This window comes from Thermostichus sp. MS-CIW-38, from assembly GCF_054058415.1.
Genome location: NZ_JBSSAH010000013.1, coordinates 1 through 56393, shown reverse-complemented (window position 1 = coordinate 56393; position 56393 = coordinate 1). Strand labels below are relative to the sequence as shown.

Annotated in this window: 50 protein-coding genes and 2 pseudogenes (1 of these 52 running past the window's edge); 29 read left to right on the top strand and 23 right to left on the bottom strand. The window is 57.4% G+C overall.

Annotated elements, in window-relative coordinates; translation table 11 throughout:
- A protein-coding gene (locus ACVWXZ_RS06640) for a ribonuclease R family protein (protein ID WP_457482310.1) crosses the window boundary here: on the bottom strand, positions 1-386 show its 5' portion. 1900 nt of this gene lie to the left of the window's left edge; 386 of the gene's 2286 nt are visible here — the first part of the coding sequence; it begins with the start codon at positions 384-386; its stop codon lies beyond the left edge, outside the window.
- A gap of 67 nt (positions 387-453) precedes the next feature.
- Positions 454-1095: a phosphate signaling complex protein PhoU gene (gene phoU / locus ACVWXZ_RS06635; protein ID WP_414357802.1), complete on the bottom strand. Its 642-nt coding sequence runs from the start codon at positions 1093-1095 to the stop codon at positions 454-456.
- Between the two features lie 208 nt (positions 1096-1303).
- On the opposite strand from phoU, the gene ACVWXZ_RS06630 reads away from it, so the two are divergent.
- Together ACVWXZ_RS06630 and ACVWXZ_RS06625 are read left to right on the top strand one after the other, a co-directional pair.
- Entirely contained in the window at positions 1304-2626 is a 1323-nt protein-coding gene (locus ACVWXZ_RS06630) for a four-carbon acid sugar kinase family protein (RefSeq protein ID WP_457482309.1), read from the top strand.
- A gap of 338 nt (positions 2627-2964) precedes the next feature.
- Entirely contained in the window at positions 2965-4491 is a 1527-nt protein-coding gene (locus ACVWXZ_RS06625; RefSeq protein WP_457403794.1) for an FAD-binding oxidoreductase, read from the top strand.
- Here the strand turns inward: ACVWXZ_RS06625 and treZ are convergent.
- Entirely contained in the window at positions 4488-6311 is a 1824-nt protein-coding gene (treZ, locus tag ACVWXZ_RS06620; protein WP_457403798.1) for a malto-oligosyltrehalose trehalohydrolase, read from the bottom strand. The genes ACVWXZ_RS06625 and treZ overlap by 4 nt on opposite strands.
- A 455-nt stretch (positions 6312-6766) precedes the next feature.
- Between treZ and ACVWXZ_RS06615 the strand changes: the two genes are divergently transcribed.
- A complete protein-coding gene (locus tag ACVWXZ_RS06615) occupies positions 6767-8854 on the top strand; it encodes a prolyl oligopeptidase family serine peptidase (protein ID WP_457441921.1) in 2088 nt (695 codons plus the stop codon).
- On the opposite strand, the gene eno is transcribed toward ACVWXZ_RS06615, so the two are convergent.
- Together eno and ntcA are read right to left on the bottom strand one after the other, a co-directional pair.
- Positions 8851-10134, bottom strand: a complete 1284-nt coding sequence (eno, locus tag ACVWXZ_RS06610) for a phosphopyruvate hydratase (protein WP_011434092.1) — start codon at positions 10132-10134, stop codon at positions 8851-8853. The genes ACVWXZ_RS06615 and eno overlap by 4 nt on opposite strands.
- A 238-nt stretch (positions 10135-10372) precedes the next feature.
- Positions 10373-11047: a global nitrogen regulator NtcA gene (gene ntcA / locus ACVWXZ_RS06605; RefSeq protein WP_011434093.1), complete on the bottom strand. Its 675-nt coding sequence runs from the start codon at positions 11045-11047 to the stop codon at positions 10373-10375.
- Between the two features lie 273 nt (positions 11048-11320).
- Between ntcA and ACVWXZ_RS06600 the strand changes: the two genes are divergently transcribed.
- Both ACVWXZ_RS06600 and ACVWXZ_RS06595 read left to right on the top strand, forming a co-directional pair.
- Positions 11321-13171 (top strand): M61 family metallopeptidase, encoded by a 1851-nt coding sequence (locus tag ACVWXZ_RS06600; protein ID WP_457403792.1) that lies wholly within the window; start codon positions 11321-11323, stop codon positions 13169-13171.
- Positions 13172-13242: 71 nt separating this feature from the next.
- Positions 13243-14550: a hypothetical protein gene (locus ACVWXZ_RS06595; RefSeq protein WP_457403790.1), complete on the top strand. Its 1308-nt coding sequence runs from the start codon at positions 13243-13245 to the stop codon at positions 14548-14550.
- Between the two features lie 30 nt (positions 14551-14580).
- Here the strand turns inward: ACVWXZ_RS06595 and ACVWXZ_RS06590 are convergent, their stop codons facing one another.
- The gene (locus tag ACVWXZ_RS06590) at positions 14581-15468 is read right to left on the bottom strand and encodes a hypothetical protein (RefSeq protein ID WP_457403788.1); all 888 of its coding nucleotides are present in this window, start codon (positions 15466-15468) and stop codon (positions 14581-14583) included.
- 321 nt (positions 15469-15789) lie between these two features.
- On the opposite strand from ACVWXZ_RS06590, the gene psbV reads away from it, so the two are divergent.
- Positions 15790-16332, top strand: coding sequence for a photosystem II cytochrome c-550 (gene psbV / locus ACVWXZ_RS06585; RefSeq protein ID WP_011434097.1), 543 nt, complete (start codon positions 15790-15792; stop codon positions 16330-16332).
- Between the two features lie 26 nt (positions 16333-16358).
- A complete protein-coding gene (gene psbV2 / locus ACVWXZ_RS06580) occupies positions 16359-16862 on the top strand; it encodes a photosystem II cytochrome PsbV2 (RefSeq protein ID WP_457403787.1) in 504 nt (167 codons plus the stop codon).
- Between the two features lie 449 nt (positions 16863-17311).
- On the opposite strand, the gene ACVWXZ_RS06575 is transcribed toward psbV2, so the two are convergent.
- Together ACVWXZ_RS06575 and hpf are read right to left on the bottom strand one after the other, a co-directional pair.
- Complete coding sequence (locus tag ACVWXZ_RS06575; RefSeq protein ID WP_457403786.1) at positions 17312-18052, bottom strand: urease accessory protein UreF; 741 nt, start codon at positions 18050-18052, stop codon at positions 17312-17314.
- Positions 18053-18064: 12 nt separating this feature from the next.
- Entirely contained in the window at positions 18065-18637 is a 573-nt protein-coding gene (gene hpf / locus ACVWXZ_RS06570) for a ribosome hibernation-promoting factor, HPF/YfiA family (protein WP_011434101.1), read from the bottom strand.
- Between the two features lie 879 nt (positions 18638-19516).
- Between hpf and ACVWXZ_RS06565 the strand changes: the two genes are divergently transcribed.
- From ACVWXZ_RS06565 to ACVWXZ_RS06550, 4 genes are all read left to right on the top strand, one after another.
- On the top strand, positions 19517-20809 hold the full coding sequence (locus ACVWXZ_RS06565; protein WP_414341573.1) for a methionine gamma-lyase family protein: 1293 nt from the start codon (positions 19517-19519) through the stop codon (positions 20807-20809).
- A gap of 167 nt (positions 20810-20976) precedes the next feature.
- Complete coding sequence (locus tag ACVWXZ_RS06560) at positions 20977-21783, top strand: PPC domain-containing protein (RefSeq protein WP_414329052.1); 807 nt, start codon at positions 20977-20979, stop codon at positions 21781-21783.
- 329 nt (positions 21784-22112) lie between these two features.
- The gene (locus ACVWXZ_RS06555) at positions 22113-22319 is read left to right on the top strand and encodes a hypothetical protein (RefSeq protein ID WP_238376795.1); all 207 of its coding nucleotides are present in this window, start codon (positions 22113-22115) and stop codon (positions 22317-22319) included.
- 27 nt (positions 22320-22346) lie between these two features.
- Positions 22347-22664, top strand: a complete 318-nt coding sequence (locus ACVWXZ_RS06550) for a TMEM14 family protein (RefSeq protein WP_011434105.1) — start codon at positions 22347-22349, stop codon at positions 22662-22664.
- Here the strand turns inward: ACVWXZ_RS06550 and hypA are convergent.
- From hypA to argJ, 3 genes and pseudogenes are all read right to left on the bottom strand, one after another.
- Entirely contained in the window at positions 22661-23059 is a 399-nt protein-coding gene (gene hypA / locus ACVWXZ_RS06545) for a hydrogenase maturation nickel metallochaperone HypA (RefSeq protein WP_011434106.1), read from the bottom strand. The genes ACVWXZ_RS06550 and hypA overlap by 4 nt on opposite strands.
- Positions 23060-23062: 3 nt before the next feature.
- Positions 23063-23587, bottom strand: a pseudogene (locus tag ACVWXZ_RS06540) (arginase family protein); the annotation flags it as partial.
- 126 nt (positions 23588-23713) lie between these two features.
- On the bottom strand, positions 23714-24931 hold the full coding sequence (gene argJ / locus ACVWXZ_RS06535) for a bifunctional glutamate N-acetyltransferase/amino-acid acetyltransferase ArgJ (protein ID WP_457403796.1): 1218 nt from the start codon (positions 24929-24931) through the stop codon (positions 23714-23716).
- A gap of 196 nt (positions 24932-25127) precedes the next feature.
- Between argJ and ACVWXZ_RS06530 the strand changes: the two genes are divergently transcribed.
- Both ACVWXZ_RS06530 and ACVWXZ_RS06525 read left to right on the top strand, forming a co-directional pair.
- The gene (locus tag ACVWXZ_RS06530) at positions 25128-25949 is read left to right on the top strand and encodes an ABC transporter ATP-binding protein (protein WP_414389998.1); all 822 of its coding nucleotides are present in this window, start codon (positions 25128-25130) and stop codon (positions 25947-25949) included.
- Positions 25950-26215: 266 nt separating this feature from the next.
- Entirely contained in the window at positions 26216-27013 is a 798-nt protein-coding gene (locus ACVWXZ_RS06525) for an ABC transporter permease (protein ID WP_457403795.1), read from the top strand.
- Positions 27014-27271: 258 nt separating this feature from the next.
- Here the strand turns inward: ACVWXZ_RS06525 and ACVWXZ_RS06520 are convergent, their stop codons facing one another.
- Together ACVWXZ_RS06520 and ACVWXZ_RS06515 are read right to left on the bottom strand one after the other, a co-directional pair.
- Positions 27272-28285, bottom strand: a complete 1014-nt coding sequence (locus ACVWXZ_RS06520) for a phosphate ABC transporter substrate-binding protein (RefSeq protein ID WP_457403785.1) — start codon at positions 28283-28285, stop codon at positions 27272-27274.
- A gap of 103 nt (positions 28286-28388) precedes the next feature.
- On the bottom strand, positions 28389-30449 hold the full coding sequence (locus tag ACVWXZ_RS06515; protein ID WP_457403784.1) for a ribonuclease catalytic domain-containing protein: 2061 nt from the start codon (positions 30447-30449) through the stop codon (positions 28389-28391).
- Between the two features lie 545 nt (positions 30450-30994).
- On the opposite strand from ACVWXZ_RS06515, the gene ACVWXZ_RS06510 reads away from it, so the two are divergent.
- Positions 30995-31633, top strand: a complete 639-nt coding sequence (locus ACVWXZ_RS06510) for a response regulator transcription factor (protein WP_457387558.1) — start codon at positions 30995-30997, stop codon at positions 31631-31633.
- Positions 31634-32205: 572 nt separating this feature from the next.
- Here ACVWXZ_RS06510 and ACVWXZ_RS06505 read toward each other — a convergent pair.
- On the bottom strand, positions 32206-33087 hold the full coding sequence (locus ACVWXZ_RS06505) for a LysR family transcriptional regulator (RefSeq protein WP_011434114.1): 882 nt from the start codon (positions 33085-33087) through the stop codon (positions 32206-32208).
- A 174-nt stretch (positions 33088-33261) separates the two neighbouring features.
- Between ACVWXZ_RS06505 and ACVWXZ_RS06500 the strand changes: the two genes are divergently transcribed.
- The 4 genes from ACVWXZ_RS06500 to rpaB all read left to right on the top strand — a co-directional run bounded on the left by ACVWXZ_RS06500 (position 33262) and on the right by rpaB (position 36685).
- Positions 33262-33726 carry a redox protein gene (locus ACVWXZ_RS06500; protein WP_414343843.1) on the top strand — a complete coding sequence of 155 codons (465 nt, stop codon included), beginning with the start codon at positions 33262-33264 and terminating at the stop codon, positions 33724-33726.
- Between the two features lie 205 nt (positions 33727-33931).
- Positions 33932-34627 (top strand): deoxyribose-phosphate aldolase, encoded by a 696-nt coding sequence (gene deoC, locus ACVWXZ_RS06495; protein WP_414407456.1) that lies wholly within the window; start codon positions 33932-33934, stop codon positions 34625-34627.
- Positions 34624-35481 (top strand): DNA repair protein RecO, encoded by an 858-nt coding sequence (gene recO, locus ACVWXZ_RS06490; protein ID WP_457482308.1) that lies wholly within the window; start codon positions 34624-34626, stop codon positions 35479-35481. The genes deoC and recO overlap by 4 nt, the downstream gene beginning before the upstream one ends.
- Positions 35482-35944: 463 nt before the next feature.
- The gene (gene rpaB / locus ACVWXZ_RS06485) at positions 35945-36685 is read left to right on the top strand and encodes a response regulator transcription factor RpaB (RefSeq protein WP_011434119.1); all 741 of its coding nucleotides are present in this window, start codon (positions 35945-35947) and stop codon (positions 36683-36685) included.
- Here the strand turns inward: rpaB and ACVWXZ_RS06480 are convergent.
- The 3 genes from ACVWXZ_RS06480 to ACVWXZ_RS06470 form a co-directional block, all read right to left on the bottom strand.
- Positions 36658-38472 (bottom strand): tetratricopeptide repeat protein, encoded by a 1815-nt coding sequence (locus ACVWXZ_RS06480; RefSeq protein WP_457482307.1) that lies wholly within the window; start codon positions 38470-38472, stop codon positions 36658-36660. The genes rpaB and ACVWXZ_RS06480 overlap by 28 nt on opposite strands.
- Before the next feature lie 149 nt (positions 38473-38621).
- The gene (locus ACVWXZ_RS06475; RefSeq protein ID WP_041436785.1) at positions 38622-38822 is read right to left on the bottom strand and encodes a DUF2811 domain-containing protein; all 201 of its coding nucleotides are present in this window, start codon (positions 38820-38822) and stop codon (positions 38622-38624) included.
- A 619-nt stretch (positions 38823-39441) separates the two neighbouring features.
- Positions 39442-40110, bottom strand: a complete 669-nt coding sequence (locus ACVWXZ_RS06470) for a RibD family protein (RefSeq protein ID WP_457403777.1) — start codon at positions 40108-40110, stop codon at positions 39442-39444.
- Between the two features lie 132 nt (positions 40111-40242).
- On the opposite strand from ACVWXZ_RS06470, the gene ACVWXZ_RS06465 reads away from it, so the two are divergent.
- The 4 genes from ACVWXZ_RS06465 (at position 40243) to clpS (ending at position 44356) form a co-directional block, all read left to right on the top strand.
- Positions 40243-41436, top strand: coding sequence for an RNA-guided endonuclease InsQ/TnpB family protein (locus tag ACVWXZ_RS06465; RefSeq protein WP_457403776.1), 1194 nt, complete (start codon positions 40243-40245; stop codon positions 41434-41436).
- Between the two features lie 59 nt (positions 41437-41495).
- A complete protein-coding gene (locus tag ACVWXZ_RS06460; protein WP_457403774.1) occupies positions 41496-41891 on the top strand; it encodes a hypothetical protein in 396 nt (131 codons plus the stop codon).
- Between the two features lie 140 nt (positions 41892-42031).
- Positions 42032-43873, top strand: a complete 1842-nt coding sequence (locus ACVWXZ_RS06455) for a hypothetical protein (protein ID WP_457403773.1) — start codon at positions 42032-42034, stop codon at positions 43871-43873.
- Positions 43874-44050: 177 nt separating this feature from the next.
- Positions 44051-44356, top strand: coding sequence for an ATP-dependent Clp protease adapter ClpS (clpS, locus tag ACVWXZ_RS06450; protein WP_011434126.1), 306 nt, complete (start codon positions 44051-44053; stop codon positions 44354-44356).
- On the opposite strand, the gene cobT is transcribed toward clpS, so the two are convergent.
- Positions 44305-45432, bottom strand: coding sequence for a nicotinate mononucleotide-dependent phosphoribosyltransferase CobT (gene cobT, locus ACVWXZ_RS06445; RefSeq protein WP_457403771.1), 1128 nt, complete (start codon positions 45430-45432; stop codon positions 44305-44307). The two genes, clpS and cobT, sit on opposite strands and share 52 nt — an antisense overlap.
- 150 nt (positions 45433-45582) lie before the next feature.
- Here cobT and ACVWXZ_RS06440 point away from each other — a divergent pair, with 150 nt between their 5' ends.
- The 4 genes from ACVWXZ_RS06440 to ACVWXZ_RS06425 all read left to right on the top strand — a co-directional run bounded on the left by ACVWXZ_RS06440 (position 45583) and on the right by ACVWXZ_RS06425 (position 47713).
- Positions 45583-45906, top strand: a complete 324-nt coding sequence (locus tag ACVWXZ_RS06440) for a DUF1825 family protein (protein WP_011434128.1) — start codon at positions 45583-45585, stop codon at positions 45904-45906.
- A 29-nt stretch (positions 45907-45935) separates the two neighbouring features.
- A complete protein-coding gene (locus ACVWXZ_RS06435) occupies positions 45936-46385 on the top strand; it encodes a Fur family transcriptional regulator (protein ID WP_457482306.1) in 450 nt (149 codons plus the stop codon).
- Positions 46382-46885, top strand: a complete 504-nt coding sequence (locus tag ACVWXZ_RS06430) for an AbrB family transcriptional regulator (protein ID WP_414330730.1) — start codon at positions 46382-46384, stop codon at positions 46883-46885. The genes ACVWXZ_RS06435 and ACVWXZ_RS06430 overlap by 4 nt, the downstream gene beginning before the upstream one ends.
- Before the next feature lie 132 nt (positions 46886-47017).
- Entirely contained in the window at positions 47018-47713 is a 696-nt protein-coding gene (locus ACVWXZ_RS06425) for a chorismate pyruvate-lyase family protein (RefSeq protein ID WP_414330733.1), read from the top strand.
- Positions 47714-47838: 125 nt separating this feature from the next.
- Here the strand turns inward: ACVWXZ_RS06425 and ACVWXZ_RS06420 are convergent, their stop codons facing one another.
- Entirely contained in the window at positions 47839-49410 is a 1572-nt protein-coding gene (locus tag ACVWXZ_RS06420; protein WP_414343837.1) for a photosystem II high light acclimation radical SAM protein, read from the bottom strand.
- A 134-nt stretch (positions 49411-49544) separates the two neighbouring features.
- Here ACVWXZ_RS06420 and ACVWXZ_RS06415 point away from each other — a divergent pair, with 134 nt between their 5' ends.
- The 3 genes and pseudogenes from ACVWXZ_RS06415 to ACVWXZ_RS06405 all read left to right on the top strand — a co-directional run bounded on the left by ACVWXZ_RS06415 (position 49545) and on the right by ACVWXZ_RS06405 (position 52414).
- The gene (locus ACVWXZ_RS06415) at positions 49545-50909 is read left to right on the top strand and encodes a serine/threonine protein kinase (protein ID WP_457482305.1); all 1365 of its coding nucleotides are present in this window, start codon (positions 49545-49547) and stop codon (positions 50907-50909) included.
- A gap of 98 nt (positions 50910-51007) precedes the next feature.
- Positions 51008-51561, top strand: a pseudogene (locus tag ACVWXZ_RS06410) (IS5 family transposase); the annotation flags it as partial.
- Positions 51562-51655: 94 nt separating this feature from the next.
- On the top strand, positions 51656-52414 hold the full coding sequence (locus ACVWXZ_RS06405) for a TIGR00297 family protein (protein WP_457482304.1): 759 nt from the start codon (positions 51656-51658) through the stop codon (positions 52412-52414).
- A 321-nt stretch (positions 52415-52735) separates the two neighbouring features.
- Here the strand turns inward: ACVWXZ_RS06405 and ACVWXZ_RS06400 are convergent, their stop codons facing one another.
- From ACVWXZ_RS06400 to clpP, 4 genes are all read right to left on the bottom strand, one after another.
- Positions 52736-53068, bottom strand: a complete 333-nt coding sequence (locus tag ACVWXZ_RS06400) for a ribulose bisphosphate carboxylase small subunit (protein ID WP_011434136.1) — start codon at positions 53066-53068, stop codon at positions 52736-52738.
- A gap of 8 nt (positions 53069-53076) precedes the next feature.
- Complete coding sequence (gene rcbX, locus ACVWXZ_RS06395) at positions 53077-53484, bottom strand: RuBisCO chaperone RbcX (RefSeq protein WP_011434137.1); 408 nt, start codon at positions 53482-53484, stop codon at positions 53077-53079.
- A gap of 66 nt (positions 53485-53550) precedes the next feature.
- Positions 53551-54975 carry a form I ribulose bisphosphate carboxylase large subunit gene (locus ACVWXZ_RS06390; protein WP_011434138.1) on the bottom strand — a complete coding sequence of 475 codons (1425 nt, stop codon included), beginning with the start codon at positions 54973-54975 and terminating at the stop codon, positions 53551-53553.
- A 509-nt stretch (positions 54976-55484) separates the two neighbouring features.
- Positions 55485-56087, bottom strand: a complete 603-nt coding sequence (gene clpP, locus ACVWXZ_RS06385; protein ID WP_011434140.1) for an ATP-dependent Clp endopeptidase proteolytic subunit ClpP — start codon at positions 56085-56087, stop codon at positions 55485-55487.
- Between the last annotated feature and the right edge of the window lie 306 nt (positions 56088-56393).

The following is a 56393-nucleotide window of genomic DNA, read 5'->3' as shown; positions in this document are numbered from 1 at the left end:
ACCACCTCTCCTTCTGGACTGCGGCGACGGTTGCCATCTTTGGTGACCCGCGCCAACACCTGATCCCCATTCCAAGCGCCGCTGAGGTTGCTGCCGTGGATGTACACATCCTCTACCCCCGGCTCGTCCCGAATGGCGAAGCAAAAGCCTTTGCTGGAACAGCGCAAACGCCCCACCACCAAAGATTCGTCCGGCTTGCGCCGATAGCGAGGGGGATCCCCGGATCGTTCCAGAAACCCGGCCCGCACCAGGCCATCGAGGGCAATCTCCAGCATTTCCGGCGCTTCTGGGTCGGGGGACTGCAAGAGGGCAAGAAGAGTATCTTTGTCGGTCAATTGCTCGGGAGGCTGAGAGAGAAAATGCTGAAAAATTCGAGAGAAGTCCATTTTGGGTATTGGCAAAAGAGAAGAGAAGAAGAGGGGTTAAGACATCGCAAGACCCAACCCGTTGGCGTTAGTCACGCTGGCCGGTGACGATAAAAGCTACCCGCTGACCGATGTTGGTGCTGTGGTCGGCCAGACGCTCCAGGTAACGGATCGCCAGCAACATCAATAGAATAGGCTCGACCGATCCGCGAATGTCAGACTGCTGCGCCAACGTATTGTAAAGGTTAGTGTAATCTTCATCAACGGCGTCGTCTTCCCGCTTCAGTTGTCGGCCCAGGTCAGCATCCAATTCCGTCAGGGCCACCAGGCTGTGGCTGAGCATTTTCTGGCAACGCTGCATCATCACCTGAATACGACCCAGCTCCGGCGGCGGCGGGTACATGACCAAGCGCAGGGCCACTTCGGCCAAATCTTTGGCGTAGTCGCCAATCCGCTCCAGATCCCGCACCAGTTGCATCAGGGTACTGATCCAGCGCAGATCCCGCGCCACCGGGGAGCGCAAGGCAATCAAATTAATACAGTCTTTCTCGATTTGACGATAAAAACGGTCAATTTGCTTGTCTTGGGCGATCACCTGTTCGGCGGCGGCCAAGTTCTGTTCAAACAGGGCCTGCTGGGCCAAGACCACCGACTTTTCCACCAGCGCCCCCATGCGCAGCACGTCCTGCTGTACCCGTTTGATGTGAAGTTGCAGCTCGGCTTGCCCCATGGCTTTCTCCCATGAATGTGGGCAGGGGGGAAATGTCTGCAGTCGTTTTGGATTCAACAGAGCCAGTTGATCTCAATCATGGCAAACTTCGCCTGGAATAGGGGCAGGGAAGATGGCCAACTTGGGGGAAGATGAAAATAGCGGTTGCCCTCTGAGGGGGATTCGTCTGTCTGGAGTTCTCGGGTTGCTTTGTCATTGAGACGGTCTCATGGCTCTCCCCCCTATCGTTGTGTTGGACGATGATCCCACCGGATCCCAAACCGTTCACAGTTGCTTGCTCCTCACCCGCTGGGATCCGCAGACTTTGAAGCTGGGGTTGCAGGATCGTTCGCCGATTCGCTTCATCCTCACCAATACTCGGGCTTTGCCCCCGGCGAAGGCAGCGGAGGTGACGCGGTCGGTATGTGGGGCGTTGAAGGAGGTGATGGCGGAGCTGGGATGTGAGCAGGCTATTTTCGTCAGCCGCTCCGACTCGACGCTGCGGGGGCATTACCCCCTGGAAACGGATGTGATGGCAGCAGAGCTGGGGCCTTTTGATGCCCATTTTCTGGTGCCGGCCTTTTTTGAAGGGGGGCGCATCACCCGCAACAGTGTCCACTACCTACGGGTGGGGGAGCGCTGGGTGCCGGTGCATGAGACGGAGTTTGCTCGGGATGCGGTGTTTGGCTACCACCACAGCTATTTGCCGGACTATGTGCAGGAGAAAACCCAGGGGCGGATCCGGGCTGAGCAGGTGGAGCGATTGACCCTAGAGCAGATTCGCGCCGGCTGTCTGGAGCGGCTTTTGAGTCTGGAGGGGAATGTCTGCTGTGTGGTGGATGGAGAAACCCAGGCGGATCTGGATCGGTTTGCCCAGGATGTTTGGGCGGCTATAGAGCAGGGGAAGCGCTTTTTGTTTCGCAGTGCCGCCAGCCTCCTGACGGCTCTGGCCCAGTTGCCGCCACAACCCGTTCCCCCGGAACAGATGGGGCAGTTTGTTCGCTCCTCTCAACCGGGGGTGGTGATCGTGGGATCCCACGTGCAAAAGTCCAGCCAGCAGTTGGCCCGCCTTCTGCAGGAGCCTGAAACCCAAGGCATCGAGGTGGAGGTGAGGCGACTATTGGATCCCGACGCGGAGCTGCTGCCTGGGATCCTGGCCCAAGTTCACAGCGCCTATGAGCAGGGTCTGGCGCCGGTGGTCTACACCAGCCGAGAGGAACTGACGTTCGAAAAGGACGCCGTAGAAATGCGCCTAGCTTTTGGGCAGAAGGTTTCCCGGTTGTTGATGGGTGTGGTGCAGGGGCTGCCAGAAGGGATCGGCTATCTCATCAGCAAGGGCGGCATCACCTCCAACGACACCCTCAGCGTTGGCCTCAACTTGCCGGCGGTGCGTCTGCTGGGGCAAGTCTACCCTGGGATCTCGATGGTGATCACCCCGTCCGATCATCCCCGCTTTCCCAACCTGCCGGTGGTGTTGTTTCCGGGCAATGTCGGCGAGGTGGATACGCTGCTTTTGCTCCACCGTCGCCTCAAAAGTCGGGGCTTGATTTAGGGTGAAGAGGATGGTCTTGTGGGTTCCTGATACATTTACGCTGAACACTGCTGAACATCACTGTTCAACTATGCAGCGATAGCATTCTGTTTGTTTCCATTCGCGTTAGCGGGACGGAGTCCAAACAGAATGGCGGTATCCCGCAAAGCTTTGAGTAGAATACCCAAAGCGCAGTTTCCGTGTCGTCCTACTACCAATTTTCTGCTTTGCTTTGGCTACCATGTTGGCAGACTCGAAAGTAAACAGAAAGATCAACTGGTAGTAATCCGTACTGAACATATTATACATTATTTTCAGTATAGTTGAGCTTATTATTGACTAGAGTCATGCTCCTGCCGATGGCTGAAGTTGTCCCCCCGCCGGAAGCCTTGCCCGCCTCGGATGCCTGGTGGGGATCCCTGCGGCAGCCGCAGGCGGAACTGCCCCCGGCAGTGGTTCACCCTTCTTCCGCTCGTTTGGGCAGCCAATCCTGGGATGCCGATGTGGTGATTGCCGGCGGCACCTTGGGGATCCTTCTGGGGGCGGCTTTGGCCAAGCGGGGCTGGCGGGTGATCCTGCTGGAGCGAGGGATCCTGCGGGGTCGGGAGCAGGAGTGGAACACCTCCCGGCAGGAATTGCAGGTGTTGCTGGAGCTGGAACTGCTCACCCCAAGGGAATGGGAGAAGGTGCAGGTGACCCATTATCCTGGCGGGCGTATTGGCTTTGGGGATGGCCCCAGTTGGTGGGTGGAAGGGGTGCTGAATGTGGGGGTGGATCCCGCTGGATTGCTGGAGCACTGCAAAGCCCACTTTTTGGAATGGGGTGGCCAATTGCGGGAAAATACTTGCTTTTTGGGTGCTGCTGTTCACCCGGATGGGATCGGCATCCAAACCAACACGGGATCCCTCACTGCCCAGTTGCTGGTGGATGCTATGGGGCATCGCTCCCCCCTCGTGGCCCAGGCTCGCCGAGGACAGCCGCCGGATAGCGTGTGTCTGGTGGTGGGATCCTGTGCCCAGGGGCTGCCCGACCAACCCACGGGAGATCTCTTCTACAGCTTTACCCCAGCCCAGAACGGCTACCAGCCCTTTTGGGAAGCCTTCCCCGCCCGCGATGGGCGCACCACCTATCTGTTCACCTACTGCGACCGAGATCCGGAGCGGCCTAGTCTAGAGCAGCTCTGGCGGGATTACTGCCGGCTGCTGCCAGCCTACCAGGGGGTGGAGCTGGCCCAGATCCGCTGGGTGCGCAAGCTATGTGGCGTTTTCCCCGCCTACCGCTGCAGCCCTCTGCAACTGCCCTGGGATCGCCTGTTGGCAGTGGGGGACAGCAGTGGCAGCCAGTCGCCTCTAAGCTTTGGCGGCTTTGGCGCCATGTTGCGCCACCTGGATCGCCTGCAACAAGGAATCCACGAGGCCCTGGCGCAACGGCAGTTGAACCAGGCAGCCCTAGCCCTGCTGCAACCCTACCAGCCCAACTTGGCCGTGACCTGGCTATTTCAGAAGGCCATGATTCCCCCTCTGCAGAACAAAAGTTGGGATCCCAATAGCATTAACCGCCTGTTGAGCAGGGTGTTTGCGGCCATGGTTGCCGCCGGCCCCCAGGTGGTGAAGCCCTTTTTGCAGGATGTAGTGCAGTTCGGCGGCTTGGCCCAGGCCCTGTGGGGGGTGACGCGTCGGGATCCCAGCTTGGTAGCCAGACTTTTGCCTCGGTTGGGGTTGCCGGAGCTGGTGGCATGGGCGGGCCACTTTGGCGCCCTTGGCCTCTACGAGCTGCTGCAAAGGCTAACAGATCGCCCGGAGCCGGAAACCAACCCCCAGGACTACTTCTGGAGACGGCGCCGCGAGGCTTGGCGCTACGGCTGCGGCCGGGATTACCTCTTTTAGGGGTTCTGACCGTACACCGCCACCCCATAGGGCGGTACCTCCACAAGATCTCCTTGGCTTCCGGCGGGCAGAGAGGATCCCTTGCCCAACCACTGGGTCTCATGGCTGTCCAAAAGTTTTTCCCAGGTGCCGCTGGGCCATTGGGTATAGGTGACTGGCTGATCGGGGCTGAAGTTGAAAAGGGCAAGCAAAGCCTGGGATCCGTGGCGGCGGTGCAGGGCAAGGCCAGCGCCCGAAAACAGCTCCACTTCCACTCCATCCCGCTCCAAGTGCTGGAGAGCCGGTTGGGTTTTGCGCAGCCGGATCAGGGCCTGGTACCACTTCCAGAGAACCTGGTGGTGACCGGCCTTTTTCAACTCCCAATTCAGCTTGGAGCGCAAGAAAGTCTCTTCAGCTTGGGGATCCGGCGGCTCTCCCTGCCAGGCAAAGGCGCTGAACTCGCGGCGGCGTCCTTGGCGCACCGCTTCCACCAGGTCGGGATCCCCGTGGCTGACAAAATACAGAAATGGCGCCACTTCCCCATACTCTTCCCCCATAAATAGCAGCGGCAGCATGGGAGCTAGCAGCAGGGCAGCGGCAGCCAATTTGAGGCCCTCGAAAGAGGTGAGCTGGCTAAGGCGCTCTCCCAGCCTGCGGTTGCCCACCTGGTCGTGGTTTTGAATGCAGACAACAAATTGGGATCCCGGTCGCCCAACAGCGGAGTTGCCGTGACGCCTGGCGCGGTAGCAGGAGTACTGGCCAGAATAAACGTAGCTCTCCCGGTAAGCCTTGGCCAGGTGCTCCAATTCGCCAAAGTCCTGGTAGTAGCCTGTCTTTTCCCCGGTAAGCAGGGTGTGAAGTGAGTGGTGGAAGTCATCGCACCACTGGGCATCTAGCCCGTAGCCCCCTTGCTCTCGGGGGGTGATGAGGCGGACATCGTTGAGGTCGCTTTCGGCAATGAGAACCCTGGGCCGGCCAGTGCGAGCTTCTAGGGCATCCACCTGCTCTGCCAATTCCTGCAAGAAGGGGTAGGCGCTGAAGTCGTAGATGGCATGCACCGCGTCCAGCCGCAGCCCATCGAGATGAAACTCCTCCAGCCAGTACTCGGCGTTTTGTAGGAAAAACTCTCGCACGCCGTCAGAATAGCGGTCGTCGAAGTTGAGGGCATCCCCCCAAGGGGTGTGGTACTTGTCGGTGAAGTAGGGGCCAAAATCCCGCAGGTAGTTCCCCTCCGGCCCCAGGTGGTTGTAGACCACATCCAAGATGACGGCCAAGCCCAGTTGGTGGCAGGCGTTCACCAGGGCTTTCAGATCTTCAGCTCCCCCATAGGCGGTCTGCACCGCGTAGGGATAAACACCGTCGTAGCCCCAGTTGCGTCCCCCCGGGCATTGGGCCACCGGCATCAGCTCCAGCACATTCACCCCCAACTCTACCAATTCCGGCAGGCGAGGGATCAGGGCGGCAAAGGTGCCCTCGAGGGTAAAGGTGCCTACATGCAGCTCGTAGAGGATCCACTGGGGCAGCGGGATCCCCTTCCACCCCTGATCCTGCCAGTCGAAGTGGGGATCCACCACCCGCGAAGGGCCGTGGACGCCGTAGGGCTGGCAGCGGGAAGCGGGATCCGGCCGCTCCACTACCCCTGCTGAGGTGTGCAGGCGGTAGAGGTAGTCCACTGGCCCAGGTGGGATCCCGTCCACCTCCCCCTGCCAATAGCCCTGCTCATCCCGCACTAGAGTAAAGCAACGTTGGACAGGGCTGAGCAGCTTCAGCTCCACCTGCTCAACCAAGGGCGCCCACACCGAGAAGTGATAGCAGCCTGAGCCCAGGGGATAGGCGCCCATCCGCCCGGCCTGGAAGAAAGGAGAAGCCTGCAACACAGAATCTATCCCGCAACTCGGCTTCCACTATAGCGAGCATGCCTGGCAAAAGCCGGAGAGTGGGTTTTTGGCTTCTCCTCTGCCATAGTGGAATGGGTCTGATACATTTACGCTGAACACTGCTGAACATCACTGTTCAACTATGCAGCGATAGCATTCTGTTTGTTTCCATTCGCGTTAGCGGGACGGAGTCCAAACAGAATGGCGGTATCCCGCAAAGCTTTGAGTAGAATACCCAAAGCGCAGTTTCCGTGTCGTCTTACTACCAATTTTCTGCTTTGCTTTGGCTACCATGTTGGCAGACTCGAAAGTAAACAGAAAGATCAACTGGTAGTAATCCGTACTGAACATATTATACATTATTTTCAGTATAGTTGAGCTTATTATTGACTAGAGTCATGCTCTAGCGCTTAGGTCTCATGCTCAACTACCCGCCCAGCTATCCCGATCCCACTGTTGTGGACATCTACCACGGGCAGCCGGTGCCGGATCCCTACCGCTGGCTGGAGGATCTGGATTCCGAGCAGACGCGGGCCTGGATTGAGGCGCAAAACCACCTTACCTTTAACTACTTGCAGCAGATCCCAGCCCGGCAGCGGATCCGAGAACGCCTGACCCAGCTCTGGAACTATGAAAAATACAGCCAGCCCTTCAAAGAAGGGGGCCGCTACTTCTACTTCAAAAACGACGGCCTGCAAAACCAGAGCGTTCTCTACACCCAAGAAAGTCTAGAGGGCCAGGCGCGGGTTTTGCTGGATCCCAACACCTTCTCGGAAGACGGCACGGTGGCTCTAGCGGGCATTGCCATCAGCCGCGCTCGCGACAGCGGTGCGGAGCACGCTGGACGGTATCTAGCCTATGGCCTCTCCTGCTCCGGCTCCGATTGGCAAGAGTGGAAGGTGCGGGACATCGAGACCGGCGAGGATTTGCCGGATCACCTGCGCTGGATTAAGTTCTCGGGAGTAAGCTGGACGCTGGATGGACAAGGATTTTTCTACAGCCGCTACGACGAACCGGCCCCCGGCAGCGAATACGAAAGCGCCAACTACTTCCAGAAGCTCTACTACCACCGCCTGGGCACCTCCCAGTCAGAAGATGTCTTGGTCTATCACCGCCCCGACCAAAAAGAGTGGGGCTTTGCCGGCGGGGTTACTGAAGATGGGAATTACCTCATCATCTCCGTCTGGCGGGGCACGGATCCCAAAAACCTCATCTTCTACAAAGACTTGCGGGATCCCCAGTCTCCTGTAGTAGAGCTCATCCGCGAGTTTGAGGCCGAATACAGCTTCGTGGGCAACGACGGATCCCGCTTTTGGCTGTTGACGGACTGCCAAGCTCCTCGGCGGCGACTGGTGGCGATTGACTTGGAGCAGCCCGACCAGGTGCAGGAGGTGATCCCTGAGGCGGAGGAGACCCTGCAGGGGGTTAGCTTGATCAACAATCAGTTTGTGGCCTTCTACCTCAAAGACGCCCACACCCAGATCAAGACCTTTGCTTTAGACGGCAGCTACCTAGGAGAAATCCCGCTGCCCGGGCTGGGATCTGCCAGCGGCTTTGGCGGCAAGCGCTACGACACCGAGACCTTCTACACCTTTACCAGCTTCACTACCCCGCCCACCATCTACCGCTACGATTTCACCAGCGGCACCAGCACCCTGTTCCGTCAGCCCCAGGTGGATTTCGATCCCCAGGCCTACGAGGTGCAGCAGGTGTCTTACACCAGCAAAGATGGCACCCGCATCCCCATGTTTCTTGTCCACCGCCGCGGCCTGGCTCGGACAGGGGATCACCCCACTCTGCTGTATGGCTACGGCGGCTTTGGCATCTCACTTACCCCCAGCTTTTCAGTGGGTCTGGTGGCCTGGCTGGAAATGGGCGGTGTCTATGCCCAGCCAAGTTTGCGCGGCGGCGGCGAGTACGGAGAAGAGTGGCACCAGGCGGGCACCAAGCTCAACAAGCAAAAGGTGTTCGACGACTTTATTGCCGCTGCCGAGTGGCTGATAGCCCATGGCTACACCAACCCCGCCAAGTTGGCCATCTCCGGCGGCAGCAACGGCGGCCTGCTGGTGGGGGCCTGCCTGGTTCAGAGGCCGGAGCTGTTTGCAGCGGCCCTGCCGGCAGTGGGGGTGTTCGACATGCTGCGCTTTCATAAGTTCACCATCGGCTGGGCCTGGATCTCCGAGTACGGATCCCCGGAGAACCCGGAGGAATTCAAGGCCCTCTACGCCTATTCCCCTCTGCACAACCTCAAGCCCGGCACTGCCTATCCCGCCACCCTGATCACCACCGCAGATCACGACGACCGGGTGGTGCCCGCCCACAGCTTCAAGTTTGCCGCTGCCCTCCAGGCTGCCCAGGGGGGATCCCAGCCCATCCTCATCCGCATCGACACCAAGGCAGGGCACGGGGCCGGCAAGCCCACCAGCAAGCTGATTGAGGAAGCTGCCGACCGCTGGGCCTTTTTGGTGCAGGTGCTAGGGATCCCCTGGGACGGAACGGGAAGTTAGCGAGCTCTAGGACCCAGGCCCACCCGACCGGCATAAACTGCCGCTTCCCCCAGCTCGTCTTCGATGCGCAGCAGTTGGTTGTACTTGGCAATGCGCTCGCTGCGGCAGAGGGATCCGGTTTTGATCTGCCCGGCACGGGTGGCCACCGCCAAGTCGGCAATGGTGGTGTCTTCCGTCTCGCCAGAGCGGTGGCTGATGATGGTGCGAAAGCCGGCTTGAACTGCCAATTGGATGGCCGAGACGGTCTCCGTCAGGGTGCCGATTTGGTTGGGCTTGATCAAAATGGCGTTGGCGGCGGCGCTGTCGATACCCTTTTGCAGGCGGGTCAGGTTGGTTACAAACAGGTCATCTCCCACCAGCTGTACCCGGGATCCCAGTTGAGCGGTCATGGCTTGCCAACCGGCCCAGTCTTCTTCCGCTAGCCCATCTTCAATGGAAAGGATGGGATAGTTGGCCAGCAGTTGCTGGTAGTAAGCCACCATATCAGCCGCGCTGTGGGCTTTGCCCTCAAAGTGATATTGCCCATCCTGCAGCAGCTCGTTGGCGGCCACATCCAAGGCCAAGGCGATATCTGCTCCCGGTTTGTAGCCTGCCTGTTCAATAGCCGTCATCAGCAGATCCAAAGCCGCCGCATTGGAGTCGAGATCAGGAGCAAACCCCCCTTCATCCCCCACACCGGTGGACAGCCCCTTCTGCTGCAGCACTTGTTTTAGTACCGCAAACACCTCAGCCCCGTAGCGCAGCGCCTCGCGAAAGCTGGCCGCTCCAATGGGCACAAGCATAAATTCTTGAATATCGACGTTGTTGTCGGCGTGGGCGCCGCCGTTGAGCACGTTCATCAGCGGCACCGGCAGCAGGTTGGCAAAGGGCCCCCCCAGGTATTTGTAAAGAGGCAAGCCCACTGCTTCCGCAGCCGCTTTGGCTGTCGCCAGAGAAACTGCCAAAATAGCGTTGGCCCCCAGGCGGGACTTGTTGGGGGTGCCGTCCAGGTCGATCAGCAACTGGTCAATACGGGCTTGGTTGAGGGCATCTTCTCCCTGCAGCTCCGACTGGATGGGGCCAAGGATGTTTTCCACCGCCCTCAGCACACCCTTACCGCCGTAGCGTTTGGGATCCCCGTCCCGCAGCTCATGGGCCTCGAAGGTACCGGTCGAGGCACCGCTGGGAACCTGCGCCAAGCCCGTTGCTCCATTGGCTAGACCCACCAGGGCTTCTAGGGTGGGACGCCCTCGCGAGTCGAGGATCTCATGGGCGGTAATCCACTCGATGGCCGTTTCCACAGTTACACCTCAGCAATTGGCTAGATAGCTCTGGCCAAAGCCAGATCCCCCCATAGACTAGTAGATTCTTGCCCGCGATCCGGTCAGCTTCCAGAAAACTTTAAGTCTGTCCTTCGGGCACAGAGATTCTTCAAGGCTGCAGCAGTAGATTGAACATAGGCCGGCCAGAGCTTCAACCAGCCGTCGAGCGGGGTTTGCCTGGGCAAGGTGCTGCTCAGGAAGTGTTCTCCTCTTCCTTCTAGGCAAAGCGATGGCTCAGCCGCATCGGGTCGTGTACGGTGATCTTCTTCTTGTGAATGGAGATGTACTTCTTCTTGCGCAGCTCTCCCAACAGGCGGGTGATGGTGACGCGGGTTGAGCCAATGGCCTCGGCAATGGCCTGGTGAGACAGCTTGAGATCGATGGTGACCCCATCCGGGCCAGGCACTCCGAAATCGCGACAGAGGATCAACAAAAAGCTGACCAGACGGGATCCCATGTCGCGATGAGCCAGCGTCTCGATCATCATCTCCGTTTGCAAGATACGAGACGACAGGCTTTTAACCAGCAACATGGCCAGTTCGGCGTTCTCCTGCAAGGATTTTTCCACCTGCTCGATCGGCAGAGAGAGTAACTCGGTAGGTGTAAAAGCCACCGAGTGATAAAAGCGGTCGGAGCGCTGTCCCGTGATAAAGGAGAGCACGCCGAAGATGCTGTTTTCGCGCAGGAGGGCAACTGTGATTTCCTCTCCCATTTCGTAGACCCGCGAGAGCTTAACGGCTCCCTTTACCAAAAAGTAAACCCGCTCCGCCGGATCCCCTGGAAAAAAAATGGTCTTCCCGCGCTCAAACGTTTCGATAACCGGAGGATGGTGAGGGCCTCCCAATTGCTTGAAGGCTGTGATCAGAGATTTTTCCGCTACGGCCACCGCCATACTCATCAACCTTTTAAGGTCAGTTTATACCTAAGATCAACCTACTAAGATCAATCTAGAAGCATTAGGCTAGGTTGCAACCCATTGACTTCAGAATCTACGAGGATACCAAGATTTACCCTAAAGTAGAAGGTTCTGCCTAGGTATCTTTGTAGCACGCGCTACATTTTTAAGTCTCGTTGCTGCTCTCCAGCCAAAGGCAGAGGTTAGGATAGGAGCCATTGCCGCTGGGGGCTGCGCCAGCCCTTGGCAGTAGAGGGTAGGGTGGGTTCTATGGGGATCCCAGAGGTTATCGTTGCTGCACCTTCTCAACTGAGCCGCCAGCATTTCACAGTGCGGATGCCGGATCCGGCCAATCACCTGCTGGAGGTGGAACTGCAGATCCAAGAGGTGGATCCAGAGGTGCCTTTGCGGCTGCGACTGCCGGTGTGGACGCCGGGATCCTACCTGGTGCGGGAATATGCCCGTCACGTGCAGGAGTTTCAGGCGGCAACTGAGCAAGGGATCCCTTTGGCCTGGCGGAAGGTGGATAAGAATACCTGGCAAATCGATCCGCCGGGTTCTTCTGCTGTGAAGGTGTGCTATCGGGTCTATGCCTATGAGCTGACGGTGCGCACGAACCATCTGGATTTGACCCACGCCTATTTCAACGGGGCAGCGCTCTTCCTCTACGTGCCCGGTCGCGAGCGGGAACCCTACACTTTGACGGTGATCCCCCCCAAGCCGGATTGGCACATCGCCACCAGTTTGCGGCCCTTGACCTCTCCTTCTGAGGATCCCACTTCCGGCCAGTCTTTTGTGGCAGAGGACTATGACGAGCTGGTGGATAGCCCGGTGGAGGTGGGTCCACATCGAGTGCAATCGTTTGAGGTGGAAGGGATCCCGCATTACCTTGTGGTTTGGGGGTCGGGCACTCTGGATGTCGATCGGGCCGTTGCCGATGCCAAGGCCATTGTCGAAACCACAGCCGCATTTTTTGGTGGGCTACCCTATGACCGTTACTGGTTTATCGTGCATTTGTCGCCGGGAGGATTTGGTGGCCTTGAGCACAAGTACAGCACCACCCTTCTTTACTCTGGGCTAGAGCTGCATCAGCCGGAGTCCTATCGGCGCTTTTTGTCTTTGCTGGCCCACGAGTTGTTTCATGCCTGGAATGTCAAGCGTCTGCGTCCGCTGGCATTGGAAAAGATCGACTACAACCAGGAAAATTATCTGGAATGTCTGTGGTTTTGTGAGGGGGCGACCAGCTATTACGAAAACGTCATCTTATTGAGGGCAGGGATCCTCAGTGCCGGCGATTTCTTGAAGATTCTTTCCGAACAGATTGGCCGCTTGCAGCGTACTCCGGGCCGGGCCGTGCAATCGCTGCGGGAGTCCAGCTTCGATACCTGGATCAAACTCTACCGCCCCCACGAAAACACCCTCAACAGCCAGGTTTCTTATTACTTAAAAGGGGCTTTGGTCTGTTGGCTGCTGGATCTGCACATCCGTCACCTTTCCGGCGGTCAGGGATCCCTGGATACAGCTTTGCAGGATCTGTGGCAGCGCTTTGGTCGGTCAGGGAAGGGCTACAGCGACCAAGACTTGCGGGAGGCGTTTGAGCGGGCAGCCGGTGCCGATCTTGGCCGGTTTTTCGCAGCCTATGTGGAAGGCACGGAAGAGCTAGACTACAACACTTACCTACACCCCTTTGGCCTCACCCTTAAAGCCCACTTCAGCCGCCCCAACCCCAGCCCTTACTTGGGCCTTAATTTCAACGGCGAGGGCAATCGCATCAGCACAGTGGAGATGAGATCCCCGGCGCAAAAAGCGGGCATCTGGGCCGGCGATGAGCTGGTGGCCCTGGATGGGTTCAGGGTGAGCGCTGCCAACTTGGCGGAACGCTTGACGGCCTATCAGCCCCACCAGATCATTTGTTTGAGCGTTTTTCAAGCCGATCAGTTGAAACATTTCTGGATCCCGTTGGATCCCCCTCGGCCCGATGTCTACACGTTGGAGGTGTTGCCTGAACTGACTCCTGCTCAAGAAGCTCTTCAGCAAGGCTGGCTGGGATCCCTTGTCGGCGCCCAGCTTCGGTCAGAGGCAGGTCCCCATCTGCTTGAAAATTCACCTATCTCCTCCTAGCATGTTGAGGCAAGCAGGTAATCCAGTTAACTGGAAAGAAAAGTAACAGCAGCAGAGGACAGGAGTATCTCATGGACTTAGTTTTGGTTTTATTGATTGGGGCAGCTGTTGGTTTCTCGGTAGGCATTTACGTTGCTCGCCAGTATGGGGCCAGTCCTAAACTGGAAATCTGGAAACGAGAGATTATCAGAGATATATCTTCGCAGCTAAGCCAACGCAGCCAAGAACTCAACAACCCGGACAAAGCACTCATCAAGTTGAGCGAAGGATTGGTAGACAAGATTTCTCAAAAGTTACAGGAAAAGTTACAGGCCGTCCAAGCTACCCTTGAAGAGTTTAAATTTCGCCTTGCTGACAGCCAGCAAAGCTTGCTACAGGACTGGGGCAGAGACTTTCTACAAGCTATATCTGTAAAGTTGGCCGAACATGGCCAGCAACTGAACAATCAGCTAGCCATTCTGGAAAATCTAGTGGAAGAGGCCAAAGATATTTATCGGCAACTACGGGTTACTATTCAAAGTTCTCATGGATCCGAGATATGCCCAACTGCAAATCAGGACTCCCAGAATGAGCAGGTTACTCAGGTCATTGGTAAAGCACCAGATCCTGAGACACCAGACGAAGTACTAAGAGACAAGGATGGGACAGCTACTGTTGATATATCAAAGATAGAGTCGTTCTTAAACTCAAAAAACATAAAGATAAAAAGCATAGCTGCGGAAGAAAAAGAGGAAAAGCTAGATCAAATAGCCGCCTTTATGGGCAGCCGATACTCTTTTATCAAGAGATTTTATGGAATGGTTAAATCAAACATGAAGAGCGGCAGTTCTTTCTCCCTAAACCTTAGAGACGAACCTCCACAAGTAGTCAGTTCAACTTGCCAAGTTGCTAAGGAGTTACACGACATCGCATTTTTGGAAGAGTACAGATACTCTAAGGCGCCCAGATGCCTTTTGGTAGCGAGACCCAGTAGGTCGCCTCAGGCGCTGAATTTTCTGGCAGGGAACTGGCTGGAAAGATATGTTAGGGGCACGCTGATCCGCCTTGTTGCGGCTCACACCAAAAAGATCAGTTTCTCTTACGTCGCGAATGCCCAAGTTACTTTATCGAATAGAGCCGATTTTGAGATGGATCTTTTCTTCCATATCAATGATAAATTCTACTGGGTGGAATCGAGGACAGGTGGGTACCAAGATAAAATACAAAAATACTCCAGAATCGCTGATGAACTCGGTCTTCAGGAAAGCCAAGCTTTCATAGTTTTAACTGATGTTAGTCAAGATACAAAAAGTAGTCTATCTTCCCTCTATCACCTGTCAGTGATTGGCGTCGATGAGGTTGAGTCTACCTTTGATGGGATCCTGAAAAGCCATCTCTGAAAGTCTGAAAAAGTCCCCAAGAGCATCGGCTCAGGCCACAATCTTGACGGCTTGCTCCATACACCACCAGGGATCCTCGGCAAAAGCCGGCATGGGAGTGCTGCCTGCTTTGCCCAGAATGGCCAGCCGGACTTCCCGATCCAGGCGGGATCCGGCCCCGTAGGGATCTTCTGAGGGAGGTTCCAGCCGTTGCCCTAGGGGAGGCATTACCATAATGCCCGGCTGCATGCTGCTACCGCTGACCCAGATTTTGAAGCGATCCACCGCTACATCCATCCCTTCCGGTAGTTGCATCTGCAGCAAGTAGCGGGGGCCAGAGCCGATCAGCAGGCTCTCGTTGGGGCGTAAACGGGCAGGCAGATCTGGTTGATAGGGGTAAACCAAATCCACGCTGTACCGCCGCTCGTCAAAGACGGTGACATAAACATGCACTGGAGTGGGGGCTCTGTTTCTCAAGGCAATGGCCAGGTTGCGGCCTGCTTGGATTTGCACTTTCCCTTGGGGATCCCGCGGCAGGGGGCTCACTTCGGCAGGGGCAGAGCTGCTGGCCGGGGTTTCCAGTTGGAGAAATTCCACTTCCAAGATGCTGCTCAGCGCATCGCTGGCAGGTTGCAGGTTCAAAAGATTACCAAAAGCAGCCACGTGCTCCAACAGCCGCACCAGCTTGCGAGGCAGGGCCAGTAGCTTCTTCACCGGGATCCGGAAGGCCGCCAGAGCCACCTCTTCCCCCCGCCGGTAAAAGTGATAAGTGGCATCGGGCAACAGCTCTACCCGCAAGTCCGCTGCTTCCGGGTCTGTGTAGGTCAGAAGCGGTGAGGCCGGCAAGGCCGCCAGCAAATCGGCAACGGGCATTTGCACTTGACTGGGATCCGCACAGGTGAAAGCCACCCGCAACGGCTGGAATCGGATAGAGGACATGGGGAAAACCTGGAACGGAGTCTGCCGTATTCTCCTGCTCTGAGGTTGCCAGGCAAGCAAGCCAAGCTCTATATTACCTGCTCATTACCTGCTCAGTTCTCTCGACTGGGCTGTGGCCAAGTCAGCTCTCGGCCAACAGACTCCCAACAGGCCATAGCTCCGTAATCAAACTTAACACCAAAGGCAAATGGAACCATTGGGAAACTATCCCGGATCCCATCTGCAAATGATCTCTTAATGGTCTATTCTTGATCCTGTTGTCGGGTTTGTGGCTGGAGTGGAGCCCACCTCTCCTCTTTCTAGGCTGATCTACGGAGAACCATGTTTAGCAAAGCTTTTTCTTTTCAGAAGGTGTTTGCGCCAGCGCGTCGTCGGTTGCTTGTCCTGCTGTTGGCTGCGTTGATGGCTGGGTTTGGCTGGGGTCTGGCTCCAGTGTTTGCAGCTAGGGATATTCCTGCAGTGGCTCTGTCGCCAACTGAGTCTATTACCTTTACCGAAGCCCAGTTGGCCAAAGGGAAGAAGCTATTCAACACCGCATGCGCCCAGTGCCATGTGGGCGGCCAGACCTATCCCAACCCGGATGTGAGCTTGAAGCTTTCGGATCTGGAGGGGGCAACTCCCCCACGGGATAATGTGCTGGCGATTGTGGATTACATCAAGAATCCAGTCACCTATGACGGGGTGGAGTCTCTGTTGGAGTATCACCCCAACACCCAGCTCACCAGTGAGTATCCACGTCTGCGCAACCTCACCGACGAGGATCTGAAGCTGATTGCGGGCTACATTCTGGTGCAGGCCAAGACCGTTCCCGGCTGGGGTGGTACCAAGAACGAAAGCCACAGCGACCTATCAGCCTATCTCTAATGCCGCATCTGGATCAGAAGTTGCCTATGAGATGGCGGACCCCGTCTCGCCTCTGGGCCTGGGTCGGGATCCTGGCTTTGTTGTGGCTGGGGCTGGCCAGTCCGGTGGCTGCCCGCATTGATCCTTACGTGAACCAGTATTTGCGGGTGAGTGGCCCTGTGGAATTGCCTCTAGATGCCGCAGGGCATACCCTCACCTTTACCCCAGAGCAGCTCACGGACGGCAAAAATCGTTTTCAGTCCGCCTGTTTGAATTGTCATGTGGGCGGTGCCACTTTGCCGGCTCCCAACATTTCCCTCTCTTTGAAGGACTTGCGCGGTGCCACTCCACCCCGAGATACCCTTCAAGCCTTGATGGAGTACCAGCGGGATCCCCGCAGCTACGATGGCTCGGATTCCAGCTATGGATGCCGACCTGTACCCCCTTCCTGGATGGACGACGAAGCCCTGAGAAATCTGGCTGCCTTTATTCTCAGAGCGGCTCAGGTTGCCCCTGGCTGGGGATCCAACGATTTGATCGATGCCGGTTAGGGTGTAGCACAAAAGCCACCGTGCTAGGCCCGCCAAGGCGAGCTGCATAGCGGTACGGCAGGGCTTTAGACCCAATTCTTTGGTAAGGGCACCTTCTTTTCGCTTTTCAATGCGCTTCTGGCCGCGCGAACCCATCTTTGCCCAAGAGAAGCAGAGGAGAACTGAGCAGATCAGGGGTGAGCGAATAGCCAACCAATCCTCAAAAAGGAAGGCAATTGTATACTCGTTTCAGCTTGGGGTGAGATGCCTGGGCTACTGAGAAAAACCTTTTGGATCCCTTGCATTATTGCTCCGCAACGCTATTGCTCCGCAACGCTGACGCGAAGACGCGACCAAGGTTTTAGGTGTGGGTGCAGTGTCCTGGTTTGAATCAAGATGACCCTAAAAACTCTTCCCTGAACTCCCCTCTCCCTCTGGGAGAAGGGTTTAGGGGTGAGGGTTGACGGCTTTCAAGATTGAAAAAGGCGGGAATAGAGCTGTTGGTGGACTTGACAATCGCGTTCTTGTAGGAGGGTGAAGCTGCCCAAAGCCGGCCAGCTGGGGGAGAGGTTTGGCCTTTCGGCCCGCTTCACAACCGGCAGGATCTCTTGGTGTACCACTGCCTCGATGGGCTCGTACAACTGAGCCAATAGGCTTTGCCCCTCGGTATGCCCCAAAGGTACCAGACGCACCGCTGCCGAGACCAGCCCAGTGAGGGAGGAGAACAAGAAGGCACGCAGGGTATCTTCCAACCCAATGCCCGCCTGAGCGCAGATCCAGCCAAACACCACGGAATGATGCAGTGGATTCCCCTCTGCTTTGGGGACGGAGATTCCCCAGGTGCGTTCTGCCAGTTGAGCTAGGCGTTTGCCCAAATCCAAGCTGGCTTGGCGCGGCTCTGCCGCCCAACGGGTTGCTTGCAGCTGTTGCTGCAGCTTCTCCACTCCCGACTCGGATCCCAATCGGGATAGACGATGGGCCAAGGCACAGGCTCTGCCCTCGGTGGGGGCTAAGCCCATGTGCAAAACCCCCAACAGGTACTGCTGCACCCCAGCCCGATCGCGAAGTTGACCCGCTTGAACGGCAGCTTCCAAGCCCCAGGAGTGGGAATAAGCCCCAATCGGCAGGGCAGAATCGGTGAGCTGTAGCAACAGATAGAAAGTGCCGCTGGATCCTGGAGAAGTAAGTTGGGAGGAGAGCTCACCACGCATCTTCACCAAGCCTTAGCGGGGGCGGATCAGGCCATAGCCGCCATGGTTGCGGACGTAGATAACGTTGATCTCGCCATTTTCGATATTGCGGAAAACGTAGAAGTCGTGATCCACCAGCTCCAACTGGTGCAACGCTTCCTGAACCGTCATGGGTGGCATGGCGAAGTATTTGGTGCGCACCACCTCTGCGGGTAACTCCGCTTGCCGTTCCGTATTTAGCGGATCGGTGACGGGCTGCTGGGCCACTGCCACGGAGGTTTTGGGGGTGTGGCGGACGCGGTGAATGCCGTTCCGTTCTTTGTATTTGCGCAACTTGCGGGCCAGCTTGTCGGCCACACGGTCGATGCTGGCATAGAGGTTTTCGCTGCTTTCTTCCGCCCGGATCACGGTGCCATTGGCGTAGACGGTCACTTCGGCAGATTGGCTGGCACTGATACGGGGGTTGCGGGCTACCGATAGATTGACATCAACCTCACTGGTGATCTGGGCAAAATGACTGACAGCACGCTCAATTTTTTCTTGAACGTAGCTGCGGATGGCGTCGGTAATCTCGACGTTTTTCCCTTGGATCACAAGCTTAGTCATGAGGACTCTCCCAGTCATGTCGGTTTATACCTGAGATAGCGCCTCATCCCCACCCGGGATCCCTCTAACTCTGGAAAGCGATCCCAGCTCACAGGCGACGTCAGCCCTTTAATTGGCAAAAATGGAGCCCTGTCATCAAGGGTGAGCAGATCGGCTTTGGGAGTGGCACTAACCTCTTGGGTTAAGTCTAGGTTAACATCTCGCTCAAGGATCTCTGCCAGAGGTTAAGAATAAATTTAGGCTCTCTTAATGTTTCAGAGATGTTGAATTCCAGATTTTCCCGAATCGCAGGAGCTCTGTAGAGAAGCGGGATCCCCGCCCTGCAAGACATGCACTTCTATTGGCTGTGTTGAGTGTCTTTGGGAAAGGTTTTTTAGAGTTTAAGTTGCAAGTTCCTCAGTCAAAAGCCAAATCTATCATCAAACCCATAGACAGATCTAGCCTGCTAAAAATCTTCCTGAGCTGGATTTTGAGTTGGTTAAACAATGTCTCTAACTCTGACCTGTTTTTGAGAGACTAAACGTGGGCCGTATTGCCCATAAGCTCGGCAATCCAGATGCTTCAGCTTTCCTCCAGGGTATGTTGGTATTATCCTACAGCCTAGCAGCATCTTGATTGGATAGCCATTGACAGCAAAAATGAAGGGATATTGATATAAATTAAGCTTTTTATCGATTTTTTATCAATATGAGGCTTTCGACTTGAGAGATGGTGTTGTTGTCGGTATTAGCTTTGACAAGCCTGTTGTTCACTGTTCCATGCTGTAAGGTTTCTATCGGAGAGCTACATAAGTACATAAGAACTTGGAACTCGGTTCTGCCGCTGCAGTCACCTTGAGGAGCGGTGGGGAGAAGGCCAACTCTTTCCGGGGTGGCTGAAATGCTACCCTCGAAACCAGCTTGGTGTGCAAAAGGTGGGGCAGACTGGGTGGGCGGAGGGATCCCGTTGAAGGCGGCAGAGCTTTTAGACAGAGCAGAAGAGGCTCTACAGGAGCAGTTTCAGGCGGTGGAGAAGACCCTCAGAGAGAACCTGGCGCGGGTGCTGCGGGCCTTTCGCGACCAGCGGGTGGGATCCCATCACTTTGCCGGGGTGTCGGGGTATGGCCACGACGACCAGGGGCGGCAGGTTTTGGATCGGGTGTTTGCCCAGATTATGGGCTGTGAGGCAGCAGTGGTGCGGCTGCAGATGGTGTCTGGTACCCATGCCATTGCCTGTGCTTTGTTTGGGGTGCTGCGTCCGGGGGATGAGCTGCTGGCGATTACCGGCCCCCCTTACGACACCCTTGAAGAGGTCATCGGTCTGCGGGGTTCCGGGCGGGGATCCCTACGGGAGTTTGGCATCGGTTACCGCCAGTTGGATTTGCGGGAGGGAACTGTCGATTGGCAGGCCCTGAAAACCGCCCTCAGACCGCAAACCCGCTTGGTTCACATTCAGCGGTCCTGTGGCTACGATTGGCGGCCCAGCTTTTCCATTGCCCAGATTGCCGAGATGATCCAAATGGTCAAAGCACAAAACCCCGAAGTTGTGGTTTTTGTGGACAATTGCTACGGCGAATTTGTGGAAACCCAGGAGCCAACCCATGTGGGCGCAGATCTGATTGCCGGATCCCTGATCAAAAATCCGGGGGGCACCCTCGTTCCCGCAGGGGGCTATGTGGCCGGGCGGGCAGAGCTGGTGGAGCAAGCCGCTTGTCGGTTAACGGCTCCGGGCATTGGTTCGGAGGGGGGGGCAACTCTAGATCTCAACCGCCTTCTGTTTCAAGGCTTGTTCTTGGCCCCGCAGATGGTGGCCGAAGCGGTGAAGATCGCCCATCTGGCGGCGCAGGTGTTTTCTGATTTGGGCTACCCGGTCTCGCCTCTGCCTCAAACTCCCCGCACCGATATCATCCAGGCCATTCAATTGGGATCCCCGCAAAAGCTGCAGGCTTTCTGCCAAGCGATTCAAAACAGTTCTCCTGTGGATTCCTACCTCACCCCAGTTCCGGAGGTGATGCCCGGTTATGCAGACCCGGTGGTGATGGCAGCAGGCACCTTTATTGCCGGGAGCAGCGCCGAGCTGTCTGCCGATGGGCCGATGCGGGATCCCTACACCGTCTACTTGCAGGGGGGAACCCATCTCTACCATGGGCGGCTGGCCCTAGAAGCCGTCTTGCAAGCTTGGGAAACCCTGTAGGCCAACAGTTTGCTCTCGGCTGAAACAGCAAGGAAGGGGCAAGCCAACAACCTCAAAACTCAGCACGAAGTTGGCAGAAGTTGTCGTCTCTGACCAACTTTTCGCTCAATCAATCAGGGGGTAGGATCAGTCTACAGTTGCCATTCTTTAGAAAGGGATCCCTTCCGATGTTGAGCTGGTATCGTTCTTGCGCATCTCCTCGCCGTTGGGGATCCCGTTTGACTCTGGCTCTGGTGGCATTGGGGTTGGCCGGCGGCTGTCGGCTGCTGGATCGGGTGGGAGAGAGAGGCTTGCCGGTGGGATCTGCGCTGACCCGTTCTGCTCTGTGGAGAGGCAGCCAAACCGTGACGGGAGCGCTGGAGGTGGGAGATCAAGTCAGCCGCCAGTACGGCAGCTTTTGGGATGGGATCCCCGTCACCGCTGAGCCGGGACAGATTTTGATTGCGGCCCTAGAGAGCGAAGATTTTGATGCTTATCTGGAGCTGGTGGACGGTCAAGGGCGGGTGATCGGCTTTGACGATGACTCTGGCCTGGATGTGAATGCCCTGTTGGCAGTGCGTCTGCCGGAGGGAGGCACCTATACCCTGCGGGCCACCAGCTTTGAGCCGGAATCCACCGGCAACTACCGGCTCACCTATATCCTCACCCAGGTAGATTGGCAGGAAAGCCTATCGGGCCGTCTGCAGGAGGGATCCCTTCAGCATCCCGAGGATGGCAGTTGGATGGACGAATATCCCATTGCCGCCCGCGCCGGCCAGATCCTGATCGCTTCCATGACCAGCTCCGATTTCGATGCCTTTTTGCAGCTGCTGGATCCCAGTGGAGAAGTCAGGGCTTGGGATGATGACCAAGGGGGTGGAACCGATGCTCTGATGATTGCCTTTCTGCCCCGCACCGGCACTTATACCCTGCGGGCCAACACCCATAAGCCACGAGAAGAAGGAGCCTATAGGTTACAGTACGCCTTGCGCTAGCCCCTGCTCGCCCAGATTCCCTGTCTTACAGCTTGGATAAGGGGGCTTGTGAACCTTCTGGTGCTGATGTCGAGATTTTGACAGGAATCATCGTTTTTTAACGCCTAATGTTGATATATGTCAGGAGTTGCCAGTTTACCTTCCTAAGATTCTCACAAAGCCAGAAGGGGCACTGCTTGCTGAGCTTTGTGGGAAAGCATAACATCTTATCCTAAGTTGTGACGGAGCTGAAATATTGTCCTCGGGGATGAGGTCTTTTTTCTAGAATCGAATCGATGGCCTAGACCATTCTTTTGCAGTTCAGCCCCTATCTCCACAAAATGGATGCCATGACTCCTGAAATGGTACGCCAGTTTTGGTCTTTGGTCAGCGAGATTGGCAGGCCAGATTGGCTCACAAAGCGTGACGATGACTTGGTGAACCTGCTTCTGAGCGCCTGTCAGAAAAAACACGCCCTCAGCAGTGTCGATGCCTCAATTCTCAATCGCTACATCAGCATTCGCTTGCCCTTGATTCGCGATATCCTCGTGGATTAAACCTAGAGAGGACAAGGTTTTCCCATCATGCTGGCCGCACAAATCACCTTGCTGGTCTACGGGGCACTGCTTTTGGTGGGCGGAGCAATCGGCTATAGCAAAGGCAAAAGCTCCAAGTCTCTCATCGGGGGGCTGGTTGGGGCCGCCCTCAGCGGAGTCAGCTATGGGCTGCTGGGGGTGGATCCCCGCTGGGGGCTGGGCTTGGGCCTGGGGACGACAGTGCTGGGATCTATCGTATTCGCCCTGCGCTACCGCAAAACCCGAACGTTAATGCCTGCCGGCTTGATGTTCATCCTCAGCTTGGGAGCAGCTGTCCTTCTGGGACTTAGCTTTGGAGCGGCCTAGGCGACTTCTGGTTGCGCCGGTGGGGTGAAGTTTGTTGAACATTCGATGTAGTCAATTTCGATGTAGTCAATTTTCAGCTCTCGGCCCGAGCGAATCTCTTCCATCGGGGATCCACAGTTGGGGCAAGCATAGCGCCGGCCTATCTCTGGCTTGTACTCTTGGCCGCAGGGATGGCAATAGGCAATGAGCGGCGTTTCCCGGATGACCAACTGGGATCCCTGTAGGAAAGTACCCTGGGTTTGTGCGGCATAGGCAAAGGTTAGGCTGGCCGGCTCTACACAGGTGAACTGTCCTACCACCAGGTGCACCCGAGCGATCTGAGGCTGTCCCGGCTGACTTTGCCACCAGTCGCGTAGTGTTTGGATCAAGGCGCGGGTCATGTCGGTCTCGTGCATCTCTCACCTCCAGTCGCCGACCATTTCTGGCGTCGCCTCCGGGTGGATGTAGGCGGGCTTTTCTCGGCGCGGCAGTTGCCCAGATACCACCAAATGGGCCAGCGTATCGCAAATAACTCGGGTGGCCATTAGAGCTGTGATATCGCTAATGTCGTAGGGGGGAGAGACTTCCACCACCTCCAGGCCACAGATCGGTGCTTCCCGCACAATGCGCTTGAGCAAGTAGAGCGCTTCCCGCGGCAGCAGCCCACCCGGCTCTGGCCAGCCTGTACCGGGTACAAAGCCGGCATCGATGCAGTCGATATCGAAGCTGATGTACACACAATCGGTGCCGTCTAGGGCTTTTTCGAGGGCGAAATCGGCGGCTGCATCCAAGCCCATTTCGGTGATGTCGGTAACGGTGAGGATGTGGGTGGCCCGCTCCCGGCACACCTTCACCCCTTGCCGTGGCACTTGCCAGCCACCAATGCCCAGTTGCACCAGGTTGTGGGCCGGTGCGTTGCGGATGTTGGTGGCATGAAACCAAGGCTAAGCCTCGACTCATTGTTGCCAGCCGGATAGGGAAAGCCTCGCTTCTTTGGCCAAAGCCGCTTGGGCTTCGGTGGAAAAGCCGTTATTTGCGTTCGATTCGGTGGTCATGGCTGGGATCCCCCATTAGGTGGTGTATTCGGCGTTGATGCGCACGTAATCGTAGCTGAGATCGCAGCCCCAGGCCACGCCCTGGCCGGATCCCTGATGGAGATCCACGGTAAAGGTCACCGGATCCCCTTTCAAGTACTCAGAGGCTGCCTTGCGATCGAAAGCCAGGGGCATTCCCGCCTGCATGAGCAGAAAATCCCCCAGACGGATATCCAACCGGCGGCTGTCAAAAGGGATCCCGGCCCGTCCAGCGGCGGCTGCCACCCGTCCCCAGTTGGGATCGTTGCCAAAAGCTGCCGCCTTCACCAAGGGAGAGCTGGCGATCACACGGGCCATATGCCGGGCTGCCCCATCATCCACAGCCCCACACACCCGAATTTCCAGCAGCTTGGTAGCTCCTTCCCCATCGCGGGCAATGGCCTTAGCCAGATGAATGCAAACTTGGTTGACCATCTCCGCCAAAGTCTGGGCAGCTTCTGTGCCGGCTTGCAGGGGTGGGATCCCACTTTGGCCGTTGGCCAGGGCCAAGAGCATGTCGTTGGTGCTGGTATCCCCATCCACCGTGATTTGGTTAAAGCTGAGGTCGGCAGCTTGCTTGAGGATCTGCTGCCACAGGCGGGGATCCACAGCCGCGTCACAGGTTAAAAAAGCCAGCATCGTGGCCAAGTTGGGGTGGATCATGCCGGATCCCTTGGCAATGCCCCCGACCCTGACGGTGTACCCGTCGATCTCAGCTTGCAGGGCAACGCTTTTGGTCACCAAGTCGGTGGTGATGATGGCGCGGGCGGCGCTCTCCCCCCCCTCTGGAGAGAGGCTGTCGATAAGGCCAGGCAGGGCTGCTTGGATTTTCGGCATTTCCAGTTGTCGCCCGATGACCCCTGTGGAGGCCGTGAGCACCTGATGGGCCGGGATCCCCAACCGTTCTCCCACCCAGAGGGCCAGTTGGGCGTTGTTGCGCTCCCCTTCTTCGCCGGTACAGGCGTTGGCTTGCCCAGCATTGCAGAGGATGGCCCGCACCGGCTGCTGTTGGGCGAGGATCCCTTGGTTGTAGGTAACACAGGCTGCTTTGACCTGATTGGTGGTAAAAACGCCTGCCCCAACCGCATCGCACTCGGAAACGATCAAAGCCAGATCCGCAGCTCCTGAGGGCTTGAGGCCAGCGGCCACTCCAGCAGCTCGAAACCCTTGCGGGGCTGTAACAGCACCTGCAACCGGTTTAAATGGGGATCCCATGTGTTCCTTGGCCAGAGGGTGGTCGGCAACATCATACCGACTTGCTGCTCCGATTTGGGTCATCGCAAGCTTTCCGTGAGAAACTCTCTGGAAACCGGTTCTGAGGGAAAGAGTTGTAGTTACGCCTACCAAGCAGAGGCGGCAGAGAGGGTTATTTTGAAAGTGTGTGCTTCCTCCGCTCCGGGAATTGCCAGCCATGCCCACCCCTGTCATTACCCTCAACCATGTCAGCAAGGTCTATTCCAATGGCACGGTGGCTTTGCAGGACATGAATATGACCATCCAAGAAGGGCAGTTCGTTAGCTTGGTGGGGCCATCCGGCTGTGGGAAAAGCACAGTGCTACGGTTGGTGGCAGGTCTGGGGCATCTGACCACAGGCTCTATCGAATGGGGGCAAAATCTTGAGAAGGATGCTCCCCAAGGGGAACCCAAGTTGGCCTTTGTGTTTCAGGAACCGGCCCTTATGCCTTGGGCGACGGTGATGGACAATGTGGGGCTACCCTTAAAGTTGGCAGGTGAGCCCAAGCCAAAAGCCAATCGAGATGTCTTGGAAGCTCTGCAACTGGTGGGCCTGCGGGGGTTTGAGCGCAGTTTTCCCCGCGAGCTATCGGGCGGCATGCGCATGCGGGTTTCCATTGCTCGCGCCCTGGTAACCAAGCCGCAGGTGTTGCTGATGGATGAACCCTTCGGAGCTCTGGATGAAATCACCCGCAGCAAGTTGAACAGCGACCTGTTGGAGCTGTGGCAAGAAAAGCGCTGGACGGTGATCTTTGTTACCCACAACATTTACGAGGCCGTCTACCTGTCCAACCGCGTGGTGGTGATGGCGGCTCGCCCAGGGCGGGTGATAGCCGATATTCCCATCGATGCGCCCTATCCCCGCTCGGAAGACTTTCGCACCTCTTCCCTTTACAACAACTACTGCCGTGAAGTGTCGGCCCGTCTGCACGAGGCCATGCACGGCTCAGCTCAGGATCCCCCCTATTTGCGCCCCCTCTCTGCTGGACGTTTGCGCTGATGGGATCCCTGGCTTAGCGGTGTTCTCTCTGTTGCGTAAGTCCCTTGATGCCCCAACCTCACGATATGTTCGACCTGTTTGTCCAGCTTCTCGAGCCATGGCGCCGTTGGCTGGGATCCCTTGTTGGCTTGGGGGAGGGCTGGCCTCTGCATTGGCCGGATTGGACTCTGCCCAGGCTGACCGGCGCAGTTGGAGAAAAACTCGGATCCCAACCCACGGATGAGGCAGACATACCGAGTGCCGGCTCAGGGGTGCCCGCGAAGGGGTTGAATCTGAGCCGCTGGCTCAATCTGGAAGTGATTGCCCCCGTCCTCGTCGGGATCCTCTTCTTGGTGGGCTGGGAAGTGGCGGTGCGGGTAACAGGAGTGCCCCACTACCTCTTGCCGGGGCCGATTTTGGTGGTGCAAACCCTCATCCGCGACTGGGGAACGCTTTTTCCTTCCCTGTTGATCACTGTGCAAATTACGGTGGTGGCCTTTTTGGCTGCCACAGTGTCGGGGCTTTTGGTCGCGATTGTGTTCACCCAGAGCAAGTGGATTGAGCGCAGCTTTTTCCCCTATGCGGTGATTTTACAGACGATGCCCATTGTCTCCATCGCCCCGCTGATCATCATTTGGCTGCGCAACAACACCTTTGCCGCGATGGTGGTGTGCGCCTGGATTGTGGCTTTTTTCCCGATTCTTTCCAACACCACTCTGGGGCTGAACAGCGTCGATCACAACCTGCTCAACCTGTTCCAACTGTACAAGGCCAACCGCTGGCAAACGTTGATCTACTTGCGGCTACCCAGTGCCATGCCCTATTTCATGGGGGGCCTGCGCATCAGCGGTGGCCTCTCTTTGATTGGGGCGGTGGTGGCGGAGTTTGTCGCTGGTACTGGCGGGCAGCGGGCCGGGATCGCCTACCAGATCTTGATCTCCAGCTTCAACCTGCAGGTGCCCCGCATGTTTGCGGCCTTGATTTTGGTCACCGGCTTGGGGATCCTGATCTTCATTTCCTTGAGTGCTCTATCCGACCGGGTGTTGGGCAAGTGGCATGAGAGTGCTGTGCGCCGAGAGAACTGAAAAATTGAACTTTGGTGAAAATTAGGGCCCCCTCTCTAACATCTAGGGTCATTTGGATTCAAACTAGGACGCTGCACCCACCCCTAAAACGTTGAACGCACGCGGCCAAAGGCTTTTCTCAATAGCTCAGGCGCCTCACTCTAACCTGAAACGACTAAGTGCCTTGAATAGGAGCAGGTGGAAGGCGTCTTCTGGAAAAGCCCAGAGATATCGCTGCGCTTGCTGTCGGCGGCTATCTCAGATGCTATTTTTGGGTTGCTATCGGAGGGGGATGAACTCAGTGCGGCCAATGATTTGCTGGCCTTGATCCGAGAGCGCGTAGTTGATGAAATCGGCCACCACAGGGCTAGTCCTCTGAGGTGCCACCAAAAACACATTCCGCGCCAAGGGGTAGCTGCCCCTCTGGATGGCCTCACGGGTGGGCATCTGGCCGTCGATGGGCACAATCCGCACCGTTTGCTGGTTTTGCACCTGATCGACAGTGCTGTAGGTGATGCCATCTTCTCCCAAAGCCCGCAGCAGCGGGGTGGTGACATCTTCTGTGGCGGTGGTGAAGTAGGGAGGGTTATCGGGAGCGAAGGGCAGCCCCAACAACACGAGTTCTTGGAAAACGCTGTAGGTGCCGCTCTGGGGGGCGCGATTGAGGACCCGAATCCGCCGATCCGGGCCGCCCACCTGGCTCCAATTGGTGATCCGACCCTGGAAGATATCGGCCAATTGCTGCAGCGTCAGTCCTCCTTTGTAGGGGTTGTTCACCCCCACCGCCACCGCCAGGGCATCTTTGGCCACCGGGATCGCCTGTAGACCCGCCTGCACTTCGCTGGCATTGAGGGGGCGGGAGCTAGCGGCCATCTGGATGCGACCTTCCATCAGGGCCTTCAGGCCGGCATTGGATCCATTGGGCTTGCCATCCGGGATCCCATAGGCGAGGGGAATGCCGGGGTTGCGCTGGGTGTAGCCTCCCTTCAGGGCCAAGACGATCCGGATCATCGTGACGCTGCCATCCATCTGGAGCACTGCTGGGTTGGGCAGAGAAGTATCCAGATTAACGGCGTTGGCAGGCGGGTTGGGTACCTGGGCCTGAGGGGGGTTGGGCGCTGTTGGGGCTTGGGGCCGGGCAGCTGGAATCTGGCTGGGGATAGGAGGCGTGTTCCCTCTATTCAGGAATGAGTCCAACAGGCCGGAACGATAGGCATACCAGCCGCCGCCTCCCAGTATCGCGAACAAAAGAATGTAAACGATTGGAGGTGGGCCGGAAGGTCGTGCAGTCATGGGATCCCCCCTAAAGAAAATTCACGATCCAGACTTTTGAGACTTCCCCCTCTGTTGTATCAGCTATCCGCGCAGATTGGGTGAGCAGCAGGTTAAGGTGCATCTATCCGCACATGGCCGCCTCTCGTCCCACCTCGCGCAGCTCGATCACATCCGCACGGGGATCCGCCTGCACAACTTCCAACTCGATCCAAGCCCCCAGAGGAATCTGGCGTTCTAGGCGCACCGGCACCCGAAAGGCAATCTCATCCAGCATGGCCAACACCAAGTTTTCCTGCTCGCGCAGGTAGCCCAAGACCAGAGCCCGCCAAATTTGCCCCGGTCGCAGGCGCAGGTATTCGATGCTCCAATAGCGCTTGGATTTCCGCTCCACCTGGTTGGCCTCAGCGGTGCCCGGCTCAATCCCCAGCAGCAGCTGCTGCACATCCGCCTCCGTCAACGGCAAGGGATCCCCGCGCAAAAAGGCCTTGATCTGGTAGTGGGCCACCAAGTCCAGGTAGCGCCGAATCGGGGAGGTAACCTGACAGTAGGCCTCAAGCCCCAGCCCCGTATGTCGCCCCGGCTGGGTGGCTACTTCCGCCCGCGATAGACAGCGCATGATGGCAAAAGACCGAACTGGCCCCTGGGGATACCTATCCAGCACTTCGGGAGGAGGTAAGTCGGGAGCCGGCTGCAGACGATAGGGCACCGGGATCCCATTTTGGCTGGCGAAGCGAGCCGCCACCTCGCCGGTGAGCACCATCATTTCCGCCACCATCTGCCGCGCAGGAGTATCCTCGATTACCCGGAGGTGGGGGATCTCGTCGATGACCTTGATATCTTGCTCGGGCAAGCCAATTTGGATTGCCCCTTGAGCCATCCGCCAGGCATAACGCCACTGGGCTGCCCGGGCAATGGCTGTCAGTTGAGCCTCTGCCCCCAACTCCAACATTTCATCGGCATCTTCGTAGGTGAGGCGGTAGGTCACTTTGATCTGGCTGAGGCAAATTTCGGAATCCCGGATCTGGCCGTCGGATCCCAGTAGAATGCCAAAGCTAAGGGCAGGCCGCACCTCTCCCTGCACCAAGCTCATCGGGCCAGTGGACAACTCCGGCGGGAACATCGGGATCACCCGCTCCGGCAAATAGACACTGGTGCCACGCTTGCGGGCTTCTAAATCAAGGGGATCCCCCCACTGCACCCAACAACTGGGATCGGCAATGTGGATCCAGAGCTTCACCGCGTCATCCGACCAGAACTCGACGCTGAGGGCATCGTCAATGTCGCGGGTGCTGGCATCATCGATGGTGTAGGTGTGGAGGTGAGTGAGATCCTGCCGCAGGTGGGGATCCCAGAAAGAGGGAGGCTGGCTGAGCAGGGCTTGGGTGTATCGCTCCACCGCCTTCGGGAACTGGGTTGGGATCCCGGTGAGGCGCAGGGCCAGGTTCTCGTGGCGGCTCCACAGCCCCAGAGCCACCAAAGCTTCAAAAGCCCCCTGCGGAGTGTCAGGAAACCCCATCAGCTCCAGCAGTTGCGAGGCCCGTTCCCGATCCGACGGGTTGAGATTGGAAGAGAGATCCTCGTGGCTGCGAATGGCTGCTGCTGCTCCCTGCAGGGCCAGGCGTTCCAGCACCTCCAGGCGGGCCCGCTCGGCAGGAGTCCAGGGATACCCTTGGCCGGGATGAGCCAGAGCCTCCCGCAGGTGGGCCTCAAACTCTGCTTGTTCCTGCTGCCGTTGTTGGGCGACGGCCATTTGATGGAGGATCTCCTTCACCTGAGCCGGAGTGCGGGGTTCGTAGCTTTCCCCCTTTTGCTTGAAGTAGGTGCGATCCTCGCTCAAGAGGCGGTAGGCGGCATAGGTGGAGACCGGGGAATCATCAGAAAACAACAGCCGAGCCATCTCCGCCAAGCTCAGGGGCTGACGCTCCTCCTGCACCAGTTCCCAGGCCAACGCCAAACTTTCGGGATCCAACTTTGCTTGCACCGCCTGCCAAAAGCCGGGGATGTCGGAAGCCGTGAAGCTGGATCCCCCGTTCAAAGCAAAGGTAATCTGGCGAGGGTGAACACTATGAACCTGCCCGGAAGGCACCCCCAGCAGTAGGTTCTTCTTACCCTCAGTGCCCTGAACCACTGCCAACACACGGTCGTTATTGTAACGAAACTCCACCAGTGTGCCCTTTTCCACCCGTTCTCCCCATGTCGGCTGTCGTTAAAGCGCAGGCTTTCTTCCATTCTCCATCAGCTCTGCCCGCCTGCCTACGTGGAAACCCCGGCCAGAAGACATACGGACACTATGAACAGGTAGCAGATGTTAGATATATCGGTACTTAAGCATATAGGTATGTGATATATAGACACACGAGATACAAATTTTTGGGTAGATTGCGGTTATGTGTTGGGCACTGCGATTTCAGAGCAGAGGCCAGCTCTGCCAGGTTTGTGGGATAAGGTTACCAACTAGGGCTCCTAAATTCCGTAGAGATACTGTTGCCAGCCAGGGCTCCTAAATTCCGTAGAGATACTGTTGCCAGCATTTCGCAAGTGGATACTTCCACTTCTTCCATGTGTGATATCCTAGGGGTAAGGCACAGTTACCATAGGCTGCTCCCCAATTGAGCAAGCAAAAGGGTGGTACTCAAGAGTCGTTTCCCTACAGTGAAAGTCACGGAAACAGGAGATTCCGTATTTCTTCACCTAAAACTTTTTAGCTTAGCGCTCAAAAGGTAAACCGTGGACAACCCAAAGCGACTGTTGCTCATCGATGACGATCCGAACTTAATCCTGCTGGCCAAGGACTACCTAGAGTTTCGCGGTTATGAGGTGGTGGCGGCAAGCAACGGTCTGGAGGGGTTGGAAGCGATGCGCCATTTCACACCAGACCTGATCATCTGCGATGTGATGATGCCAGAGATGGATGGCTATACCTTTGTTGAAACCATTCGCTCCAACAGTGCTACAGACTGGATACCTGTGATTTTTCTGTCGGCGCGTGGGCAAACGGCAGACCGGGTGCGCGGCCTGACCACAGGGGCAGATGTTTACATGGTCAAGCCCTTTGAGCCGGAAGAATTGGTGGCGCAGGTGGAATCTTCTCTCAAACATACTGAGCGCCTGTTACAAATGCAGGGCGCGGGCGTTCAACCCGTCATAAAACTGGATCGGGAAATTGAGCTGACGCCAACAGAAACTAAGGTGATCCAGTACGTGGCCAGGGGCCTGTCCAACCGCGAGATTGCCGAAGTTCTTGGGGTGAGCCAGCGCACCGTTGAAAGCCACGTCAGCAACATGCTGGGCAAAACCGGCCTGCACAACCGCACAGAACTGGCCCGCTGGGCGATAGAAAGTGGTCTGGGCAAAAAACCGTTGTAATTCCCGCCACCCCTTTCAACGGCTGGAGAACTCTATCTCCTCGGCGCGATTGGAGATAGGGTAGTGATCGCACTTGAAGGGCAAGGTAACTGGGGTGGGCAAGTCTTTTCAAAAATTGGCGGGGGAGGATCTGCTGGCCTTGCCCCAACGTACATTGGCCGCCGATTTTCACTGCGTTACCCAAAAACTGGGTCTAAAGCCCCGTCCTTCCAGGACAGTTTTTGCCCTGTTGTTGTCATTTTAAACAGGAATGAAACATTTCCGTTGCATTGCTTCCTAGCTCCTTTCTCCCTCTGGGACAGGATCTAAAGGTGATTGTGGAAGCGGCGTGGAACGTTTGGGCAGCAGCGGGGGTGTCTCAATCTAGTTTGAAATGACTATAGACCTGCAATGATATAGACCTGCAATGAAATAAACCCATGCTGGTCAGGGAAGCCAAACTCCTCAACGCCGCTCCAGCGCCATACCAAGCCTTGGATGAGGCCCTGCCCAGTTTGTCCGCAACCAATGCTTGCGTCACTGGATGGATGAGCGTGGTGTCAACAAAGCTGCCTTGTACTCCCGATGCAATGTTAACTTGGCAACTGGGATGGGTTTCCCCGCAAGGCTTCCAGGAAGGCAAATACTGCAGGCGGATGCAGCGCAGAGGCCAGAACGGCAGCCCCGATCACCCGCTCCAGTGGGATCGGCAGCCGGCGGATCTGGATCCCTTCGGGAATGGGAATGGCGGCCAAGCGGGGCAAGATGGCAGCCCCCAGACCCTGTGCCACCATGTTCACAATGGTGGAGTCTTCCTTCACCAAGTAGGCCACCTTGAGGGTTTGGTGAGCAGCTTCCCAGTGGTTCCGCACCGCGGTGGTGCATTCGGCGTAGTTGTAGAGAATGTAGGAAAAACGGGAAAGATCCTCCCAGGTCAGGGTTTCCGGCAGGGGCCCAAAACTCAGCGGAACCAACACAATGAACTCATCGCGGGCAATCTCCCACGTCTGTAGATCCTCACCAGCCCGCGGCAGGGGCAACAGGCCAATATCCACCTGGCCCGATCGCAACAGATGTTCGACAGTGGCCGGATCTTCTTCTGTGAGGGTGAGGGTAATCTGGGGAAATTGTTGGCGGAAGCGGGCGATCACCGGCGGCAGCAAATGGGTTGCAGCACTGCGAAAAGCGGCAACTCGCACATTTCCCCCCCGCAACCCTTTTTCCAGGTTGGCCTCATAATCCATTTGTTCCCGCAGTTGCAGCATTTTGCGAACATGGCGCAGCAGTCGCTCCCCCACCGGGGTTAGGCGCGCCCCAAAGCGACCGCGCACCAGTAGAGTCACCCCCAATTCTTCCTCTAGGCTGGCAATGGCCCGGCTCACCGCCGACTGGGAAATGTGCAATTGCAGAGCGGCATCGCTGAAATTCCCCCGCTCCACCACAGCCACCAGGGTTTGCAGTTGTGAGATGTTCATGGATCCCATCTATTCGATCTGCGCATAGATGTGATGCTATCTCAGGTTTGAACCCTCCGCCGCACCTGACTAAACTACGACATAACTTCTCCTTCACACTGCGAAACAGCGGGAAACAGTGTGAAAACCTCTTTATCTTCCTGTCGTTGGTCAAGTGTCCCTATGTCGAGATCCATGTTTGCCCTATTGCCTTTCCATCAATTTCGAGATACTCCCGGCGTGCGTTTTTTTGACATCACGGTTGCGCGATCCAACGCCCGCGATTTGGTTTACCACGATGGGCCGGCCATCAGTCCCCCCAATAATCCTCAGGGCTATTGGCAGTTTTATATGCATCCACACCAAGAGGACAACCTACTGGCTCTATGGGGCGGACGGACGTTTTACCTGGTGAATTTTAGCTGGCGGGATCCCTTCCATATTGTGCGCCTGGAAGCGAACCGAGGCATTTTGCGCATTCCTCCCGGCACTTTTCACCGTTCCGTCTCCGATCCAGAGGGATCCATCGTATTGAACCAGGCGGTGCGCGACGAAAAAGCCATCTTGGAAAAAGAATTTCGCATCTACGACAGCAGCCGCATCCCCCGATTGCTGCAGGTGACCTCGGCGCCTGCACCTTTGCCCCGCATTTGTGCCTGAGTACAGTTAACCCATGCCCCCCCGCGAGTCAATCAGGGCTCGCAATCGGGCAGCAGCCTGTGTGAGCTGTGCCGAGGGAATGGACACTGTGGGGTCGAAGGGATGCCCTGGTGGGTTGGCTGTGGCCAGAGGCTCAGCCCTCTTTGGGGATCCCTGCAGGTGAAAACTGAAGCTAGAGTAAAGATGGGTGCTGGGGGATCGACCAATGCTCTCTCTGGAGCGCAAGGGCATAGCGGATAGCTCGCTCAATTTGGCGGAGTACATCGACCATACTCTGCTGTTGCCGATGGTTACTCCAGAACAGATTGACCAGGGGTGTGAGATTGCCTTGCGCTATGGCTTCCCCACTTTTTGTGTTCCTCCCTGCTATGTGCCGCGGGTGGTGGAGCGGCTGCACGGATCCCCGGTCAAGGTGAGCACGGTGGTGGGGTTTCCCCTGGGCACAACCACTGCAGAGGCTAAGCTCTACGAGGCCCAACTGGCGGTGGAGCAGGGGTGCCGGGAGCTGGATGTCCGCATCAACTTGGCTTGGCTCAAGGCGGGGGAGCTGGATCGCCTCCATGCTGAGATTGCCCAACTGGTGGAAGAAACGGGGGTTTGCGTCAAGGCCATTTTGGAAACGGCTCTGCTGACCGAGGAGGAGAAAAAGCTGGCCGGGGAGATTTGTATCGATGCGGGGGCGGCTTTTTTGATGACCTCCACCGGCTGGATGGGGGGGGCGACGCCGGCAGATGTGCAACTGTTGTGGCAACTCAGCCGCGGCAAAGTGGGGGTGAAAGCGTCGGGCGGCATTCGCACGGTGGCTCAAGCAGAGGCCATGATCCAGGCGGGGGCCAGCCGTATTGGCACCTCTTGGGGGCTGGAGCTGATGCAAGAGCTGCGAGCCAGAGGAACCCCATGAGTGGGCGCACCTATCGGGTTACGGGCATCAACCTGAAAGGGATCCCCCTGGGAGAGGCGGATCGGATTGTAACCATCTTGACCCGCGAGCAAGGGTTAATCCGGGCGGTGGCCAAGGGATCCCGTAAGCAGCCTTCCAAGCTGGGCGGGCGGATGGAGCCTTTTGTCATCAACGATTTGCTGATGGTGCGGGGGCGTTGGTCTGCCCAAGCAGATACCTCCCAGCGTTTACAGCGCATCGTCCAAGCGGAAACCCTGCAGACTTTTCCTCGTCTCAGCCGCAGCTTAGCCCATCTCACAGCAGCGCAGTATTTGGCGGAGGTGGCCTTGCTGTTGGCCTTGCCCGATCAAGCCCAGGAAGAGCTGTTTGTGGTGTTGGTCGAACACTTGGAACGCATCGAGCGGGCTGCTTCGGAACAGGCCGTTCTGCCCTTGCTCACCCATGGGTTGTATCACCTCCTGGCGTTGGCAGGGTTTGCCCCTCAGGTGCAGGCTTGTTACTTCTGTCAAGGGGAGTTGGTCGACGGCGTTTTTTTCAGCCCCCAATGGGGTGGCTTGGTCTGTGATCCCTGCCGGGTGGCCCAGCGGCCCAGCCCGATTGCCTGGGTCTCCGCTTCTGCCTTGCGTGCCTTGGGATCCCTGCCCAGCTCCACACTGCCTCTGCCGGAGGATTCGCTGCCTTTGGCTGCTTGGCTGGAGGCAGAACGTCTGTTGCGGCGTGTTTTGGAGCATCATACAGATCGAGAAATCCGTTCCGCCGAGCTATTGGCCAGTTGCTACGCTGTTCCCACCGCAAACGGTCAAGGATCCCCAGCTTTTCCTGAGGGACATCCCAAAACATGGGCATCGGTCTGAAAAAGTTGTGAAGGTATGTATCAAGTCCGGCCCAATAGCCGCAAAATAGAGCATCGAGGCGGGTTGGCAGCCGATTTTGGATGATAAATTAGGTTATGGAAAGTAACTTCTTACGAAGGCCTCTCAGGTTTGAGCAATGGTTTGGGGGGAGGAGTGCCTTGCACCAGGTACTGGACAGCATCATCAGGTGGGATTGAAGTTGGAGCTTTTAACAAGATTGAATCCACTGCCGAGAGGGCCTTCTGCTTGGTGCTTGTTTCCCGGAGCTGCATCCCTGGGGTGCGGCTTTGGTTAATTGCAGATGATTGCTTGTGAGTGTTCAATTTCACTCGGTGAGTCTGCCCAACTGAGGAGCAGCCCCTGAGGTTCCTGTATCCGCCCAACTCAAGTTAGCGCCCACCTCAGTTCTTTTTCAGATTTCTCTTTTACCGAGTACCGTTAGAAGTTCAGGAGTTGCAGCACCGTGGAAGCACAGCGTAAGGAACGGATTCTGGTGGTCGATGATGAGGCCAGCATTCGACGCATCTTGGAAACCCGTCTGTCCATGATCGGATACGATGTGGTCACAGCTTCGGACGGCGAGGAGGCGCTGGAGGTTTTCCACAAGCAGGATCCCGACCTGGTGGTGCTGGATGTGATGATGCCGAAGCTGGATGGCTATGGGGTTTGCCAGGAGCTGCGCAAAGAATCCGACATCCCCATCATCATGCTGACGGCGCTGGGCGATGTGGCCGACCGTATCACGGGGCTGGAGCTGGGGGCAGACGACTATGTGGTCAAGCCCTTTTCCCCCAAGGAGCTGGAAGCTCGCATTCGGTCGGTGTTGCGACGGGTGGCGCGGTCGGCCCACGATGGGATCCCCAGTTCCGGGGTGATTCAAGTGGGGGATATTCGCATCGATACCAACAAGCGGCAGGTCTACAAACGGGACGAGCGCATTCGCCTGACGGGGATGGAGTTTAGTCTGCTGGAGTTGTTGGTCAGTCGGTCGGGGGAGCCTTTTTCCCGCTCCGAGATTTTGCAAGAGGTGTGGGGCTATACCCCGGAGCGCCATGTGGATACGCGGGTGGTGGATGTCCACATCTCGCGGCTGCGGGCCAAGCTGGAAGATGACCCCAGCAACCCAGAGCTGATCCTGACGGCCCGAGGCACCGGCTATCTGTTTCAGCGCATCGTTCAGGGAGAGGAACAGGCACGGTCTTGAGAAGGGATCCCTTGCAACTTCTCTTCGAGGGCAACCTGGACTCGCCTCAACACGCCAACCCAGTCTCCCGGTGTGTCTTGTCGAAACAGTCGCATTACCCCGGGGTACCAGGGGCTATCTTCTCGATGGAGCAGCCAGCGCCAATCGGCAGCAAAGGGGAGCAGCACCCATACCGGCTTGCCCATTGCCCCGGCCAAATGAGCAACGGCTGTATCAACGCTGATCACCAGATCCAACTGGGCAACGGCTGCGGCTGTATCGACAAAACTGCGGAAACGGGATCCCAGCTCCAACACTTGGTGCTGCTCCAATAGGGATCCCAGCGGCCTTAGATCTTCCCCCACCTGCAGGCTAACCCACTGGATGGAAGGCACATGCAAGTGCTGGAGCAGCAGATCCAGAGGACAACTTTTCAGCCTTTGCACGCGGTTGAGATCAGGGTGGGCACGCCGACCGCTGGCCCACACCAGCCCCACCTTCATCCGCTCCTGGGAAAGCTCCGGCCAGTCTTCCCGCCAGGAGAGGCTCAAAGGGATCTGCAGCCCGCCGGCATGAACGGGATAGACAAGATAGGGGATGCGGGCCGGGATCGTCTCCAGAGTGGTGCCCAACCGCTGCGGCAAGCTGAGCAAGGGCAGATGGCAATCGAAAGAGGGCAAGGGATCCGTTTCCGAGATCACCTGCACCTGGGGCAGGCACCCTCTGAACAGCTCCACGAGGGATTCCTGGCAGCGAAGGCAGATTTGCGCTTGGGGATGGGCCTCGGCCAGCAGCGGCAAGTAGCGCACAAACTGAATCGTGTCCCCCAACCCTTGTTCGGCGTAGATCAGCAGGGTCTGGCGGCCCAGAGGGGATCCCGTCCACAGAGGGGAAAGAAAGCGCGGGTAGGCCGCCTCTTGTCGCTGCAGCCGCCATTCGTATTCCCGCCACCCCTCCTCGTAGCGGCCCAGGGTCAGCAAAGCCGTGCCCAGGTTGTAGTGGATCTCCGGCCAGTGGGGGGCCAACTGCAAGCTGTGCCGATAGGCTTCAATGGCCGCTTCCAACCGGTTTTGTTCCTGCAAGATGGTGCCCAAGTTGTTGTGGGGCTGGGCGTCCCTCGGCAGCAGCAAGATGGCCCGTTGCAGACAATCGGCGGCCTCCTCCAAGCGATCTTGCAGGTGCAGGCAATGGCCGAGGTTAACGAGAATTCGCCCCTCCTGGGGTGCAAGGGCGAGAGCTTGGCGAAACCAGCCTTCCGCTTCCTCAGCTTGGCCATCGAGCATCAGGGCATTCCCCAAAGCTGCCAAGGCATAGACCTGGGGAGGCTGGGCTGCTGCTGCCTGTTGCAACACCTCAATTGCCTGGGCCAATTTCCCCAGGGTGAGCCAACAACTGCCCAATCGGAAAAGCAATTGCCCATCACCGGGGGCAAAGGCCAGGCCCTGTTCGTAGGCTCGCGCCGCTTCCTCTGGGTTGCCAAGCTGCATCCAGGCATCGCCCAGATCCTGCCAGGCCGGCACCCAATCCCCCCGCAGGTGCAGAGCCAGTTGCAAGGGGGTCAAAGCTTGGCGGGGATCCCCCATCTGCAGATAAAGGGATCCCAGCAACGCCTGAGCGGCGAACAAACGCGGCTGGGTGCGGGTAAGCTGCCGGCAAAGGTGCAGAGCAGTCTTCAGATCCCCCGCCTGTCGGTAGCGTTGAACCCACGTCAGAGCCGCCTCTGGGGATGGGATCTCGGATCCCCGCTCTGGATCCTGTGACTCAGCCGCTTGCCGGTTGTCTTTTCCTCGCCCAAAGCCCCGTGGCACGTCTTTGCCTCTTTTTTGCCTCTTTTGAGATCCTTTTCACTTCTTAGCGCCCTCCCCCCAGTGTCCAAATGACAGCGGTGGGACAGGATCCCTACCCAGGCTAACAAAAGGTTCCCACTGCCCCGGTTTTCACGGGCCATCCTTGGGGCTCAGTTGCGGCGAAACAGGCTGTCCAAGTAGATGCGTGCCGCCCGCCGGTCGCTCTCCCCGCTTTGGAGCAGGAATAACGAGAGCGCTGCCGTCACCACCCGATCCTGATCCCAGTCGGGATGGCGGGAGAGGTAGTTTTGGAGGGTGTCATGCAGCTCCTCGGGAATTTCACTCAAAATGCTAACGCTGTGAGAACTCATAGTCCAACCACTCACTCGGGGTCAAGAGGGGAGAAAACGGCATCCCGCAAAACCTGCGGCCACAGCCAGAACTTGGGCAGCTCGAACAGAGCGAGCCCGCAACACCAAAACCCAACCTAGGTAGGCTAGGGGCCTCAGCAGGCCCGCAAGAAGAAAAGCAAGCAATATAGGTTCATAGCTTGCCCCTATCCCAGCGGATGGGAGGGAGGGCATTCACAACTGTTCCTAAGCCTGTCGTGGGCCGTAGAACAGATGAAGTCTTTTCTTTCTAAGGAGAGCGCTCGGGAAAATCTCCACACCACTCGCCCTCAGGTGGGGCTATTCTGCCCTCTGCCCTATGGGGGATGTCAATCCCAAGCCAGGGATCCAACCGGACAAAAGCCTGCCATTGGCCTTGATGGGATGGGAAAAAATGGCGCGATCCCGTTACGTTTCTCAGGGTGTAGTCGCCTGAACCTTACCCACCTCCACTTTTCCACAGAAACCCCCGATGCCGCCCCCTGAGGGAAAGGCCCTGTGGAAAACAGCCCACCCGCCTGTGGAAAGCCTGGGGAAAACCTGTGGATTTCTGGGAAATCTGAATTTGTCCAAAAATTTTTGTGTTTGTATAGAGCATTTCTCAGGGCCACTCGACTCGGTAGCGCAAAAACAGCTCCTTGGAACCGCGGCGGCATTCCAGCAGCTCCAACTGGGGCGGGGATCCCTGCACTTGCCAACCCTCAATGCTGGCAGGGGCATCGGCGTATCCACTCAGCAGCACCGGAGCGAGGGTAACCCACAGCTCATCCAAGGCTCCTGCCTGCAGAAATGCCCCCAAAAGCCGCCCCCCACCCAACAACCCCACCCGTTCAATGCCCAAGCTGCGCAGGCGCGCCAGCCGTGCCGGCAGATCCCAATCGGCAGCCACCCAGATATCCTCAAAGCCGGTTCGGTTCTGCCAAATTTGGGATCCCTTGGGAGTTGTCCACAGCCAACGGGTGAGGGGCTGGCGAAAAAACGGCAAATCCTCAGGAATATCTCCGCTGCCAGAGCAGATGATCGTCAGAGGCTGGGGGGATAGGCCCTGAGCAGTTCTGCGTTGGATCAACTCGGGATCCCGAATATGCAGACTGGTGCCGTAGGCCCGCAGAGTGGCTGCCCCCATGATCAAAGCCTGTTGCTGAGCAGCTTGGGTTTCCAAATGCCGATAGTCCTCAGGGCTGCTGAAGGAGGGCCTCTGCGCTCGGTGGGCTGCGATCTTTCCATCCAAGCTCTGGGCGAAGATGGCTACCAAATGGGGACGATTCAAAGACAAGATTGCTGAGAAAGGGTGGGCAAACCCTACAAATTGACCAGAATAGAGTCAGCTAGAAATCGCAGGAGCCCCGCACTGTACCCGTAGGGTCAGTGCCGGGAGGAATGCGGAAGTTACGATAGAATCATGACCCAAGTCCTGACCGTCTCCTGCAAGCTCAAGGTAGCCCAGTCGCAAGCCGCAAAGTTGGATGCGACAATCGATGCCTTTGTGCAGGCGTTGAACTGGGTCAACCAAAACACACCAGAAAAAGTAGTCAACGCAGTCAAACTCCAGTCCCTTTGCTATTACCAGATTCGCGCTCGGTTTGGCTTGTCCAGTAACTTGGCTCAGCAGGTCTGCAGACGGCTGGCCGGTGCCCGTAAAGTTGCCCAACAGAAAAACCGTCCGGTCAAAGCGTTCAAGAGAGGCTTTGCGACCTACGATGCCCGTATCTTTTCGTTCCGCGAGAAAGACTGGTCGGTGTCGCTGACCACGGTGGAGGGTCGGGAGCGCTTTGAGCTGGCGATTGGCCGTTACCAGAGAGAACGGCTGGCGGGCTCCAATCCCAAATCTGCCACTCTGGTCAAGCGTAAAGACGGTTCCTACTCCATTCAAATCTGTGTGGAAACGGAACCGTGCCCACCGCAACGCACGGATAGAGTGCTGGGCGTGGATTTGGGAAGGACGGATATTGCTCATACATCGGAAGGAGATAACTGGAATGGACAGCAGTTGAACCGAGTCCGAGACCACTACTCCAAGCTGAGGGCGGCACTCCAACGCAAAGCCAGTAAGGGCACCCGCAGTTCGCGGCGCAGATGCAGAGAACTGTTGCAACGGCTGTCTGGCAAGGAGAGGCGCTTTCAGGCGTGGGTCAATCATCGCATCTCCAAAGCTATTGTCTCTAGGGCAAAGGCGACAAACAGCGCTCTTGCTCTGGAAGACTTGACAGGGATCCGGGAGCGCATCAACCAACAACCCCGCAGTAAAACTGAACGGCGCAGGGCCAACAGTTGGGCGTTTTATCAACTCCGTCAATTTTTGGAGTACAAGGCTCTGCGTGCGGGGGTTGCTCTGATTCTTGTGCCGCCTGCCTACACGTCGCAGACCTGCCACCGGTGTTTGCACATTCATCCCGACCCTGCGCAATCCTACCGCAATGGGAAGCAGTTCAAGTGTGGGCACTGTGGATGGGAAGGGGATGCGGATTTGAATGGTGCGAATGTGATTGCGCTTTTGGGGGCTGCTGTAAACCAGCCTAGAGGTTCGTGGTTGGCTTGCCAACTGCAGGGCTACCGAAAGCCCGCCCTGTACTGCGAAGCAGTCAGGGTCGGGTAGTTTACGCATCGCCGGGGGAACCGTGGCACCGGTCACCAGAGCGCCCACGCGGAACGGATATGCTAGGGACATTTCAATCCTCCACCATCCGGGTTGAAGTCGAGGCCAGTGCATCGACCGTGCAGCGCTGTCTGACAGAGGTGGGATTGTTGCAGCAGTGGATCTGGCCCCAGCAACTGCAGGGATCCCTTCCCGAAAGGCTGGAGCCGGGCAGCACCTTTGCGGCCCAATGGGGCCCCCTCTCGATCATGCACCAGGTGGAAACCCTGCTGCCGGAACGGCTGCGCCTGCTGATGTGGGGAGGAGCCGATGGCTACTGTGACTGGCTGTGGGGGAACGGCTGGGTGCAGTTGCGGGTAGAGGCCGTCTCTCTCCTGCCCTTGGGCTTGGGACAATTGCTGATGCTGCGGCGGCTGCAACAGTTTGCCCAAAGCCAAGAACAGCGCCCCTCTTAGGACTTAAAAAGCGACCTTCCGGCAAAATCCGTGGATCCTCGGCTTGACAAAATGCGTTTCGGTTGCAGCATGCTACTTCTCTAAAGATTTTCCACTACGATAGTTGTAGCAGAGCTTACTCTTCCCGTCCGAGAGGCCCAATGAATCCGCCGACCAGCCCCACCCCAACCGCCATCGAGCAGGAAAAGTTTGAGATCCGCTTGGGAGAAGCCCTCAACCGAGCAGGACTGCTCACCCCCGCCCAACTGGCTCAGGCCATGTGGGAAAAGGCCGATACCCCCTTGATGTTGGGGGAGCTGTGTATGCAGCACGGCTGGATTGCCCCCCAAGATCTCTATCCGTTGATCCCGGTCGAACTGGTGCGTATCGGCGAGATCTTGATGCTGCATGGGTATCTGGAGCTGGAGCACATCCATCAGGCCCTGATTCAGCAGCGGCAGCACCCGGAGCGCAAGCTGGGGGAGATCTTGGTGCAGCAGGGCTGGGTACAACCCCACTGGTTGGAATGGGCCTTGGACAAGCAACAGCGGCTGCGGCGCCAGAAAGGAGCTGCCAACAGTTGGGAGGTGATGGTGGAGCAGTGGTCCACCATTCCCGATCAGCCCCCTCTTTATGTCTCCCCTCTACAGGTAGCCCAAGAGACCTACAGAGTTACCCAGCAATACAAAGCCCAGCTGGAGCGCTACCAAGAGCAAATTGCCATCTTAGAAGCGCAACTGGAGCAGCAGCGGCAGCAGCAACAGCTCCTGGTCGAACAATCGCTGCAGCAGGTTGCCGACCATCAAGCCCGCCAGCAGGAGCAGCAGCAGCGCATTGCCCAATTGGAAGCCCAAATTCAACAGGAGACAGAACAACAAAAGGCTGCCCAACAGCGCATTCGGGAACTGGAGGAGCAACTCCAAGCCCAGCAAACTCAGGGATCCGCGCAACTGCAAGCCGCCCAAGCAGAGCTGGAAATCCTACGTCGCCGCTGCCACGAGCTGACAGAATGGCAATCTCAAGCCAAACACAAGCTGCAAGAGCTGGGATCCCAACTGCAGGAGCAGCAGAAGATACAGCAGGATCAGGCACAGCAGCTCCAAGAGCAAACCCACCTGCGTCATACTCTGCAGCAAATGGAAGCCCAAGTGGCCGCCCTGAACCAATCGCTGCAGGAGCACCAACATCAACTCCAACTGGCCCAGTCCACGAAACAGCGCTTAACTGCCGACCTAGCCCACGTTCGCCAAGAAGCTGCCGAGGCCACCCACCGCCTGCAAGTGCAGCTCCAAGAAACCCAAGCCCAACTGCGAGAAACTCAAGATCGCTTGCAGGAAGCCCAAGCCCAAGTGAGCCAGCTCCAGGCCCAACTGCAGGCGGCCCAAGCGGAAAACCGTGCTCTAGCCGCAGCGGTAGCCGAAGCCCGGCGAACTTCCCCACCTGCAGCTGCACCGACCCCAGCTCCAGAGAAAGCCCGGCCAGAGGCAGAGGATCTCAAGGCCCTGACCATAGCCGACTGGGCAGCCGAGCTGAGTGCCCCAGAAAGCGAATTGCCCCCGCAGCAGTATTTGGGGGAAGAGGACTTGGAAGCTCTACAGCGGGCTACCCCCTGGGTACAGCGGGTATTGACCCAATTGCGGGCGGCTGGCCTGATCGACAATGCCGGCATCGAAACCGTCATTCACGCTTGGGAAAAGGCAGGGGGCACTTTCACAGATGTGCTGGCCCACCACAGCGGCCTCAAGCCGGAGACCGTCAAATTTTTCAGCGAAGGGGGCTACTCTGTTCAACTGGCAGGGGGACGCCACGTGGCCGACTACCTCAAGGCTTCTGGATTGGTCAGTGCCACCCAAATCGAACAGATCCAGAAGCACCTGCCGCCAGGGGGATCCCTGTGTCAGGCCCTTGCCCAAGCCGGGATTCTACGCCGGGCCACTGCCCTGTATTTCGAGCGCCACTTCGGCGGGCAAAAGCCCCGCCGCCCGCTGCGGGAAGAGCTTTAGAGGAACCATGCTCTATCGCTGACGCCAACGACCGACAAGGGATCCGAATACAGACACAAGCTGCCAACAAGATGCCAATTAGACTAGAAACTAGATAGAGATAGATCATCAGAAGCGACCGGTTTCTCACCCCTGAGAGACCCAAGTTACTCGGTAGTTGTGTCGATCTCTTCTGCTATGACTACGGAAGCTCCAACTCGACCTGCTCAGCAGTTCTCGCCCTCGAGAACCCAGGTTCGCCAGCCCTACCCCCACTTCAAGGTGATCGTCTTGGATGACGATTTCAATACCTTTCAGCACGTTACGGAATGTCTGCTGAAATACATCCCCGGCATGACTTTGCCCCTAGCGCGGCAACTGACCGTGCAGGTGGATGCCGAAGGGCAAGCAGTTGTTTGGGTCGGCCCTCAAGAACAGGCGGAGCTCTACCATCAGCAATTGCTGCGGGAGGGGTTGACCATGGCCCCCTTGGAGCCGGCCTGAAGCACCAGGCGTTCGTAGCTGCGCTCAACTGCTGCCAACAGCTCCGCTTGGCCCCAACCGGCGTAAAGGCTGCTGGCAATGGCCAGCCCACCCGCCCCCACCCCTTCCTTGACATAGCCCCGCTCGTAAGCCTGTAGAGGCAGATAGCGGCTATTGGCAAAGCTTAGTTGGGTGGCCAAAAGGGGAGCAACCCCCAACAACTCTGCCAAGGCCACCGTATTGCCCGAGGGATCCTCTGCCACCCAGCGGGTGGTTCCCACCACCACGTTCTCCGGGGGCCAAGGGATCCCCTGCTCTTCCCCCCAGCGCTGCATCAAGGCCAGCACCGCCAACATTTGGGTTCCCCCCGCCAGCAGCACCGCTCCCCGTTGCGCTGCGCCCATCGCCAACCCGGCCACAAAGGGCTGCATGGGATCCCCCACTGCCGCCACCACCTCAGCAGCAGAAGCTCCCCTTGGCAGACGGGCCAATCCCTGCCGGGCCAAGGCCAGCTTTTGGGTGTGGTTACAGACCGGGTGGCTGCTGTTCACCATGCCCTCTGCTGCCCACCCCAACCCCAGTAACACCGCCAGCGCCGTGGTGGTGCCCCCCGCCACGCATTCTCCAATCACGCAGTAGCCTTTCTCCAGCCGGGATCCGCGGTCGTACCCTTCTTGCCAAAGGGATCCCACCTGCTCCAAAGACAGAGCCTGTCCTGTGCTCAAGCAGCGGGCCACTCCCCCAGAGCTCACCATTTCTGCCCCCGGCAAAGGTTCCGGCAAGCCACAATCGAACACTCGGCACGGGATCCCCAACTCCCTCAGGATGGCGCAGCTGATCACCACCGGAGAAGGATAGCCATCCGGAGAGGTGGGCAAGCGGTGAGAATGGCCCGCCAGCAACACTTCCCCATCGGCAAGAGCTGTGTAGCGACGCAAGGAGGGGGTAGCGCCGGCAGCCGAAATGCCCGGAACAAGAGCCGTTTCGGTAAACCCCAAGCAGGCCAGAAACAGAGGTCGGGATCCCTGCACCCGTTCGCACCACCGCCGGGCCACAGCCGGCTGAGTGTAAGCCTTAACGCAAGGAAACGGAAGCATACCGGACACCGAGGCAAACAAGCCAGAGTCTATCCTGAGCCAGAAGGGCGGGATCCCGTACTCGCAGGAGGGGTTGCCTCCTGCTGAGGCAATCGGATTCGGATAGGATGGGTATACCCAATGCAGTTTATTCAGGGCAAACGGAAGGCCATGAGCTTCTTCGACTCTGAGATCGTCCAAGAGGAAGCCAAGCAACTGTTTCAGGATTTCCAAAACCTGATGCAGCTTGGTCAACGGTACGGCCAATTCGACCGGGAAGGCAAAAAAATCTTCATCGAACAGATGGAGGAGTTGCTGGAGCGCCAGCGCATTTTCATGAAGCGGTTGGAACTCTCCGACGACTTTATGGCTCAAATGACCATCAAACAACTGCAAACTCAGCTTGGGGGGTTTGGGCTCTCCCTGACCCAAATGTTTGACCAGATGCACCAGACCCTAGAGCGCATGAAAGCTGAGGCAGACGCTGAGCGTTGACCCCCAAGAACGACCTACACGAAGGGACCATGTCTTCTTCCCGCCAGACCCGCAACCAGAAATTGATTCTGGAGGTGCTAGAGCAGCAGTCGCAGCCCCTTTCGGCGCAAGAGATCTTTCTGGAGTTGCGCAATGCCAACCACACCGTCGGTCTGGCCACGGTTTATCGAGTTTTGGATGCTCTGCGCAATGAGGGCAAGCTGCAGGCGGTCAACTTGGGAGATCAGCAGACCTACTACCAGGTTCTGCCCAGCAATGGCCACAACCGCCACCACCTGATCTGCACCGAATGTCGGCGGGTGGTGCCTTTGCCCGATTGTCCGGTGGAAGATTTGGAGGCACAGCTTTCCAGCCGATACCAATTTGCGATCGAGTACCATGTGCTTGACTTCTACGGCGTCTGTGCCCAGTGCCGTAGAGGGGTTGGGCCAGGCCCGGACTCACAGCGTTCCTCTTTTCTCAAAGCTAAGCCCAAATGATGAGCTATCTCTGGACGGTGTTGATCGGGCTGGCCGGCGCCCTGATCGGGGTCAAGCTGAGGCTTCCGGCAGGAGCGCTGGTGGGCTCCATGGTGGCGGTGGGTCTGGTGAATGTCTGGGGGGCGATCCCAATTCCCGCTCCCCCAGCCGGGATCCGTTTTGCCATGCAGGTGGTGTTGGGCATTCTTTTGGGTACTAAGCTCACTGCCGATACGCTTCTGGCCCTGAAAGATCTGTGGCGACCAGCCCTGCTCTGTACAGTGATTGCGGTGGGCACGGGGGTCTTGTCGGGGTACCTGATCTCCCGTTGGCTGGGGATCGAGCGCTTGACTGCCATCTTGGGCACAGCTCCAGGAGGCATTTCCGACATGAGCCTGATAGCCCTGGACATGGGAGCCCAAACCAGCACAGTGGTGGTCATGCACTTGGCACGCCTGATCAGTGTCGTCGTGGTCGTCCCCTGGGTGGTGCGACTGCTCGTTCAGCCGGGCACGAGTTAGCTAGACCGCCGGGAAGCCCCGCCCTCTGTGCATCAGCATGAGTGCCGGAGTATGTCACGAAAGTCCTCGGAGCAGAGACGGTGGGTGGGTTAGACTAGGGGCGATACAGAACTTAACAACTGAACCGCTGCCTTGGAACTTTCCCCTTCTCCACTCACCTGCCATGCCGACGCTGCCGGATCCCCTTGGAGCGCTGCTCTCCGTTCTGCAGATGGCTCTTTGGGCAATGTCTCCTCTGGCCAAGGCGATTGGTGGCCTCTACAGCTGCATTGGCAGGGGGAGCCAGACCCGGTACAGCCTGAGCTGGTGCAGGTGGATCCCGTGCTGCGCTTGCTGCTTTTGGGGGATGGCTTTACCACCCGTAATCTTGCTGCCTTGATCCAAGAGCCGATTCAGGCTCATCTGCTGGACACGGGCCGGGTTGATTTACAGGCAGAGCAGGGCACTGCCCCCAAGTCCATGCAACAGCTGGCCAGAGATTTGGGGCGGCTGGGATCCCCTTTGATGCGGCGGCGGGTTTGGCTGTGCGGAGTAACCTCTCAACAGCCCTTGCTCTATGCCACCTCTTGGTGGAACTCTGAACATCTGGTTCAATACTTGCCCCATCCCGATCGGCCCATTGGCCAAAATCTGATCCAAGAAAAACTGGAGACCTTTCGCGAGCTGCGCGGCCTTTACCACGGCGAGGCAGACCCGGTTGCCCGGCTGCTGCAGTGTCCCGGTCCCTTCTGGGCTAGGCATTATCTTTTGTTGCACAGGGGCCAGCCTTTGACCGTCATCTACGAGGTGTTTTCTCCACGGCTGGCCGCAAGGGCCCTGTCCCGCTAGCGCGACGGAGACCTCCAACGGCGCACGGCTGCGGTGATGGCGGCGGCCACCTGCGGATCCAATTGGGCGCTGGTGGAGATGCGCTGATAGTCCTCCTAAGGTTAGAGAGGCTGCCTGGCCAAGATCTAAGACACGTAAACCCCTGTCAGGGGCGCGCTCAGGGCTTCTTCCAACTCTGCCAGGCCAAGACGACGCTCCAGGATATCCATCACCTCGCGGCCAAAATCATGGGGGTTGCGATCCCAGGCTTCCAGACACACTTCCCCAAAAAAGGATCCCAGGGGTTCTGGGTTCCAGAGCAGTTTGCGCGCCGTCCAAGGAGTCATGTGCATGGGGTTAAAGCGGTCGTCGATAACACCGATTTTGCGAGCAAAATCTTCTAGATGAGTGTGGGGTTGCAGGCCGATGAAGAAGATGGCCGGCTCAACTTTGTCGCGACCAAAGATGGCTTCCAGCTCGCGATGGTACCGTACTGTTTGCCGAATGGTTTCCGGTCGCTCGTCGATGACATTAAAGGAGTAATTGACCGAAACCAGATCGTTGAACCCTGCCTGTTTGAGGTAGCGGCAGCTCTCCAGTACCGTGCGCAGGTTATAGCCCATGCGCATTTTGCGCACCAGCTCCTGGGATCCGCTGGTGATGCCGATCTCGAAGTAGCTCATGCCAGTTTTCACCATGAGCTCGGCCAGCTTTGGGGTGAGGTTGTCGGCCCGAATATAGGCAGCCCAGCGAATATCGGTCATGCCGGCATCAAGGATTTTCTGCAGCAATTCCTCCGCATCCTCAATGTAGCGGCGGGCAGGGATAAACTGGGCGTCAGTAAACCAAAAGTTTCGCACTCCTCGCTCGTACAACTGCATCATTTCTCGGATCACCTCATCCACAGGGTTGAGGCGCACCTGCTTGCCTTCGATGACGGTGTAGATGCAGTAGCAGCAGTTGTGGGGGCAGCCGCGCTTGGTTTGTACCCCAATGTAAAAGTCGCCCCCTTCTAAGTAGTAGTCAATTTCCGGCCAAATGGCGGTGATGTAGGTGTAATCACAGGCGGTTTTTTGCAGAGGTTGAGGCGGCTCGTGGATCAAACCTGGGCGAGGTTGCTCCAGCTTGGCCCGATAGCAGCGCTCTGTGGCTAGGCTTTGCCCTTGGATGACTTTTTCCAGCAGCGTTTCTCCTTCCCCCACCGAGATGATGGTGCCTTGGGGCAGGTAGCGGCCCAATTGTTCGTAGAAGACGCTGACTGCCCCACCCCCCAACACCGCTTCAGCGTGAGGTTTGTAGCGCCTGGCTCTGCGGATCCCCTGCCAGACCAGCCGGGTGTTGCGCCAAATCTCGCCATAGTAGGCCAGCACCAGCCTGAGGCTATTCAGGGATCCCCGCAATTTTTTCAGGGGGTTGCGGGCGTAGAAAAACTCAAAAGAGTGTTGCAACAGGTTGCCGGCCCGCCCGTTCACCGGCGCATAGACTTGAATATCTCGCCAAGAGAAAACCAGCAAATCCGGCTGAAACTGATCAATTTGCTCCAGCATGCGGCGGCGAAAATCCAAGGGCGGGAAGGTGCCCATATCGAAGATGCGCTGCTCAACTTGGGGGAACAGCTTGTGGACATGATCGGCCAAATAAACCACCCCAATGGGAAAAATGGGGTTGCAGGGCAGCCGCACATAGAGGATTTTTTGAATCTTCAGGTTCGAGGCCATATAACCTGAGAGCTTACTTTACATCTCTTCACTCACTCTAATCGCTTTTTGAGAGGCGCGGCGGCAGGGATCCAGAAGGGACAAAGATAAGCTAAAGTTGAAGCAACCAGCAGGGTCGGACCTGAGGAGAGGGTATGACTCCAGAGGGCCCAATTTGGCACAGTCGCTATCGGCCAGAGCGGCGATTGAGCAAGCGCAGCGGCAGACACACCTACCTGGCTCAGGATTTGCTCACCTCGGAACAGGTGGTGATCAAGCTGCTGCTCTTTGGGCCAGACTTTGATTGGGCCGACCTGAAGCTGTTCGAGCGGGAAGCCCAGATCCTGCAGACCCTCTCCCATCCGGCCATTCCTGAATACCGCGACCACTTCGAGATCAGCCTAGAGGGAGGACGGGGCCTAGCCCTGGTGCAAACCTACATCGACGCCCCCTCGCTGCAGGAGTGGATGGAGCAAGGGCGGCGCTTTGCCGAGCCGGAGGTGCGGGAGCTGGCGCAAAAGCTGCTGCGCATTCTCGTCTACCTGCACGAACTCCATCCCCCCGTCATTCACCGAGATCTCAAGCCCAGCAACATTCTCTTGGGATCCGACCAGCAGGTGTACCTAGTGGATTTTGGCTCGGTTCAGGCGGCTGCTCCACGGGAGCAGGGATCCTACACCGTGGTGGGGAGCTACGGCTACATGCCCCTAGAGCAATTTGGCGGCAGAACCGTGCCCGCTTCCGACCTCTACAGCCTGGGTGCCACCCTAATCCACCTGCTCACCGGCCAACACCCGGCGGATCTGCCCCAGGAGGGAGCCCGGATTGTGTTCGAGCAAGCGGTGCACCTGAGCCCGCCCTTTCGCGACTGGCTGCGGTGGATGACGGAACCTTTGGCGGCAGATCGTCCCGCTTCCGCCCGGCAGGCCCTGGAGGCGCTGGAGCATTTGGATCGTCGTCCCGCCTTGATTCCCTCAGACGCAGCAGCAGTCCCTACTCGACAGCCAGCAGGCAGCCGGATTCAACTGCACAAGTCTGAACAGACCTTTCAGGTGGTGATCCCGGCCCGGCAAATCGGTGTTTTGGTGTTGCTGCCTTTCGCCATCGCTTGGAACTCCTTCACCACCTTTTTCACGATCATATCGGTTGGGCATGCGCCTTTTCCGGCCAATCTGTTGTTTGGCCTATTCATCCTGCCCTTCTGGACGGTGGGGTTGGTGATGGTGGGCGTGATCCTCTACGGTCTATTCGGCAAAGTCCACCTACGGATCGACACAAAATACATTCGCCTGGTTTACGAGGTGTTTGGCCTGCGCTTTCGCAGAGTTCCCCCCAGTCGGCGATGGGATATTGACCGGCTGGAGCTGATCCCATGCCAAAGCCCACAGTTGAACATCTGGGCGGGCAACCGCAAATACGAGTTGGGAGCGGGGATCCCTTTGCAGGAGCCAGAGCTGGAGTGGTTGGCCTCGGAACTAAGCCGTTGGCTGCAGATCCCAGTTGAACGGCGAAAGGTGTAGTCGTTAGGTTTTTTGCATTTAGTTATGATAAGGACAGTTTTTGGGTAAGGTCTGATGAGTTATCTTGCTGCAGATCACAGCAAATAAAATAGCAAAAAATTATAGCTTTCCTGAAAACAGAATCCAGATCCACATCGGCAAAGAGGCAGGATGCAAACAGTTTATCCAAGGCCTGCTGTAATAGCTCGCTCTGGATCCCCGTGGCGCTACCTCCCAAAAAGATATGGAAAATGATACACCAGAGATTCCATCGCTGGAGTTGCTTGGGAGTTTGGGAAAGACCCTGACTTAGAGCATCTTATCCTTGACTCAACTGTCGTTCGTGCTCACCCCTGGGCAGCCGCAAAAAAAGGGGAGCAAGCTTTGGGGAGGAGTCGAGGTGGATACAGCACTCAGATCCATGTGAGTGTGGATGGTTTGGGGAAGCCGTTAGTGTTTAGAATCACAGCAGGGCAAAGCAGGATATTACCCAAGCAGAGGCATTACCAGAGAGTTGGCAAGAAGAGCATACGAAGGTGATAGGGGATAAGATTCTCAGGAATTCAGGGAGAGGATAGACAAGGGAAGGCCGGGTGGTGATTCCTTCTAAGAGGAATAGGAGGGTGGTGGGAGATTTGACCGGCACGTTTACAGGGAGAGGCATTTAGTCGATAAAAGATTTTTTTGCGATTTAACACGGATTGCTATATTGGTGCTTGTGCTGAGAATTATCTGGCCAAATTGCTGTGGCTAAAGTTTAAGGGTATATGTGGCAGGCGTGGCTTCTGAGTCAGTGGGGGGTGGCACTCTGGCTCAACCTGGCTCTGGTGGTGCTGGGTCTGCTGAGCCCTCAGAAAGCTCTGACGCGAGCAGGGGTCATCCACGCGGGCCTGCTGGGCCTGCTGGTGTGGGGGGGGCTGGGCGGGCGGGGCTACGCGGTGGTAGCTGCCTATTTTTTAGTGGGAACAGCCGTAACCAAACTGGGGATCCGGCGCAAGCAGGCGCAGGGGATCGCCGAAAAGCGAGAGGGGGCGCGAGGGCCGGAGAACGTCTGGGGATCCGCTTTAACCGGGGCAGTATGTGCGGTGGGATATGCTTTCTTCCCGCATCCCCTGTGGTGGTTGGGATACAGCGCCAGCTTTGCAGCGAAATTGGCCGATACCGTCAGCAGCGAGGTGGGGAAAGCCTATGGCCGCAAGACCTTTTTGATCACCACCTTCCAGTCCGTGCCGGCGGGCACAGAAGGAGCCGTGAGCCTAGAGGGATCCCTGGCGGGAGTGGCGGCAGCGGCAGGGATGGCCGGGTTGGCCTGGGGGATTGGCGGGGAGTGGGTGGGGGAAAGCCCATTTTGGCTGGGCATCTGCTGGCTGGCTGGGATCCTGGCCACCCTGGCGGAAAGCTGGATGGGAGTGGTGTTACAACCCCATTTGGCCTGGATGACCAACGAAGTTGTAAACAGTATTCAAACAACCCTGGCCGCTCTTCTGGCGGTAGGGCTGGGATCCCTTATGGGCATCGGATCCTAGAAATAGGGTCACCATGAACTACCCCACCGTATAGGCAGATGGGGTTTCTAGTGCCCCATCCCCTTAACAGTGAGGTTTTTGTCCCTTCCTCTATCCCAGTTGCTTCATAGACCCGCAGGTCTCTGAAGGAGTGCTGCAACATCCGAGACCAACGAGGCTGGTTCCCAACCCCGGTTGCCCGTTGACGGCAACGTTGTACATGACCATTACCGAACCACGGTCTCTATTGCCGTGCCACCGAGAACGGCCATACAAAGAAGTCAAGCCAGGAGGCTTGACCAAAAGGGGAGAAGCTCTCCCCTTTCGCTGACCAGAGCTCCCTTAGCGCAGGCCGCTGGGCTTATAGACCAGGAAGCTGAGCACTTGGCACTGCTTAATGTTGTCGAACCCCACCACGCGAATGAAACAGTTGGGGTAGGCGCTGCGGCAAGCCTGCACTTCGCTGAGCACCTCCTGGGGAGAAGTGGCGCTGAACAGGGGCAGCTTCCACAGCGTCCAATAGCGAACCGTTGGTTCAGACGATTCGTTGAACTCTATGGCCGGGATGTAGCCCTGATCCAAGATGTACTGCACCTGCTTGATGATCTGCAGATCCGTCAGCGGCGGCAGATAGGAGAGGGTTTCGTAGCGGCGCTCTTTTGGTAAGGTTTGCATGATCGGTGTCACTCCGTTTCGAGCCTAGGGTTTTGTGGGGGGGATCCCGCTTCCGGGTGGGTAACGGGTAGGGATCCTGTTGCTGAGGTGATCCGTTCTAGATGATTGCGGCGGTGCTCCATGTTGGCTTGCTGGATGCCGGCTTTGGCCATTTCCGGCAGGTAATCGACCACCTCCGCAGCAATGTGTTCACGAACGGTCATGATGCGATAGGCCAACTCAGGACGCTCAGCCAGCAAAGCCCGCAGGTAGGCTTCCCCATCCTGAAGGTTTTGCCGAGCGGAGAACTGCTGTAGCCAAAGAGCCCTGGGGGGATCTGTTTCGCTCAGTTGAGCCAGCACCGTGCGCATCGCCTGATAAGTCAGGTAGCTGATCAAGGTCTTGGCGGTGTCTTTGGCGATCTGTTTCAGATCCATTGCCGATCCAGGGAGGGGGCCAGCAGGGCAAGAGAACCGTAGGGATCCCCTGCCCCCAGCAGATCTCTAGAGGGTGTCGACGGCCTTGAACTCGAACTTGATTTCCTTCCACAGCTCGCAGGCAGCCGCCAGCTCCGGCGACCACTTGGCTGCTTCCCGGATAATGTCGTTGCCTTCGCGGGCCAGATCTCGACCTTCGTTACGAGCTTGGATACACGCTTCCAAGGCCACCCGGTTGGCGGTTGCGCCCGGCGCGTTGCCCCAGGGGTGTCCCAAGGTTCCGCCGCCAAACTGCAGCACCGAGTCGTCGCCGAAGATTTCCACCAGCGCCGGCATGTGCCAAACGTGGATCCCACCGGAAGCCACCGGCATCACCCCTGGCATGGAAGCCCAATCTTGGGTGAAGAAAATGCCGCGGGAGCGATCGGCCTCTACGTAGTTTTCCCGCATGAGATCCACAAAGCCCATCGTGATGGCGCGGTCGCCTTCCAACTTGCCCACCACCGTCCCAGAGTGCAGGTGGTCGCCACCGGACATGCGCAAACACTTGGCCAACACCCGGAAGTGGATGCCATGGTTCTTCTGCCGGTCGATCACCGCGTGCATGGCACGGTGAATGTGCAACAGAATGCCGTTATCCCGGCACCACTTGGCCAGGCTGGTGTTGGCAGTAAAGCCGGCTGTCAAGTAGTCGTGCATGATGATGGGAGCGCCCAACTCCTTGGCGAACTCGGCCCGTTTGAACATCTCCTCACAGGTAGGCGCCGTCACATTCAGGTAGTGGCCCTTGATCTCGCCGGTTTCTGCTTGGGCCTTGTGGACAGCCTCCATCACGAACAGGTAGCGATCCCGCCAGCGCTGGAAGGGCTGGGAGTTGATGTTTTCGTCGTCTTTGGTGAAGTCCAAACCGCCCCGCAGAGCTTCATACACGGCCCGCCCGTAATTTTTGGCAGAAAGGCCCAACTTGGGTTTGATGGTGCAGCCCAGCAGCGGACGGCCATACTTATTCAACTTATCCCGCTCCACCTGAATGCCGTGGGGAGGGCCCTGGAAGGTTTTCAGGTAGGCCACCGGGATCCGCACATCTTCCAGCCGCAGCGCCTTTAGGGCCTTAAAGCCAAAAACGTTGCCCACAATCGAGGTGAGCATGTTGGTCACCGAGCCTTCCTCGAACAGATCCAGCGGATAGGCGACGAAGCAGAAGTACTGGTTGTCTTCGCCGGGAACCGGCTCGATGTCATAGCAGCGGCCTTTGTACCGATCCAAGTCGGTCAGCAAATCTGTCCATACCGTTGTCCAGGTGCCTGTCGAAGACTCAGCCGCCACAGCCGCCCCGGCCTCTTCGGGAGGAACACCCGGCTGAGGAGTAACCCGGAAACAGGCCAAGACGTCGGTATCCTTAGGCGTGTAGTCGGGAGTGTAATAGGTGAGTCGGTAATCCTTCACACCGGCTTGATAGCCGCTTTTGGATTGGGTTGCTGAATAGGCCACGTTGATCTCCCTCTGAACGAATCACAGAACCAGAAAATGCCATTCACGGATGCAACCAAGAGGAAAAAACCCAGGGCCAAAACTCAAGACCACCGAGTTTTCGTGAACGAACTCGCCCCACAACCGCGAGGCCAAAGTTGGGCCTTAAGACACTCTTCATCCCAGGGGATGGAAGCCCCAAACCCTTCTTTTCGAGTGCCTTCAATTGCTAGCTTGGACTCCCTGGACTTGCAAATCCAGTAGAAAGATTTTTATACAGTGCCTAAGCTAGAATCTCGGCAAACACAACTCTATACTGGTTTAATCCTAAGCTATCATCCGCAATAGTGGGCTGAACATTACTTTCTTTATGAGTTTGATTAGTTTGGTTAAAGTGAGTCCCGTTGCTGCCTGCCGAGAATACAGATTTCTTTGGCTTTCTTAATATCCTTCGGGTGGGATCCCCGGCCAAAACCAAAAGCTCCCTTCTTTGAGGGAGCGGAGCAAGTCCACCCACAGGATCTGGAGGGTCAAGAAACGGCTGCCAGGGTTGGCTGGGGTCTCTTGCTGATCACTTGGTCGATGAGGCCGTACTCTTTGGCTTGTTCTGGGGTCATGAAGTTGTCGCGGTCGGTATCTCGTTCGATGCGCTCTAGAGGTTGACCGGTGTGGTAGGCCAGCAAGCTATTGAGGCTGTTTTTGATGAAGAGGATCTCTTTGGCCTGAATTTCAATATCGGTAGCTGGCCCCTGAGCTCCACCAAGGGGTTGGTGGATCATGATGCGGGCGTGGGGAAGGGCAATGCGCTTGCCTTTGGTGCCCCCTGCCAGCAGAAAGGCTCCCATGCTGGCAGCCAAACCAATGCAGATGGTGGAGACATCCGGCTGAATGTGCTGCATGGTGTCGTAAATGGCCATGCCAGCATAGACAGAGCCGCCGGGGGAGTTGATGTAGAGGTAGATGTCTTTTTCAGGGTCTTCGGACTCCAAGTAGAGCATCTGGGCCACAATCAGGTTGGCAATGTCGTCGTCCACCTGGGTGCCCAAGAAAATGATCCGATCCCGCAAGAGACGCGAGTAAATGTCAAAGGCGCGCTCGCCTCGCGCAGATTGCTCAATAACGGTGGGAATCATGCCAGTCCAAACGATGGGTCAGTCCTTACTAGTGTAGTCTAAGCCACCGGACGGATGCTTTGCTCAGGACGACTCACCGGCCCGCCTCCGTACGGGGCTCGATGGGGTGTGAGCCGGCTAGAACAGCAAAGAGACGGGGTGGTTATGGCGGGATCCCTCTTCTTCTGGGATGTGGAACGGGTCTGAGGTGTGGCTCTTTGTGATGTGGTGAGGTAAACTACCCGACACCCGCGCTATGCGCAGGGTGCGAGCTTTATCCCAATCCCTAGCGGCCCCAGAGGACAGCTAAGTTTCGGAATTTCAGGC

Coding starts and splice junctions, on each gene's coding strand:
- phoU (WP_414357802.1), bottom strand. CDS start 1,095: ATGGGGCAAGCCGAGCTGCAACTTCACATCAAACGGGTACAGCAGGAC.
- ACVWXZ_RS06630 (WP_457482309.1), top strand. CDS start 1,304: ATGGCTCTCCCCCCTATCGTTGTGTTGGACGATGATCCCACCGGATCC.
- ACVWXZ_RS06625 (WP_457403794.1), top strand. CDS start 2,965: ATGGCTGAAGTTGTCCCCCCGCCGGAAGCCTTGCCCGCCTCGGATGCC.
- treZ (WP_457403798.1), bottom strand. CDS start 6,311: ATGGGCGCCTATCCCCTGGGCTCAGGCTGCTATCACTTCTCGGTGTGG.
- ACVWXZ_RS06615 (WP_457441921.1), top strand. CDS start 6,767: ATGCTCAACTACCCGCCCAGCTATCCCGATCCCACTGTTGTGGACATC.
- ntcA (WP_011434093.1), bottom strand. CDS start 11,047: ATGGCGGTGGCCGTAGCGGAAAAATCTCTGATCACAGCCTTCAAGCAA.
- ACVWXZ_RS06600 (WP_457403792.1), top strand. CDS start 11,321: ATGGGGATCCCAGAGGTTATCGTTGCTGCACCTTCTCAACTGAGCCGC.
- ACVWXZ_RS06595 (WP_457403790.1), top strand. CDS start 13,243: ATGGACTTAGTTTTGGTTTTATTGATTGGGGCAGCTGTTGGTTTCTCG.
- ACVWXZ_RS06590 (WP_457403788.1), bottom strand. CDS start 15,468: ATGTCCTCTATCCGATTCCAGCCGTTGCGGGTGGCTTTCACCTGTGCG.
- psbV (WP_011434097.1), top strand. CDS start 15,790: ATGTTTAGCAAAGCTTTTTCTTTTCAGAAGGTGTTTGCGCCAGCGCGT.
- psbV2 (WP_457403787.1), top strand. CDS start 16,359: ATGAGATGGCGGACCCCGTCTCGCCTCTGGGCCTGGGTCGGGATCCTG.
- ACVWXZ_RS06575 (WP_457403786.1), bottom strand. CDS start 18,052: ATGCGTGGTGAGCTCTCCTCCCAACTTACTTCTCCAGGATCCAGCGGC.
- hpf (WP_011434101.1), bottom strand. CDS start 18,637: ATGACTAAGCTTGTGATCCAAGGGAAAAACGTCGAGATTACCGACGCC.
- ACVWXZ_RS06565 (WP_414341573.1), top strand. CDS start 19,517: ATGCTACCCTCGAAACCAGCTTGGTGTGCAAAAGGTGGGGCAGACTGG.
- ACVWXZ_RS06560 (WP_414329052.1), top strand. CDS start 20,977: ATGTTGAGCTGGTATCGTTCTTGCGCATCTCCTCGCCGTTGGGGATCC.
- ACVWXZ_RS06555 (WP_238376795.1), top strand. CDS start 22,113: ATGACTCCTGAAATGGTACGCCAGTTTTGGTCTTTGGTCAGCGAGATT.
- ACVWXZ_RS06550 (WP_011434105.1), top strand. CDS start 22,347: ATGCTGGCCGCACAAATCACCTTGCTGGTCTACGGGGCACTGCTTTTG.
- hypA (WP_011434106.1), bottom strand. CDS start 23,059: ATGCACGAGACCGACATGACCCGCGCCTTGATCCAAACACTACGCGAC.
- argJ (WP_457403796.1), bottom strand. CDS start 24,931: ATGGGATCCCCATTTAAACCGGTTGCAGGTGCTGTTACAGCCCCGCAA.
- ACVWXZ_RS06530 (WP_414389998.1), top strand. CDS start 25,128: ATGCCCACCCCTGTCATTACCCTCAACCATGTCAGCAAGGTCTATTCC.
- ACVWXZ_RS06520 (WP_457403785.1), bottom strand. CDS start 28,285: ATGACTGCACGACCTTCCGGCCCACCTCCAATCGTTTACATTCTTTTG.
- ACVWXZ_RS06505 (WP_011434114.1), bottom strand. CDS start 33,087: ATGAACATCTCACAACTGCAAACCCTGGTGGCTGTGGTGGAGCGGGGG.
- ACVWXZ_RS06500 (WP_414343843.1), top strand. CDS start 33,262: ATGTTTGCCCTATTGCCTTTCCATCAATTTCGAGATACTCCCGGCGTG.
- deoC (WP_414407456.1), top strand. CDS start 33,932: ATGCTCTCTCTGGAGCGCAAGGGCATAGCGGATAGCTCGCTCAATTTG.
- recO (WP_457482308.1), top strand. CDS start 34,624: ATGAGTGGGCGCACCTATCGGGTTACGGGCATCAACCTGAAAGGGATC.
- ACVWXZ_RS06475 (WP_041436785.1), bottom strand. CDS start 38,822: ATGAGTTCTCACAGCGTTAGCATTTTGAGTGAAATTCCCGAGGAGCTG.
- ACVWXZ_RS06465 (WP_457403776.1), top strand. CDS start 40,243: ATGACCCAAGTCCTGACCGTCTCCTGCAAGCTCAAGGTAGCCCAGTCG.
- ACVWXZ_RS06460 (WP_457403774.1), top strand. CDS start 41,496: ATGCTAGGGACATTTCAATCCTCCACCATCCGGGTTGAAGTCGAGGCC.
- ACVWXZ_RS06455 (WP_457403773.1), top strand. CDS start 42,032: ATGAATCCGCCGACCAGCCCCACCCCAACCGCCATCGAGCAGGAAAAG.
- clpS (WP_011434126.1), top strand. CDS start 44,051: ATGACTACGGAAGCTCCAACTCGACCTGCTCAGCAGTTCTCGCCCTCG.
- cobT (WP_457403771.1), bottom strand. CDS start 45,432: ATGCTTCCGTTTCCTTGCGTTAAGGCTTACACTCAGCCGGCTGTGGCC.
- ACVWXZ_RS06440 (WP_011434128.1), top strand. CDS start 45,583: ATGAGCTTCTTCGACTCTGAGATCGTCCAAGAGGAAGCCAAGCAACTG.
- ACVWXZ_RS06435 (WP_457482306.1), top strand. CDS start 45,936: ATGTCTTCTTCCCGCCAGACCCGCAACCAGAAATTGATTCTGGAGGTG.
- ACVWXZ_RS06430 (WP_414330730.1), top strand. CDS start 46,382: ATGATGAGCTATCTCTGGACGGTGTTGATCGGGCTGGCCGGCGCCCTG.
- ACVWXZ_RS06420 (WP_414343837.1), bottom strand. CDS start 49,410: ATGGCCTCGAACCTGAAGATTCAAAAAATCCTCTATGTGCGGCTGCCC.
- ACVWXZ_RS06415 (WP_457482305.1), top strand. CDS start 49,545: ATGACTCCAGAGGGCCCAATTTGGCACAGTCGCTATCGGCCAGAGCGG.
- ACVWXZ_RS06405 (WP_457482304.1), top strand. CDS start 51,656: ATGTGGCAGGCGTGGCTTCTGAGTCAGTGGGGGGTGGCACTCTGGCTC.
- ACVWXZ_RS06400 (WP_011434136.1), bottom strand. CDS start 53,068: ATGCAAACCTTACCAAAAGAGCGCCGCTACGAAACCCTCTCCTATCTG.
- rcbX (WP_011434137.1), bottom strand. CDS start 53,484: ATGGATCTGAAACAGATCGCCAAAGACACCGCCAAGACCTTGATCAGC.
- clpP (WP_011434140.1), bottom strand. CDS start 56,087: ATGATTCCCACCGTTATTGAGCAATCTGCGCGAGGCGAGCGCGCCTTT.